The organism is Nocardia kruczakiae NBRC 101016 (assembly GCF_001612965.1).
GTDB lineage: Bacteria > Actinomycetota > Actinomycetes > Mycobacteriales > Mycobacteriaceae > Nocardia > Nocardia kruczakiae.
The window spans coordinates 1-45,499 of the sequence record NZ_BDBL01000054.1 but is presented as its reverse complement, the minus strand read 5'-3'; the positions used below and the strand labels follow the sequence as shown (position 1 = coordinate 45,499).

Annotated in this window: 38 protein-coding genes and 1 pseudogene; 27 read left to right on the top strand and 12 right to left on the bottom strand. The window is 68.3% G+C overall.

What is annotated here, in order from left to right:
- The 5 genes from NK1_RS35190 to NK1_RS29535 form a co-directional block, all read left to right on the top strand.
- Positions 1 to 1,003, top strand: a 1,003-nt coding sequence (locus NK1_RS35190) for an autotransporter outer membrane beta-barrel domain-containing protein (protein WP_501193609.1), incomplete at its 5' end; no start/stop codon positions are given.
- 53 nt (positions 1,004 to 1,056) lie between these two features.
- Positions 1,057 to 2,925, top strand: coding sequence for a dynamin family protein (locus tag NK1_RS29550; protein ID WP_063013997.1), 1,869 nt, complete (start codon positions 1,057 to 1,059; stop codon positions 2,923 to 2,925).
- Between the two features lie 45 nt (positions 2,926 to 2,970).
- Complete coding sequence (locus NK1_RS29545) at positions 2,971 to 4,566, top strand: dynamin family protein (protein ID WP_245660925.1); 1,596 nt, start codon at positions 2,971 to 2,973, stop codon at positions 4,564 to 4,566.
- A 121-nt stretch (positions 4,567 to 4,687) separates the two neighbouring features.
- Positions 4,688 to 5,575: a haloalkane dehalogenase gene (locus NK1_RS29540; RefSeq protein WP_063013995.1), complete on the top strand. Its 888-nt coding sequence runs from the start codon at positions 4,688 to 4,690 to the stop codon at positions 5,573 to 5,575.
- A gap of 44 nt (positions 5,576 to 5,619) precedes the next feature.
- Positions 5,620 to 6,477, top strand: a complete 858-nt coding sequence (locus tag NK1_RS29535; RefSeq protein WP_063014017.1) for an RNA polymerase sigma factor — start codon at positions 5,620 to 5,622, stop codon at positions 6,475 to 6,477.
- A gap of 4 nt (positions 6,478 to 6,481) precedes the next feature.
- On the opposite strand, the gene NK1_RS29530 is transcribed toward NK1_RS29535, so the two are convergent.
- Complete coding sequence (locus NK1_RS29530) at positions 6,482 to 7,642, bottom strand: zinc-binding dehydrogenase (RefSeq protein WP_063014015.1); 1,161 nt, start codon at positions 7,640 to 7,642, stop codon at positions 6,482 to 6,484.
- 146 nt (positions 7,643 to 7,788) lie between these two features.
- On the opposite strand from NK1_RS29530, the gene NK1_RS29525 reads away from it, so the two are divergent.
- The 8 genes from NK1_RS29525 to NK1_RS29490 all read left to right on the top strand — a co-directional run bounded on the left by NK1_RS29525 (position 7,789) and on the right by NK1_RS29490 (position 16,391).
- Complete coding sequence (locus tag NK1_RS29525) at positions 7,789 to 8,862, top strand: DUF1707 SHOCT-like domain-containing protein (protein WP_167354318.1); 1,074 nt, start codon at positions 7,789 to 7,791, stop codon at positions 8,860 to 8,862.
- A gap of 9 nt (positions 8,863 to 8,871) precedes the next feature.
- Complete coding sequence (locus tag NK1_RS29520) at positions 8,872 to 9,693, top strand: DUF1707 SHOCT-like domain-containing protein (RefSeq protein ID WP_063906142.1); 822 nt, start codon at positions 8,872 to 8,874, stop codon at positions 9,691 to 9,693.
- A 101-nt stretch (positions 9,694 to 9,794) separates the two neighbouring features.
- Positions 9,795 to 10,445 (top strand): HhH-GDP family DNA glycosylase, encoded by a 651-nt coding sequence (locus NK1_RS29515; RefSeq protein ID WP_036506546.1) that lies wholly within the window; start codon positions 9,795 to 9,797, stop codon positions 10,443 to 10,445.
- 327 nt (positions 10,446 to 10,772) lie between these two features.
- A complete protein-coding gene (dnaK, locus tag NK1_RS29510; protein ID WP_036506545.1) occupies positions 10,773 to 12,614 on the top strand; it encodes a molecular chaperone DnaK in 1,842 nt (613 codons plus the stop codon).
- Positions 12,611 to 13,243, top strand: a complete 633-nt coding sequence (grpE, locus tag NK1_RS29505; protein WP_063013989.1) for a nucleotide exchange factor GrpE — start codon at positions 12,611 to 12,613, stop codon at positions 13,241 to 13,243. Before dnaK ends, grpE begins: the two co-directional genes overlap by 4 nt.
- A 39-nt stretch (positions 13,244 to 13,282) precedes the next feature.
- Positions 13,283 to 14,455: a molecular chaperone DnaJ gene (dnaJ, locus tag NK1_RS29500; protein ID WP_063013987.1), complete on the top strand. Its 1,173-nt coding sequence runs from the start codon at positions 13,283 to 13,285 to the stop codon at positions 14,453 to 14,455.
- A complete protein-coding gene (locus NK1_RS29495) occupies positions 14,456 to 14,851 on the top strand; it encodes a heat shock protein transcriptional repressor HspR (RefSeq protein WP_036506537.1) in 396 nt (131 codons plus the stop codon).
- 370 nt (positions 14,852 to 15,221) lie between these two features.
- Entirely contained in the window at positions 15,222 to 16,391 is a 1,170-nt protein-coding gene (locus tag NK1_RS29490; protein ID WP_063013985.1) for a globin domain-containing protein, read from the top strand.
- 30 nt (positions 16,392 to 16,421) lie between these two features.
- On the opposite strand, the gene NK1_RS29485 is transcribed toward NK1_RS29490, so the two are convergent.
- Both NK1_RS29485 and NK1_RS29480 read right to left on the bottom strand, forming a co-directional pair.
- Positions 16,422 to 17,207 carry an FAD-binding oxidoreductase gene (locus tag NK1_RS29485; protein WP_084461758.1) on the bottom strand — a complete coding sequence of 262 codons (786 nt, stop codon included), beginning with the start codon at positions 17,205 to 17,207 and terminating at the stop codon, positions 16,422 to 16,424.
- A gap of 125 nt (positions 17,208 to 17,332) precedes the next feature.
- Positions 17,333 to 18,490, bottom strand: coding sequence for an FAD-binding oxidoreductase (locus NK1_RS29480; RefSeq protein WP_063013984.1), 1,158 nt, complete (start codon positions 18,488 to 18,490; stop codon positions 17,333 to 17,335).
- A gap of 278 nt (positions 18,491 to 18,768) precedes the next feature.
- Here NK1_RS29480 and clpB point away from each other — a divergent pair, with 278 nt between their 5' ends.
- Together clpB and NK1_RS29470 are read left to right on the top strand one after the other, a co-directional pair.
- A complete protein-coding gene (gene clpB / locus NK1_RS29475) occupies positions 18,769 to 21,336 on the top strand; it encodes an ATP-dependent chaperone ClpB (protein WP_063014010.1) in 2,568 nt (855 codons plus the stop codon).
- A 154-nt stretch (positions 21,337 to 21,490) separates the two neighbouring features.
- On the top strand, positions 21,491 to 22,375 hold the full coding sequence (locus tag NK1_RS29470) for a DUF5666 domain-containing protein (RefSeq protein WP_063013982.1): 885 nt from the start codon (positions 21,491 to 21,493) through the stop codon (positions 22,373 to 22,375).
- A 27-nt stretch (positions 22,376 to 22,402) separates the two neighbouring features.
- Here NK1_RS29470 and NK1_RS29465 read toward each other — a convergent pair whose 3' ends face one another.
- Positions 22,403 to 23,236 carry an AraC family transcriptional regulator gene (locus NK1_RS29465; RefSeq protein ID WP_063013980.1) on the bottom strand — a complete coding sequence of 278 codons (834 nt, stop codon included), beginning with the start codon at positions 23,234 to 23,236 and terminating at the stop codon, positions 22,403 to 22,405.
- 72 nt (positions 23,237 to 23,308) lie between these two features.
- Here NK1_RS29465 and NK1_RS29460 point away from each other — a divergent pair, with 72 nt between their 5' ends.
- From NK1_RS29460 to NK1_RS29435, 6 genes are all read left to right on the top strand, one after another.
- Positions 23,309 to 24,133, top strand: a complete 825-nt coding sequence (locus NK1_RS29460) for an alpha/beta fold hydrolase (RefSeq protein ID WP_063013979.1) — start codon at positions 23,309 to 23,311, stop codon at positions 24,131 to 24,133.
- A 102-nt stretch (positions 24,134 to 24,235) separates the two neighbouring features.
- Positions 24,236 to 25,582, top strand: coding sequence for a TtfA family protein (locus NK1_RS35910; RefSeq protein ID WP_063013977.1), 1,347 nt, complete (start codon positions 24,236 to 24,238; stop codon positions 25,580 to 25,582).
- A gap of 69 nt (positions 25,583 to 25,651) precedes the next feature.
- On the top strand, positions 25,652 to 26,473 hold the full coding sequence (locus NK1_RS29450) for an SDR family NAD(P)-dependent oxidoreductase (RefSeq protein WP_063013975.1): 822 nt from the start codon (positions 25,652 to 25,654) through the stop codon (positions 26,471 to 26,473).
- A 6-nt stretch (positions 26,474 to 26,479) separates the two neighbouring features.
- Positions 26,480 to 27,025, top strand: a complete 546-nt coding sequence (gene pyrE, locus NK1_RS29445; RefSeq protein WP_036506528.1) for an orotate phosphoribosyltransferase — start codon at positions 26,480 to 26,482, stop codon at positions 27,023 to 27,025.
- 69 nt (positions 27,026 to 27,094) lie between these two features.
- Positions 27,095 to 28,153: a beta-ketoacyl-ACP synthase III gene (locus NK1_RS29440; RefSeq protein ID WP_063013973.1), complete on the top strand. Its 1,059-nt coding sequence runs from the start codon at positions 27,095 to 27,097 to the stop codon at positions 28,151 to 28,153.
- A 77-nt stretch (positions 28,154 to 28,230) separates the two neighbouring features.
- The gene (locus NK1_RS29435) at positions 28,231 to 28,935 is read left to right on the top strand and encodes a lysoplasmalogenase family protein (RefSeq protein WP_063013971.1); all 705 of its coding nucleotides are present in this window, start codon (positions 28,231 to 28,233) and stop codon (positions 28,933 to 28,935) included.
- A 32-nt stretch (positions 28,936 to 28,967) separates the two neighbouring features.
- Here NK1_RS29435 and NK1_RS29430 read toward each other — a convergent pair whose 3' ends face one another.
- The 3 genes from NK1_RS29430 to NK1_RS29420 all read right to left on the bottom strand — a co-directional run bounded on the left by NK1_RS29430 (position 28,968) and on the right by NK1_RS29420 (position 31,758).
- Positions 28,968 to 29,414, bottom strand: coding sequence for a DUF3592 domain-containing protein (locus NK1_RS29430; protein WP_036506520.1), 447 nt, complete (start codon positions 29,412 to 29,414; stop codon positions 28,968 to 28,970).
- A gap of 260 nt (positions 29,415 to 29,674) precedes the next feature.
- Complete coding sequence (locus tag NK1_RS29425) at positions 29,675 to 30,358, bottom strand: response regulator transcription factor (RefSeq protein WP_084461755.1); 684 nt, start codon at positions 30,356 to 30,358, stop codon at positions 29,675 to 29,677.
- The gene (locus NK1_RS29420; RefSeq protein WP_245660923.1) at positions 30,355 to 31,758 is read right to left on the bottom strand and encodes a sensor histidine kinase; all 1,404 of its coding nucleotides are present in this window, start codon (positions 31,756 to 31,758) and stop codon (positions 30,355 to 30,357) included. The genes NK1_RS29425 and NK1_RS29420 overlap by 4 nt, the downstream gene beginning before the upstream one ends.
- 107 nt (positions 31,759 to 31,865) lie before the next feature.
- Here NK1_RS29420 and NK1_RS29415 point away from each other — a divergent pair, with 107 nt between their 5' ends.
- Positions 31,866 to 32,570 carry a TrmH family RNA methyltransferase gene (locus NK1_RS29415; protein ID WP_063013969.1) on the top strand — a complete coding sequence of 235 codons (705 nt, stop codon included), beginning with the start codon at positions 31,866 to 31,868 and terminating at the stop codon, positions 32,568 to 32,570.
- On the opposite strand, the gene NK1_RS29410 is transcribed toward NK1_RS29415, so the two are convergent.
- Positions 32,571 to 34,799, bottom strand: a complete 2,229-nt coding sequence (locus NK1_RS29410) for an ATP-binding cassette domain-containing protein (protein WP_063013967.1) — start codon at positions 34,797 to 34,799, stop codon at positions 32,571 to 32,573.
- Between the two features lie 60 nt (positions 34,800 to 34,859).
- Here NK1_RS29410 and NK1_RS29405 point away from each other — a divergent pair, with 60 nt between their 5' ends.
- Positions 34,860 to 35,921 (top strand): helix-turn-helix transcriptional regulator, encoded by a 1,062-nt coding sequence (locus NK1_RS29405; RefSeq protein ID WP_157104494.1) that lies wholly within the window; start codon positions 34,860 to 34,862, stop codon positions 35,919 to 35,921.
- 100 nt (positions 35,922 to 36,021) lie between these two features.
- Positions 36,022 to 37,218, top strand: a complete 1,197-nt coding sequence (locus NK1_RS29400; RefSeq protein ID WP_084461752.1) for a glycoside hydrolase family 76 protein — start codon at positions 36,022 to 36,024, stop codon at positions 37,216 to 37,218.
- A gap of 210 nt (positions 37,219 to 37,428) precedes the next feature.
- Here the strand turns inward: NK1_RS29400 and NK1_RS29395 are convergent.
- Positions 37,429 to 38,100, bottom strand: a pseudogene (locus NK1_RS29395) (DedA family protein); the annotation flags it as partial.
- Positions 38,097 to 38,750, bottom strand: a complete 654-nt coding sequence (locus NK1_RS29390) for a DedA family protein (protein WP_063014000.1) — start codon at positions 38,748 to 38,750, stop codon at positions 38,097 to 38,099. The pseudogene NK1_RS29395 and the gene NK1_RS29390, both read right to left, overlap by 4 nt.
- 309 nt (positions 38,751 to 39,059) lie before the next feature.
- Between NK1_RS29390 and fbaA the strand changes: the two genes are divergently transcribed.
- From fbaA to NK1_RS29375, 3 genes are all read left to right on the top strand, one after another.
- Positions 39,060 to 40,097, top strand: coding sequence for a class II fructose-bisphosphate aldolase (gene fbaA / locus NK1_RS29385; protein WP_063013965.1), 1,038 nt, complete (start codon positions 39,060 to 39,062; stop codon positions 40,095 to 40,097).
- 168 nt (positions 40,098 to 40,265) lie between these two features.
- The gene (locus NK1_RS29380; RefSeq protein ID WP_063906140.1) at positions 40,266 to 41,423 is read left to right on the top strand and encodes a BTAD domain-containing putative transcriptional regulator; all 1,158 of its coding nucleotides are present in this window, start codon (positions 40,266 to 40,268) and stop codon (positions 41,421 to 41,423) included.
- A 132-nt stretch (positions 41,424 to 41,555) separates the two neighbouring features.
- Positions 41,556 to 43,043 (top strand): glycoside hydrolase family 183 protein, encoded by a 1,488-nt coding sequence (locus NK1_RS29375; RefSeq protein ID WP_063013960.1) that lies wholly within the window; start codon positions 41,556 to 41,558, stop codon positions 43,041 to 43,043.
- A gap of 16 nt (positions 43,044 to 43,059) precedes the next feature.
- Here NK1_RS29375 and NK1_RS29370 read toward each other — a convergent pair whose 3' ends face one another.
- Together NK1_RS29370 and NK1_RS29365 are read right to left on the bottom strand one after the other, a co-directional pair.
- Positions 43,060 to 44,103, bottom strand: a complete 1,044-nt coding sequence (locus NK1_RS29370) for a fused (3R)-hydroxyacyl-ACP dehydratase subunits HadA/HadB (RefSeq protein WP_063013959.1) — start codon at positions 44,101 to 44,103, stop codon at positions 43,060 to 43,062.
- A 205-nt stretch (positions 44,104 to 44,308) separates the two neighbouring features.
- Positions 44,309 to 44,869, bottom strand: coding sequence for an Rv0361 family membrane protein (locus NK1_RS29365; RefSeq protein ID WP_063013958.1), 561 nt, complete (start codon positions 44,867 to 44,869; stop codon positions 44,309 to 44,311).
- Positions 44,870 to 45,499 lie beyond the last annotated feature (630 nt).

Genomic DNA, 45,499 nt, shown 5'->3' with positions numbered 1-45,499 from the left:
GGGTGGTGCCTTGGGTGGTGCGGCCAACGCCGGTGCCGGGCTCGGTGGTGCGCTGGGTGGTGCGGCGAACGCTGCCGTGGGGCTCGGGGGTGCTACGAGCATCGGAGCTGGGCTCGGTGGGGCGGTGGCCTCGGGGGCGCAAGGCGCTACCGGGCTGGAGACCGGGTTGTCGGGTGGTCTCGGCGGCGCGGTACACAGCGGCGCCGATCTGTCCGGGGCGGCGGCTTCGGGTGCGCATGCGGCCGGGGATCTGTCGTCCTCGCTGTCGGGTGCGGCGACCTCCGGTGTGAACGGCGCGACCGGGCTGGGAACCTCGCTGTCCGGATCGGCCGATGCGGGAGTGCACACGGCCGGCGACTTGGCGACCTCGCTCTCCGGAGCCGGCGCATCGGCCGTGCACAGTGCGGGCGACCTGGGTACCTCGCTGTCCGGCGCGGGTGCGGGGGCTGTCCACAGTGCAGGTGACCTGGGTACGTCGTTGTCCGGTACCGCGGCGTCGGGTGTGCACAGTGCAGGTGACCTGGGCACCTCGTTGTCCGGCACAGCGGAGTCCGGTCTGCACGGTACGGGCGGTTTGTCGAGCTCGCTGTCGGGCGCGGCGGATTCGGGATTGCACGCGGGTGCCGATGCGAGTTCGGGTCTGACGGGCTCGGTCGACTCGGGGCTGCACGCCGGTACGGATACTTCCTCGGCGCTCTCCGGTACGGCCGCGGGCACCTGGTCCGGTGTCGATGTGTCGCACGCGTTCGGTAGTGGTGTCGGGACCGATATCTCCGGCGTCGGCACCTCGGGGATCGGCGGCGGTGTGGACAGCGCCCTCGGCGGAACCGCGCACAGCGGCATCGACACCACCCTGGCGGCGGGCGGTAACAGCTCGCTGTCCGGCGGGCTCGACACCGGCGGTCACACCGATTCGAGCCTGTTCGGCGATGCGTCCGGCCATGCCTCGACCGTCACCGATACGCACGCCTCCGGTGACATCACCGGCGGACTGCTGCACTGAGGGTAGCGGCGAAATACCGGAACAAGTACCGAACAGGTTGGGGTGCAACGAAAATGAGCAGTGTGGTCGCGGCGAACACCGCCCCGGAGGTGCCTGCCTCACCGCTGTCGCGGATTCTCGCCGAAACCATCACCGCCGCGCGCACCGCCGATCGCGACGATCTGGTCGGCCGGCTGGAGGTGCTGGCCGGCCGGATCCGCGACCCCCGCCGCCGCATCGTGGTGGTGGGGCTGGGCAACCAGGGCAAGAGTCAGTTCGTCAACGCGCTGCTGAATCTCGACATCAGCCCGGTCGGTGACGACGCGACCACCGGGGTGCCGATCGTGCTCGCCCACGGCCCGCAGGCCCGGGCCGAGATCGTCATCACCACGCCGTCCGGTGACGAGCGGGACAGTCGGCGGATATCGGTGCCGCTCAGCGATATTCACACCGTCACGCCGCAGTCTCCGCACGGCCGGGTGGCGCGGGTGGAGATCGAGCTGCCGAATCCGCTGCTGGCCGACGGGATCGTCGTCATCGATACGCCGCCGGTCGGCGGTCACGCGACAGCCACGGCCGCGGCGGTTCTCGCCCTGGCCCCGGCTGCCGACGCGGTGCTGGTGCTCTCGGATGCCTCCACCGAACTGACCGAACCGGAGGTCGACTTCCTGCGGCAGGTGCGCGAATTGTGCCCCGCCGTTGCCCTGATACTCAGCAAGATCGACCTGTATCCGCATTGGCGTCAGGTCTTACAGGCCGATCAGGCGCATCTGGAACGTAATCGCCTGGTCCTGCCGATCATTCCGGTGTCGGCCCTGCTGCGCAGTCACGCCATGCGGCTGCAGGACCAGCAGCTGGGCCGGGAATCCGGCTTCGGTGTGCTGTTCGATTTCCTGCGGGAACAGGTGGTCGCCCGGGATCAGGCGGCGGCGCAGCGCGCGGTGGCACTCGATATCTCCTCTGCCGCAGAGCATCTCGCGTTGGCACTGAGCAGCGAGCTCGTCGCCCTGCGCGACCCCGAACGCGGTGCGGCGGCCATTCGCGAACTGCGCACCGCCAAGGCGCAGGCCGAGGAGCTGCATCGCCGGACCGCCACCTGGCAGCAGACGCTGGCCGACGGCATCACCGATCTGGCCGGCGATATCGACCATGATCTGCGAGATCGGTTGCGCGCCATCGGCAGAACCGCCGAGGAGTGGGTCGACGAGAACGACCCCGGGAGGCTGTGGGACCAACTGGAACAGTGGCTGATGCAGACGACCGACACCGCCATCGGCGACAATCTGCTGTGGACGCATCATCGCGCCATCCACTTGGCCGAGCGGGTGGCCGAGCACTTCCTGGAGTTCGGCGCGGTGGATCTGCCCGCGGTGCGGTCGGGTTCGGAGCTGGAGGAATCGCGGGTGGCGGCCGTGACGCTGGCCGATCTCGAGCCGGATCTCGGCATCGGCCACAAACTGCTCGTCGGTATGCGTGGTTCCTACGGCGGCATGGTGATGATCGGTCTGGCCAGTACGGTCGCCGGCCTGGCCCTGATCAATCCGGTCTCACTGGGCGCGGGTGTGCTGTTGGGCGGCAAGGCGTTTCGTGACGACAAGCGGGAGCGGCTGGCCCGCAAACGCGGCGAGGCGAAGATGGCGGTGCGCCGCTACCTCGACGATGTGAGTTTCGAGGCGGGTAAGGAGTCGCGCGACCGGCTGCATCGCATCCATCGCATTCTGCGCGATCATTTCACCGGCATCGCCGACCGGAGCCTGCGCTCGATCAACGATTCGCTGCAGGCCGCGCAGGACGCCGCCGGAGTGGCCAATGCCCAGCGCGCCGAGCGGTGCGCGGAACTCGAGCGGCAATTGCGCGTGGTAGCCGAACTGCGACGTCACGCCGATGTGATGCTGCCGCCCGCGGGTGCGTCCGGACGTCATGCGCGCGGGGCGCAGTCGTAACCCCACGGCACCGGGATTCCCAGACTGCTCGGGTACGGTCGACGCGTGAGTTACCAGGTCAGCGACCAGACGCCGGGCATCGTGGGGGAGGCGCGCCGGTTGGTTTCGGCCGCCCGCCAGGCCTACGCGCCGCGTTCGCGCCCCGCCGCGATGCTCGGTGACTGTGCGCGCCGTCTCGACCAACCGCTGCGGGTCGCGCTGGCGGGGCAGCTCAAGGCGGGTAAATCGACCTTGCTCAATGCGCTGGTCGGGCAGGACATCGCGCCGACCGATGCCACCGAATGCACCCGTATGGTGACCTGGTATCGCCACGGCCCGGCGCCGCGGGTGAGCGCCCTGGCCGCCGACGGCGCGAGCGCCGATGTGGTGGTGCGGCGCACCCCCGGCGCCGACGGCCTGCCCGGAGCGCACGGATTGAGTTTCGATCTGTCGGCGCTGCGCTGGAGCGCCGCCGGGGCGCACGAGGTGGACCATCTGGATGTGCAGTGGCCGGCCGCCACCCTGGCCCGCACCACCATCATCGACACCCCGGGGACGTCGTCGCTGTCGCGGGAGGTGTCGCTGCGCACCTCGCGCCTGCTGACGCCCGACGAGGATGCGGCGGTGACCGTGCCCGAGGCCGACGCGGTCGTCTATCTGCTGCGCCGGCTGGACGCCTCCGATATCGGATTCCTGGAGCGCATCGGCGCCGGAGGTACTGCCCGGCAGGGTGTTTCGGGCCCGCTCGGCGTGATCGGGGTGGTCTCCCGGGCCGACGAGATCGGCGCCGGCCGCATCGATGCCCTGCATTCGGCGCGCGAGGTCTCAGCCCGGTTCGCCACCGAACTGGAACGAACCGGGTTGTGCCAGGCGGTCATTCCGGTCGCCGGTCTGCTCGCCTTCGCCGGCGCGACGCTGCGGCAGCGCGAATTCGACGCCTTCGAGGCGCTGGCGCGGATCTCGGTGGACGATCTGAGCATCGCGCTGCTGTCCGCGGACCGATTCGCCCACCCGGAGTTGCCGCTACCGGTGCCGGCGGATCTGCGGGCGCACCTCGCGGCCCGGTTCGGCCTGTTCGGCATTCGCATGGCGGTGACGCTGATCCGCCTGGGTGTGCGCGATTCCGCCACGCTGGCACGGGAACTCGCCGAGCGCAGCGGTGTGGACGAACTGCGCACGGTGCTGGATGTGCAGTTCGCCCAGCGAGCCGATCAGCTGAAGGCACATTCGGCGTTGACGGCGGTGTCGCGCATCGTGGCCGCCCATCCGGGCACGCGCGCCGACGACCTGCTGCCCCATATCAACAGCCTGTTGGCGGATGTGCACGGATTCGCCGAGCTGCGTCTGCTCGGACGGTTGCGCACCGACGAATTGCCGCTGCCCGCGGACGATGTCACCGAGCTGTACCGGTTGATCGGCGGTTCCGGGGTGGCACCGCACCTGCGCCTGGGGCTGCCGCCGGACGCTCCGGGCGGCGAAGTGCAGGCGCACGCGGTGGCGGCGGTGCGGAAGTGGCGTGGCCGGGCACGCCATCCGCTGGCCGACCGATTCACCACCGAGGCCTGTCTGACCGCGGCACGGAGTGCGGAGGGAATCGTGGACCAGTTGCGGGAACCGGAAACCACGCCGATGGGCCGGGTGCGCCCGCCGCGCGCCCGCTGATCCCTATCTACCTTGATGTGTCCCGCATCACAGTGGATGCCTGTCACAATCTCGTCCGTCCTGTGTCGAAACCGGATGTAAGGGCCGAAAAATCGGCCGGGCAACGATCCGAGGACACATCATGCCGACCGTCGTGACTCTCGATTCCTTCGTCAACTACCGCGAGAGCGGCACCGGACCGGTTCCGGTGGTCTTCCTGCACGGCAACCCGACCTCGTCGTATCTGTGGCGCAATGTGATTCCGCACGTCGACCCGCTGACCCGGGTGCTGGCGCCGGATCTGATCGGGATGGGTGAGTCGGGCAAGCCCGACATCGCCTACCGATTCGCCGATCACGCCCGCTACCTCGACGCCTGGTTCGATGCCCTGGAACTGGAGGAGGTCGTGCTGGTGGGCCACGACTGGGGTGGTGCGCTGGGGATGGACTGGGCCGCGCGGCATGCCGACCGGGTGCGCGGCGTCGCCGTACTCGAGACGTTCCTACGCCCGCTGCGCTGGGCCGAGATGCCCGAACAGGGCGCGGAGCTGTTCCGGCGGTTCCGGTCACCGGAGGGCGAGCAGATGATCCTGCGCGACAACATGTTCATCGAATTCAATCTCCCGTTCGGCGCCCGCAGCCTGACTCCGGCCGACCTGGACGTGTATCGCGCGCCCTATCCGACGCCCGAGTCGCGGCGGCCGATGTTGGTGTGGCCGAGGGAGATTCCGTTCGATGGGGAGCCCGCCGACATCGCCGCCGTCATGGAGAACTACGGCCGCTGGATGGCCTCCACACCGGATATTCCCAAGCTGGTGATGGCTGTGGATGCCGGCGTCGGCCTCGGATCGTCGGACGCGGTGGAATGGGCGCGGCAGACCTTCGCCGCGGTCGAGGTCATCGGAATCGGTGCGGCCGGACACCACGCACCCGAGGACCGTCCCGATGCGATCGGAGCGGCCGTCGCGACCTGGCTCCGCGACTCGCGGCTCACCGAACCCCGGATCGAGGTCCGGACGACACGGCAATGACCTGCGCCGTTGCGGTGCCGTCCGCGGCACCGCACGATAGGTCGATGAGCGTTGACGACGCCGACGAGCGGGTGGCCGAGACCGCCCTGGTCGATCGCGCCGTGGCCGGTGACCGCACCGCCGTCACCGAGGTGGTGCGGCTGTTGCAGGATCCTCTGTACCGCTTGGCATTACGGATGACCGGCAATCCGTCCGACGCCGAGGACGCGGTCCAGGAGATCCTGCTGCGCGCCGTCGGCAATCTCGCGAGCTGGCGCGGCGAGGCGAAGCTGACGACCTGGGCCTACCGCATCGGCGTCAACTATCTGCTGAATCAGCGCCGCCGCAGCCCGCAGGAATCGGCCCATCTGGATCTGGACGGCTTCGGCGCCAATCTGCTGGAGGGTCTGGCCGAACAGGACTACCGGGGCCCCGAGGCAACGGTGCTCACCCGGGAGGTCCGGCTCGTCTGCAGCCAGGCGATGCTGCAATGTCTCGCTCGTGACGAGCGGGTCGCGTTCGTCCTCGCCGATGTCTTCGAACTGTCCTCGGCCGAGGCCGCGTGGATTCTCGGTATCGGCGCCCCCGCATACCGGAAACGATTGGAGCGGGCGAGAACTCGGCTCGGCAACTTCCTCGACTCCACCTGCGGGGTGGCGAATCCGGCAGCCCCGTGCCGATGTTCACGCCGCGTGCGGACCGCCGTCGATCAGGGCCGGGTGCGGCCCGGCAGGCCAGGCCTCGGGGGTCACCCGGTGACGCCCGGCGGTCGCAGCGCGGCCGATGCCGAAGCGCAGATGGCCGGCCTGCACGATGCCGCCTCGATCCTGCGGGCCCATCCGGATTACGCGCTGCCGCCGGCCCGGCTGGAGGCGATAGCGACCCTGCTGGACTCCGGGCGGTTCCCCTTGCTCGACCGCTGAACGATCACACGTCGATCAGTGAACTCGACGGGTCCACAAGGATTTTCGCGTGCTGGTCGGGACTGCCCAGAGCGGTGAAGGCATTGTCGACACCCGCCAACCCCACCGTTCCGGTGATGAGCGGGGCCGGGTCGACCTTCCCGTCGGCGATCATGTGCAGGGTGTCGCGGAATTCGCCCGGGTCGTAGCCGAAGGCGAAGCGCAGTTCGATCTCCTTGTTGATCGCCATCGCGGGCCGGAAACGGTCGGTTTCCATGCACACCCCGACGACCACGATGCGGGTCAAAGGCGGTGCGTCGGTGAGCAATTGGTCGATGATGCCCGGCACGCCCACGCATTCGAACACCACCGGCCCGCCCGGCGCCGCGTCCAGGCTGTGCGCGAGGCGGAACAGATACCACCAGGGCAGTTTCGGGATGCTGCGCAGTCGCGTCATGGTGTCGAAACCCAGATTGAGGATATCGGTGACGCCGGAGATGCGGCCCTTCGCGGGGTTGGCCGTCCACGGCGATTCCAGATTCGGATCCACCACCACGTTCGCACCGCACCGGCGCGCCAGTTCGCGCCGACGCGGTGAAAAATCGCTGGCGACAATATTTTTCACGCCGGCGGCGCGCAGCATGCTGATGACCGCGAGGCCGATCGGCCCACACCCGACCACGAACGCGGGCTGGTTGCGACCGACTCGCCCCTTGCGCACCGCGTGCCAGGCGACGGCCATCGGCTCGGTCAGCGCCGCATGGTCGGTGGCCAGCCCGTTGGGCACGGGAAACGTCATGGACTCCTGCACCACGACCTGTTCGGCGTAGCCGCCGGGCGCCTGCTCCGACAGCCCGGTGAGTTCGGGTGTGCGCCCGTTGCGCACGATCGGCAGTGCCACCACACGGGTGCCCGGCTGCCAGCGTTTGCGGCAGCCGGGGCCGTATTCGACGATCTCCCCGACGAATTCGTGGCCGAGCACCACACGCTGATGGGAGCGCATGAAGTTCGGATAACCGGTGACGGCCGCGAGCTCGGCCAGTTCGTCACAGTGCAGACGAGCGTGCAGATCGGATCCGCAGATCCCGCATCGCGACACCGCGATCACCAGCTGGCCGGGCCCCGGTTTCGGCGCCGGGATATCCGCGACGTCCAGCTTGCCTTCCGAACACACCACGGCCTTCATATCCGCACGGTACCGCGCGGGATGTGCCGATTCAGCGGGATTGCGGAGGAACACCCCAGGGACCGGAAAGACCCCAGAGGTCGGGGGTCGCCCCGGTCGCGCTCCGACACGCCGAGATGCGGAGGTCGAGTCGCTACCATCCAGTGGTGAGCTCTTCTGGGTCCGGAATGCCGGGTATGCCCGCACCCGGCAGTATGCGGGCCCGCGATATGGACAGAGTTCAAGCGCGCACCCTGCTCGATGCCGCGTTCGACGAGGGCCAACTGGGCGCCGACGAATATCACGACCGGTCCGATCGTGCGGCCACCGCGAAGACCGTCGGCGAACTGCGGAATCTGGTCGACGATCTGCAACCGCCCGCGGGCGGTGCGCAATGGAAGCAGCCGCCGGGTCCGCCCCGGCGGACGGGCCGCTATCCGGCGCACATCCGGGCCCGCGACGCCGACCGGGCCGAAACCTGCCGAGCCCTCGACACCGCCCTGGCCGACGGCCAGCTCTCGGCGGCGGAACACCAGACCCTCACCGATCTGACCGCGGCCGCCGAAACCCTCGGCGACCTGGCCGAATTGACCGCGGACCTGCAACGCCCCGCCGAGGCGCCGATCGATCCGCGGGCGGGGATACGGAGCCGGACCGCGTGGTTCGCGGGCGCGGTGGCGGTGGTCGTGACGGCCGCGGCGGTGGGTGGATATCTGCTGACGCATCGGGTCGCGCCCGCGCCTGAGCCGGTGGCCGCGGCGGCGCCGCAGGTGGTGCGGCCCATGGTGATCGAGACGCCCGACCTCACCACGGTGGCCGGCTTCGAGAAGTTCCGCGCCGACTATCGCGCGAAATTCGGGGACACCACCGTCGATGATCTGTCGCTCTTCCCGGATCATGCTTCGGTCGACCGCACCTCGGCGGGCCAGCCGAATCGAGTGGCCGACTATCTCTACCGGGGTGGGTTCATGCCGTCGACCGCCGTCACCACCCGTTCGGCCGACAAGCCGATCTTCGACCTCGCCGCGGTGAACACGTCCGCGCTCGGTGACCTGATCGCGCGGGCGGTGCCGCTGCTGAAGGTCCCCGGCGGCGCCGTGAGTCATATCGGCATGGGCATCGACACCATCAGCAAGGTGCCGACGATCAGCATCTACGTCGGCAATTCGTTCAACGAGAACGCGTACCTGGAGGCCACGCCCGCAGGCGATCCGATTCGCGTCTATCCATTCCACACATAGGTGCCGCCGATGGGAACTTTCGACACATCCCGCCGTACCGGCGCGTCCTCCGGCGCCGCGAACAGTACTCTGCGCGTACGTGATTCGGATCGCGTCGACGCCTGCGCACTGCTGGACGCCGCCCGCGACGACGGCCAGCTCTCCGATGGCGATCACCAGCGGCGCACCGCCGCGGCGATGAGCGCCCGCACCTTCGCCGATGTGGAGAAGGTGATCGGCGATCTGCAGATTCCGGCCAATCTGGTCGACGCCCCGGTCGTGCGCCCGGCGCGGCGACGCCGGTCCAGGCGCTGGATAGTGGCCGGTGGTGCCGTGGCGGCCGCGGCACTGATCGGAATGTTCTGCGGCTGGGTGAGCAGCGACGACGGCCCGCTCGCCGACCACACCCCGCCGGATATGACCACCGCCGCCGGCATCGAAGCGTTCCTCTCCGATTACCGCCGGCACTACGGCGATCTGCTTGCCGACGACGTGACGCTGATGCCGGAGCACGCCTCGATCGAGCGGCCCCGCCCGGGGGATCCGTCGACCACCGAAAGAGCCTCCTACAAGGGCGAATTCGACACCTGGACGACCAGCAGCCGTGATCCGAAACTCGCGCCGATCGACCTCGGCACGATCGATGTGCCGAAGTTGGCGGCACTGCTGGCCGGCGCTCCGCAAACCGTCGGATCTCCGCAGACGAAGGTCAGCCATCTGATCATCGGTCGCGACAGCTCCGCACCCGACCACCCGCCGACCGTCACGATCTTCACCGAAGGCGCCCGCAGTGGGCACCTGGTGGTCGCGCCGTCCGGCGAACCGCTGGTGGTCTACAAATCCCAGCAGTGAGGCAGTGAACGCCGACCCCGTCCTCCCCGGCGGGTTTCACCCGCGCGTCCCGGGTTAGCCGGGAAGTGAATCGCCAGGTCGACGAAAGTGGGGTGTCGCAGATGAGCGGGAACGAGGATCGGATCGCCCGGGAACTGCTCGACCGAGCGGGGACCACCTATGCGGCGGAGGCGGGAATCTCCCTCGCCGACAAACCGGCTCCGCTGTTCCAGCTCCTGGTGCTGGCTCAACTGATGAGCGCGCGGATCACCGCCGATATCGCCGTCGCCGCCGCGCGCGAACTGAGATCGAGCGGCTACCGCACCCCGCAGCGCGTCGCCGAGGCCGAATGGCAGGACCTCGTCGACGCGCTGGGACGCGGCCACTACCGCCGCTACGACGAATCGACCGCGACCCGGCTCGGTGAGAACGCCACGATCCTGCTCGACCGCTACCACGGCGATCTGCGGAAACTGGCCGACGAAGCGGACCGCGACCCGGATCGGCTGGCCGAACTACTGCAGCAGTTCAAGGGCATCGGCCCGACCGGCGCCGAGATCTTCCTGCGTGAGGTGCAGGACGTGTGGACCTGGGTGCGCCCGCATTTCGACGACCGGGCCCGCAAGGGCGCCGATCTCCTGCATCTGTCGACCGATCCGCAGCGGCTCGATCGCCTGGGCCGTTCCGGTCACGACGCGGAACTGGCCGCCGCCCTGGTCCGGGTGAGTCTCGACAAGGATCTCGCCGATCAGGTGCTCGCCGCCGCCGGCTGAGCTCGCAGAGATCGAAATACCTGGTCATCCGCGTATCGCGATACCCGGCCGGGTGATCGCCGCCGGGGCGGAAAATTTCTTCGCCCCGGCGGGAATGAACCGTCTGCCCCGCTCGTTGAGCTGTTCGACGCAAGGTTGAGTGCAAGCGGCTCAAGTCTCTGGTTGACTCCGGCGGGATCCGGGGGCAGGATTGAGCCGACCACGCTCAGTGTTGCTGAGGACCGTGCTCCGTGCGGTGTCAGGGGCGAGGTCCGACCGGCACGAACAAGTGCCGCGCGCAGGGCCGCCCTGCACCACACACAGTTACATCACCTAGGAGGAACCACTATGGCTCGTGCGGTCGGTATCGACCTCGGGACCACGAACTCGGTCATCGCTGTTCTCGAAGGCGGTGAGCCGGTCGTCGTCGCCAACTCGGAAGGTTCGCGCACCACCCCGTCGGTCGTCGCGTTCGCCAAGAACGGAGAGGTTCTGGTCGGGCAGCCGGCCAAGAACCAGGCGGTGACCAACGTCGATCGCACCATCAAGTCCGTCAAGCGCCACATGGGCGAGGACTGGACCGTGGAGATCGACGACAAGAAGTACACGGCGCAGGAGATCAGCGCCCGTACCCTCATGAAGCTCAAGCGCGACGCCGAGTCCTACCTGGGCGAGGAGATCACCGACGCGGTGATCACCGTGCCCGCCTACTTCGAGGACGCGCAGCGCCAGGCCACCAAGGAGGCCGGCCAGATCGCGGGTCTGAACGTCCTGCGCATCGTCAACGAGCCGACCGCCGCCGCGCTGGCGTACGGCCTGGACAAGGGCGACAAAGAGCAGACCATCCTGGTCTTCGACCTCGGTGGCGGCACCTTCGACGTCTCGCTGCTGGAAATCGGCGAGGGCGTCGTCGAGGTTCGTGCCACCTCCGGTGACAACCACCTCGGTGGCGACGACTGGGACAACCGGATCGTCACCTGGCTGGTCGACAAGTTCAAGGCCAGCTCGGGCATCGACCTGACCAAGGACAAGATGGCCCTGCAGCGTCTGCGTGAGGCCGCCGAGAAGGCGAAGATCGAGCTGAGCTCCTCGCAGAGCACCTCGATCAACCTGCCCTACATCACCGTGGACGCGGAGAAGAACCCGCTGTTCCTCGACGAGCAGCTGACTCGCGCCGAGTTCCAGAAGATCACCTCCGATCTGCTGGACCGCACCCGCGCGCCGTTCCAGTCGGTGATCAAGGACGCCGGTATCTCGGTCAAGGACATCGACCACGTCGTGCTCGTCGGTGGCTCCACCCGTATGCCCGCGGTCTCCGAGCTGGTCAAGGAACTGACCGGCGGCAAGGAGCCCAACAAGGGCGTGAACCCGGACGAGGTCGTCGCCGTCGGCGCCGCCCTGCAGGCCGGTGTGCTCAAGGGTGAGGTCAAGGACGTCCTGCTGCTCGATGTGACCCCGCTGTCGCTGGGTATCGAGACCAAGGGTGGCGTGATGACCAAGCTCATCGAGCGCAACACCACCATCCCGACCAAGCGGTCGGAGACCTTCACCACGGCCGACGACAACCAGCCGTCCGTGCAGATCCAGGTCTTCCAGGGTGAGCGCGAAATCGCGTCGCACAACAAGCTGCTCGGCTCCTTCGAGCTGACCGGCATCCCGCCGGCCCCGCGCGGCGTGCCGCAGATCGAGGTCACCTTCGACATCGACGCCAACGGCATCGTTCACGTCACCGCGAAGGACAAGGGCACCGGCAAGGAGAACACGATCAAGATCCAGGACGGCTCCGGTCTGTCCAAGGAGGAGATCGACCGGATGATCAAGGACGCCGAGGCGCACGCGGCCGAGGACAAGTCGCGTCGCGAGGAGGCGGAGACCCGCAACCAGGCGGAGTCGCTGGTTCACCAGACCGAGAAGTTCATCGCGGACAACTCCGACAAGGTGCCGGCCGAGACCAAGGAGAAGGTCGAAGCGGCCATCGCCGAGGCCAAGCAGGCCTTGCAGGGCAGTGACATCGCCGCGGTGAAGTCCGCGGTGGAGAAGCTGGCCACCGAATCGCAGGCCCTGGGCCAGGCGATCTACGAGGCTTCGGCCGCCGAGGGTGGCGCCGCCGCCGACGGCGCGGGCAACGCGTCCGCCGGTGACGACACCGTGGTCGACGCAGAGGTCGTGGAAGAGCCGGAGAAGAAGTGACGGAACAGAACCCGAAAGAGGAGCCGGTCACCATCGTCGACAACCGGAAGATCGACCAGGACGGGAAACCGTCCGCTCCGCAGGGTGATGTGAGCGAGGCCGCGGCGAATTCCGCCGCGGCCCCCGCCGCCGAGGGTGACGCCCTCGCCGACAGCATCAGCGCCGAATTGTCGGAGCGCACTGCCGATCTGCAGCGGCTGACCGCGGAGTACGCGAACTATCGCCGCCGTGTCGATCGCGACCGCAAGGCCGCCATCGATTCGGCCAAGGCCGCGGTGGTCACCGAATTGCTCGGTGTGCTCGACGATCTGGATCGTGCCCGTGCCCACGGCGATCTCGAGTCCGGACCGCTGAAGTCGGTCGCGGACAAGCTCGCCGATGCGCTGCAGAAGCAGGGCCTCGAGGAATTCGGTGCCGAGGGTGAACCTTTCGACCCGACCCTCCACGAGGCCGTGCAGCACGAGGGTGAGGGACACAACCCGGTGATCGGGGTGGTCATGCGTAAGGGTTACCGCTTCGGCGACCGCGTCCTGCGCCATGCGCTGGTCGGAGTCACCGATGGGGTAGCGGATCTGTCCGACTCGTCGGACACTGCGAATGCCGGCCGAGATGCCGACGGTGCCGAGTAACACACAGTCGCGCAACGTGACGGAAGGAGGAGATGCCCGGTGAATCGGGAGTGGCTGGAAAAGGACTTCTACAAAGAGCTGGGTATTTCCTCCGGCGCGACCCAGGACGAGATCAAGAAGGCCTACCGGAAACTGGCCCGGGATCTGCATCCGGACAAGAATCCGGGAGATACCAAGGCCGAGGAGCGCTTCAAGGCGGTCAGCGAGGCGCACGCCGTGCTGTCCGATCCGGAGAAGCGCAAGGAGTACGACGAGGCCCGGCGGTTGTTCGCCAGCGGCGGTTTCGGCCGCGGCGGCTACGCACCGGGTGGCGGCTACACCGGCGGTGGCGGCTTCTCCAACGAATTCAACCTGGGTGACATCTTCGGGGGTGCGGCCGCCGGCGCGGGTGACGGTGGTCTGGGGGATATCCTGGGCGGCCTGTTCAACCGCGGCGGCACACGGACCACGTCGCGCCCGCGACGGGGCAGCGATGTGGAGACCGAGACGACTCTCGGGTTCCGTGAAGCGGCCCAGGGCGTGACCGTTCCGCTGCGGATGACCAGTCCGTCGCCGTGTACGACCTGTCACGGCAGCGGCGCCAAGCCGGGCACCAGCCCGCGAGTGTGCCCGCACTGCAACGGGTCCGGCGTGATCAGCCGCAACCAGGGCGCGTTCGGGTTCAGCGAACCCTGCGACGACTGCCGTGGAACGGGCTCGATCATCGACGATCCCTGCACCGACTGTCACGGCACCGGTATCCAGAACCGGACCCGCACCATCACGGTGCGCATCCCGCCCGGGGTGCGCGACGGGCAGCGGATCCGGCTGGCCGGTCAGGGCGAGGCGGGCCTGCGCGGCGCGCCGGCGGGTGACCTGTTCGTCACCGTGCACGTCAGCCAGGACAAGGTCTTCGGCCGCAACGGCGACGACCTGACCCTGGTGCTGCCGGTCAGCTACAGCGAATTGGTGTTGGGTACAACGGTTTCCGTGCCTACACTGGAAGGCAGAGTCGGAGTGAAGGTGCCACCCGGCACCGCCGACGGCCGGACGCTGCGGGTGCGCGGGCGCGGTGTGCCCAAGCGCGGCGGCGGCGCCGGTGACCTGCTGGTCACGGTGAAGGTCGCGGTACCGCAGAAGCTGGACGACGAAGCCTCCGAAGCGCTACGGCGTTACGCGGAGGCGGAGAAGGCCGGCGGGTTCGACCCGCGCGCAGGTTGGGCAGGTGCGTAAATGAACGGTGATCCGAAGAATCGGGCAACCGGCACCGAGTACTTCATGATCTCGGTGGCGGCTCAGCTGGCGGGAATGCACGCGCAGACGCTGCGGACCTACGACAGGCTGGGATTGGTTACGCCGCAACGCACTTCCGGCGGCGGCCGGCGTTATTCGTCACGGGATGTGGAACTGCTCCGCGAGGTGCAGCGCCTGTCCCAGGACGAGGGCGTCAACCTGGCCGGGATCAAGCGGATCATCGAACTCACCAATCAGGTCGAGGCGCTGCAGCAGCGGGTGGGTGAATTGACCGCCGAGGTCGACCGCCTGCGCGCCGGGCACCGGCCCGATCTCGCTCCACCGCAACGCAGTACCGCACTGGTGGTGTGGCAGCCGCGCAACAAACGGCGGTAAGCGGGTTCGGCCGGCGTCGAACACACTGTGCGACAGCGCCCCCGATCGGGGGCGCTGTTCGCGTATCTGGATGCCGGACGATTGCCCAGCATGCGACCGGCAAATCTGAAAATCGCGTATCGGGTCATGCACAACCACTCCCGAACAGGCCGAAATACATGGCGTGTCACGGTCTTTGAGTCGGTTTCCAGGGGCCTACACACCCGCGGACCTTGGTTCGGCCGAATTACCTCCCTGTTGTTCCATCAGTGCGTCCCGCGCCTGGCAAACCTCGCCTACACTCGGTCTCCATCGGCTGCGCCGCGTGTCCGGCAGCACCGCGCTCACCGGGCCGGCCCGTGTTCGACGTGCGAAATGGGGTTGTGGACAGATGGATTCGCGGACCGTCGCGTTGATCAGAACGACGTTCAAGGCGGTGGCCGCGGAGGACGGCGGCCCCGAACAGCTCGCCCGCTCCTTCTACGCCCTGCTCTTCACCGAATATCCGCAGCTCCGGGACTTCTTCCCCGCCGCCCTGGAGGTGCAGCGCGACCGGCTGGTCAAGGCCATCGGCTATGCCGTGGACCGGCTGGAGGAGCCCGAGCAGCTACTGCCCTTCCTGGCCCAGCTCGGTCGCGACCATCGCAAATACGGCGTGGTCGCCGAACATTATGCCGCCGTGGGCAATTCGCTCAAAAGCGCCTTACGCGCCCATGCCGGGACCGAATTGTGGACCGACGAGGTGGAGCAGGCCTGGGACGCCGGCCTCGGGCTGATGACCGAGACGATGATCGGCGCCGCCGAACTGGAGACGACGCCGCCGGTATGGACCGGAACCGTCGTCGAACATCGCGAGGTGCTGTGCAATCTGGTCGTCGTGCGGCTGCGGCTCGACCAGCCCATGTCCTATGCGGCCGGACAATATGTGAGCGTGCAGATTCCGGCCCGCCCGCGGATGTGGCGATACCTGTCCCCGGCGATTCCGGCGAATCCCGAGGGTGAGATCGAATTCCATATTCGCAGCGTCAGCGGCGGCTGGGTGAGTCCGGCGATGGTCGGGCACACCGCGATCGGCGATCAGTGGCTGCTCGGGGCGCCGCTGGGCGGGCTCGGGGTGCCGCGCAATACGCGTCGCAAGATGCTGATGGTCGGCTGCGGCACCGGAATCGCGCCGCTGCGTGCGCAATTGCTGGCGATGTCCCGACGTAGATCCAATCCGAAGGTTCATCTGTTCGTCGGCGGACACCATCCGTGCGATCTCTACGATCTGCCGACGCTGAGCGAACTGGCCGTCGCGAACAAGTGGCTCACCGTCGTTCCGGTCACCGAAAGCGACGACAACCCCTGGTGGTACTACCATCCCGAGCGTGTCGAACCCGATCTTCCGGGCATAGCGCCGCGTGAAACGGGACAGATCGGAGCCGTCGTGGCTCGCGGCGGCGATTGGTCGGACTGCGATGTCCAGATCGTCGGATCTCCGAGTACGGTGCAGACCACCAAATTCCGGTTGATGGCGGCGGGCACGCCCACCGAGAACATCCGCCACGATCCGCTGCTCTAGACGCCAGGCCGAAGCGGGTCCCGGGGCGGGTCAGAGCCCGTCGAAGCGAATCGCCTCCGCCGGCGTGCCCGTATTGACCAGCACTTCCAGCGTGGCCTGGGTCATTCCGGGTGAGCCGCACACCAGGACCTGGTGGTGCAGCAGCGGGCCCATATCGCCCACCACATCGGCCAGCGTGCCCTCGAGCATCTCGTCGACATCGAATCCGACATCCACGCGGCAACTCTCGTACCACTGGTCGACCCAATTCGGATCCTCGGCCTTCTCGACCACCGGGATCACCGTCAGCCAGGGCATCTCGCCGGCGAGCAGGTAGAGCATGTCGGAGGCGTAGAGGTCGCGCGGGCTGCGTCCGCCGATGAACAGATGCGTGCGCGGCGGCTGCGGGCGACGGGACAGATCCAGCAGCAGTGAGCGCATCGGCGCCAAACCCGTTCCGCCGGCGATCATCACGAGGTCGGTGGTGCCGGGATCGACGCTCAGCCACCCCGCCGGGGCACTGATCCGCCACTCGTCGCCGGGGGCCGTTTCGGTGACGATCGATCCGCTGCACCATCCGCCCGGGACGGTGCGGACGTGGAATTCCAGTTTGCCGTCGAGGGAGGGCGGCAGTGCGGGCGACAACCGGCGTCGCATACCCGGATGCTGTGGAATCTGGACCTCGACCGACTGGCCCGGTTCGAACGGGACGAATTCGCCGATCAACCGGACCACCGCGAGATCGTGGCGCAGCCGATGGTGTCCGACGACGGTCGACGACCATTCCGTCGGCGCGTCCAGCCGAATCTCTCCGGTCTCATCCGGCCCCAACGTCACCGTTCCTCCTGTGATCCGCGGGATATCTGCCGCGTCCGAAAAGTCTTGTGCCGGGCCCGGTCCCGTGCGTGCGGACCCGCCCACCAAGGTACGCCGCGGAGGCCCGGTTGCCTACCGATTGCCCCTCACACCGGATCGGCGGCGATGATGTGTTCGGGGGTGCCGACCGCCAGCAGCGCCCGCTTGGTATCGGCGATCATCCGCGCCGATCCGGCGATCTGGATCTGGCGATCCGACCATGAACCGAAGCTGGCCACGACCGCGCCCAGATTCCCGATCAGCCGCCGATGCATGCCGTAGGGCGGATCGGCGGGCGGATGCGGATGCCACCACGGATTCGTATCGCTCTCACAGACCGGCACCACCGTCAGCCACGGATTGCTCAGCGACAGCTGCCACATGTTCTCCACGTCGTAGAGATCGCACGGATAGCGGCCGCCGATGAAGAAGTGCACGCGCGGGTTGACGCCGCGCCGGCCCATCTCGATCAATTGAGCACGCAGCGGCGCGATTCCGGTGCCGGAGCCGATCATCAGCACATCGCGCTGTGATTCGGTGTCGATGTGCAGGCCACCCAGCGGTCCGGCGATCAACCAGGTGTCGCCGACCTCGGTTTCACCGACGATCGCGGGACTGACCCATCCGGTGCGGACCTTGCGGACGTGGAATTCGATCTCGCCGTACGGGTTCGTGGGAATGGCCGGGGACAGATACCGCCACATCTTCGGCCGCTGCGGGATCGACACCGGCACGTACTGGCCGGCCTGATAGGGGATCGGCTCGTCGGACTGCAGGCGCACGATAGCCAGGTCGTCGAGTACGCGCCGATGGCCGACCACCGTCGCTTCCCAATACGGTCGCGAGGTGTCGGAATTGGCGCCGATGGCCATCGAGGCCGAGATGAGGATCGCGATATCGCGCCAGCCGTCTTCCAGATCGTGCGTCCAGAGCGGGCCGTTGTAGGTGACGAAGGCGGCGAGCAACGCGCGTCCGGCGGCATCGTAATGTGCCGCCTCGACACCGTATTTGCGGTGGTCGAGAGCCAACTGTTCCAGGAACCCCTGGGCGCGATCCCAGTTCTCCAGATGATCCAGCACGAACTGGATGGCGGTACACACCCGCTTGGGCTGCATATCCATCGTGTGCGGGAACAAGTCGCGCAGGCCGGGAGCCTCCGCGAACAGATGCCTGTAAAACGCGCCGATCAGTCGTTCGGGCCCTTGCGGCGCCTCGACGATCGATCGGAAGTTGGCGCGGACCAGCGCTGCCGAACGCGCATCCACGACGTCGAGCTTCCTTTCCTTCAATGTGTCCGACCACAACTGCCGTGTCGTCGGCCTCCGCGGACCAGTATCCCCGAAAAAACCGTGGTCGTACGGTGATGAGCGGATCACTTTACCCAGATCCGCCGAGGGTGAAACGATTGGCCGCAGGTTCGGAGAATATGTCAAACTTGAGCGGAACAGACTCAACTCCTACCGCGTTGAACTGTCCAGAAGAGTTCGTGCGGCCCGCGCGGACCTGACCGACAACCACGCGAGACGACCGTAGGAAGGTGATCGTGGACTCGTTCAACCCCACCACCAAGACTCAGGCTGCCCTGACGGCGGCCCTGCAGGCGGCCTCGGCCGCCGGAAATCCGGAGATTCGTCCGGCTCACTTGCTGGTGGCGCTGCTGGATCAAACCGACGGCATCGCCGCCCCCCTGCTCAAGGCTGTCGCGGTCGACCCGGCAACCGTGCGGCGCGAGGCACAGGACATCGTCGACCGGCTGCCCCGCGCGACCGGCGCGACCACTCAGCCGCAGCTCGGCCGGGAAGCGCTCGCCGCGATCACCGCCGGTCAGCGCCTCGCCACCGAACTCGGTGACGAGTACGTCTCCACCGAGCACGTCGTCGTGGGGCTGGCCGAGGGCGATTCCGACGTCTCGCAGCTGCTGCTGAAGTACGGCGCCACCGCCGACGCGCTGCGCGAGGCGTTCACCGCGGTACGTGGCAACACCCGCGTGACCAGTGCGGACCCCGAGGGCACCTATCAGGCGCTGGAGAAGTACTCCACCGATCTGACCGCCGCCGCCCGCGAGGGCAAACTCGATCCGGTCATCGGCCGCGACACCGAGATCCGGCGCGTGGTGCAGGTGCTGAGCCGGCGTACCAAGAACAACCCGGTGCTCATCGGCGAACCCGGTGTCGGTAAGACCGCCATCGTCGAGGGGCTGGCCCAGCGCATCATCGCCGGCGACGTTCCGGAGTCGCTGCGCGGGAAGACACTGGTCTCGCTCGACCTCGGCGCGATGGTGGCCGGCGCGAAATATCGCGGTGAGTTCGAAGAACGGCTCAAGGCGGTGCTGGAGGAGATCAAATCCAGTGCCGGACAGATCATTACGTTCATCGACGAACTGCACACCATCGTCGGCGCCGGCGCGACCGGCGAATCGGCCATGGACGCCGGCAACATGATCAAACCCATGCTGGCGCGCGGTGAACTCCGTCTGGTCGGTGCGACCACGCTCGACGAATACCGTCAGCACATCGAGAAGGACGCCGCCCTGGAGCGGCGGTTCCAGCAGGTGCTGGTCGGCGAGCCGTCGGTGGAGGACACCATCGGCATCCTGCGCGGACTCAAGGAACGCTACGAGGTGCACCACGGTGTGCGGATCACCGACTCCGCGCTGGTGGCCGCCGCGACCCTCAGCGATCGCTACATCACCTCCCGCTTCCTGCCCGACAAGGCCATCGACCTGGTCGACGAGTCGGCTTCCCGGCTGCGCATGGAGATCGACTCGCGGCCCGTCGAGATCGACGAGGTCGAACGGGCGGTGCGCCGCCTCGAGATCGAGGAGGTCGCCCTCGCCAAGGAAACCGACGAGGCGTCCAAGCAGCGACTCGACAAGTTGCGCCAGGAGCTGGCCGACGACCGCGAGAAGCTGAACCAGCTGATGGCGCGCTGGCAGAACGAGAAGCAGGCCATCGACTCGGTCCGCACGATCAAGGAACAGCTGGAGGCGCTGCGCGGTGAATCCGAGCGCGCCGAACGCGACGGCGATCTCGGCAAGGCCGCCGAACTGCGCTACGGCCGCATCCCGCAGCTCGAGAAGCAGCTCGCCGAAGCCGAGAAGAATGCCGGCAAGGCAGGCAGCGGCAGCCTCGAGGACGAGGTGATGCTCAAGGAGGAGGTCGGACCGGACGACATCGCCGAAGTGGTCTCCTCGTGGACCGGCATCCCGGTCGGCCGCATGCTCGAGGGCGAAACCCAGAAGCTGCTGCGGATGGAAGAGGAACTCGGCCATCGGGTCGTCGGACAGGCCGAGGCCGTCACCGCCGTCTCCGATGCGGTGCGCCGCGCCCGGGCCGGGGTCGCCGACCCGAACCGGCCGACGGGTTCGTTCATGTTCGTCGGACCGACCGGTGTCGGTAAGACAGAGCTGGCCAAGGCTCTGGCCGACTTCCTGTTCGACGACGAACGGGCGATGACCCGCATCGATATGAGCGAGTACTCCGAGAAGCACTCGGTGGCTCGCCTCGTCGGCGCCCCGCCCGGATACGTCGGTTACGACCAGGGCGGCCAGCTCACCGAGGCGGTCCGGCGACGGCCGTACACGGTGGTGCTGTTCGACGAGATCGAGAAGGCGCACCCCGACGTCTTCGACATCCTGCTGCAGGTATTGGACGAAGGACGGCTCACCGACGGTCAGGGCCGCACGGTGGACTTCCGCAACACCATCCTCATCCTCACCTCCAACCTGGGTGCCGGCGGCGAGAAGGAGTTCGTGATGAACGCCGTGCGCTCGGCGTTCAAGCCGGAATTCCTCAACCGCCTCGACGATGTGGTGATGTTCTCCGCGCTCGACGAGGAACAGCTCGAGCACATCGTCGACATCCAGCTGGCGCAACTGCAGAAGCGGCTCTCGCAGCGGCGGCTGAAGCTGGACGTCAGCGATTCGGCGCGGTTCTGGCTGGCCGTGCGCGGCTACGACCCGGTCTACGGCGCCCGGCCGCTGCGGCGGCTGATCCAGCAGGCCATCGGCGATTCGCTGGCCAAGGAACTGCTGGCCGGTGAGGTCACCGACGGCGATCTGGTGAAGGTCAACGTCGCGCCCGACGGCGACGGGCTGATCGTCGGCCGGTGACGACCGGGCCCGATTCGGGGCTCGACTCCGGGGCGCGGTGTGTGAGTGGATCGCACACCGCGCCCTCGGCGTATCGGCCCGGTCGCGCCCGCCCCCATCCACCGGTTGGCGCACTTCGCTGAAGCAACGCCGATCTGCACCTACCCTGGTTGGCATGACGAATCCGAGCGACCCGTGGGCGCAGCGTCCGGATTCGCCCGATACGCCGACCGAGAAGCTCGGCGCATCGGGCCGGCATCCGGACGACGGCGCGTCACACACGACGGAATACTCGGAGGCGTACGGTCAGAGCCCCGAGCCGTACGAGAGCACTCGTCCCTACGGACATCCCGGCCCCTACGAACACACCGCGCCCTACGAATTCCCGTCCCACCCGGAATATCAGGGCCAGTACTTCGAACAATCACCCGGGCCGAACGCGACCCGCGAACTTCCGCCCTACGACGGCCAATGGGGCGCGTACGAATCCGGGTACAGCGAACCCGGCGAATACCCCCCTTACGGTTCCGGCGCTCCCGGCACCGCCGCCCCGCAGGGAGCGGTCGGGCCGACCGGGCTGCCCGTCGAACCACCGCGCCGCAGCCGCACCGGGCTGTGGATCGCGCTGACCGCGGCCGTCTTCGTCCTGGTGGTCCTGGGCGGGATCGCCGCCGGACTGCTGCTCGCCGGCAACGACTCCTCGTCCTCCGATGCGGCCGCCACCGGCCGGCCCGCGCCGACGCGCGTCCCCGTGGTGCCGCCCAACCCGTCCGGCGGCGCGCAACCCAGCCTCCCGCAGCTCCCGGGGCTCGGCGATATCGACGGCCTCGGCGCGACCATGGGTACCGTGAACAGCAACGACGGGACGACCATCATGCTGCAGTCGCTGCTGGGCAACGCGGTCACCGTGCACACCGATGCGGACACCCAGGTCATCTCGATGGGCACCGGGAAGGTGTCCGATCTGAAACAGGGCGACATGGTGGTCGTGCAGGGAGACAAGAACCCCGACGGGTCCATCAAGGCGAAGATCATCATCAGCACCCAGCTGCCGCGCTGATCCGGTCTGCTGCGGCGGGTTGCGCCATCACTGCCGCATGGCGGCGGGGGTGGCGCCGGTCATGCGTCGGTAGAACTTCACGAAGTTGGTGGCTTCGGAGAAACCGAGTTCGCGCGCCAGCGCCGCGACGGTGACGTCGGTGGTGGCCAGGCGGCGGCGGGCTTCCAGCGCCAGTCGTTCGTCGAGATACCGCTTCGCGCTGATCCCCCTGGCCCGGCGCACCGACCGATCGATGGTCTTGGTCCCGGCGTGCACCGCCTGCTCGTAGTCGCCGACCCGATGGCGCCGGGAAAATTCGGCTTCGACCACGGCCGCGAAACGCGCGAAGACCGCCGGCACCGGCCCGGCGTCCGGTGCGGCGCCCGGGGCCGCGGCGACGAGCGGGGTGAGCGCCAAGCGGAGCGCGTCGGCGATATCGCGAGCGCACGACGGTACGCCGAGCACCAATTCCAGATGCCGCAGTGCGGTCGTGACCAGCGGATCCCGCGGATCCACCCCCCATCGGCTCGGCCGGACCGCATCGTCGGCGAACGTGGCGACCCGAGTGCCGGAGGCGAGTATGTCCGGGGTGAACAGGATCGCCGTTCCGTGCAGCCGGTCGGCGTCGAACACTCGGTGCACCTGTCCGGGCCGCAACCAGAACACCGTGCCCGCGGTCAGATCTTCCGGGCGGAAGTCGACGGCATGCCGGCCTCCGCCACCGGTGATCACACCGACGACGTGGAAATCCGGGCGGACCGGCCGGCGCCGCACCGCACCTCGGAAAACGTCCGTCTCCGGGAGGCGCCGCAGCTCGACCGCACGGCCCGCGGCGGTGGGCGCATAGCCGACGCCGAGGACGTGTTGACCTGTTTCGACCATAACCGGTCGTAAAACTACCTCGTCGGCTCGTCATGCGCGGAGTGGGATGGAGATATCCGACCACATAGGAGCATGATGAAAACCCTCGCTACTCGCGGCCAACGCTTCCATCTCCGCGACTCCGGCGGCACCGGCCCCGCCGTTCTCTTCCTGCACGGCAACCTCATGGACGCGACCATGTGGGAGGGCGTCGTCTCCGGCCTCGCCGGCTACCGCTGCATTCGCTTCGATTTCCGCCTGCACGGCGACACCGAGGACGACGGTCTGCCCTTCACGTATTGGGACGCCGCGCGCGATGGCCTCAGCATTCTCGACGCGCTCGACGTGCCGTCCGCTCATGTCGTCGGCCATTCGCAGGGCGGATTCACCGCGCTGCGGGCCGCTCTGCTCGACCCCGGACGTATCCGGAGCTTGACGCTCATCGATACCGCCGCGGATCCGTTCCCGGGCCCGGCGCTGGAACAAATGGCTCGAATCCGGGACGGGTTCGCCGCCGGTGCGGTCGCGGCGACCGGCGGCGCCGTCCTCGATCTGCTGCTGGGTGAGACCGAGGCGGTCGGCCACTGGTTGTCGCGGTTACAACGGCAGCCTGCCGATCGGCTGGCTCGCGCCGTCGGTGTGCTGATGGGCGCAGACGCAATCGCCGACCGGCTCGCCGAAATCACCGTCCCGGCGCTGGTCGTCCACGGCGCCGCCGACCTGCCGATTCCGGCTGCGGCCGGCGCCGCCCTCGCCGCCGCGCTACCGGCCGCGGAGCCGCTGGAATTGCTGGACGGTGTCTCGCACACGCCGCCGGTGACCCACCCCACCGTGGTCGCCGCGCTGCTGCGTACCTTCCTCCCCGCGGCGGCCGACTCCGCCCCACAACGGTTTTCGGCAACCGCACCGGCGCGGTGAGTGTGGCGCGGCCGATCGAGCGTGTGACGTCGGACCGCGGGCGCGAACCGCGGGACGAACGGGCGCGAGCAATCGCACCCGAACCCACTAGACTCGGGTGCGATGACAGCAGCAATCTGGTTCGGCCTCGCGGCGATCGCACTGGTGGGTGCGATCGTATTGCTGTATTTCGATCGCGTGCAGCGGCAGCGGACCGGACACGTACGGCAGGTCTGGGCCAAATCCCAGGGATACACCTACGTTTCGGTCGAACCTTCGCTGGCATCGACATGGCGGCGGGGCGCGATGGCCAAACTGGGGTATCTGTCCGCGATCGATGTGGTTTCCGGTAATCGCAAGGGCGAGAAGTTCGTTCTGTTCGATCTGGAGGATGCCGCGACGCTGGTCGCCGTGCGCCGCCAGATCGGCTCGGACATCGATATCGACCTGCGCCTCAAAACCGCCTCCCCGCCCAAGGACGCCGACCTGGAACTGCTCGGCGCGATCGGCGACCGCGTGGTCTTCGCGACCAATCCGGACGTCGCTCGCCACGCCGTCGACCAGCGGATGGTCCACTTCATCGAGACGCTGCCGACGACCGTGCAGCAGTTGTGGAGTGAGGGCAACTGGACGCTGGGCATGCTGCCGGTCGGCACCGTGGCCAAGGATTGGGAAGCCGCGATCGACTCCGTGCTGCGGCTCTCGGGTCTGCTGCATGTGCTGCCGCCGGTGGCCGGTGGCGACCGCGGCCGCCTGGAATCCGATCAGCACGATCTCGGTCGTCCGCGTCCGAAGGCCTCCGACGAACCGGGCGAAGCGGATCGGGGGTACGGCGACCGCTACCGCGACGAGGCGATCGTCCCGGCCCGCGGCGACGACTTCGACGACTACGACGATCGCCGCGGCGACCGGTTCGAGCGCTTCGACGACGAATTCGAGGGCCGGTTCGAGGACGAGCGCGGTCGAGGAGACCGGATCGGTGACGACCGGTTCGGTGACGATCAGGATTTCCGCGACGAGCGCGCACCGCGGCCTCGGGACGCCGAAGCACGCGGCGGCCAGGGCCGTTTCGCACACGACGACGTGGACGGCATCGACCGCGCGGACACCCGGCGCGGCGGCACCGACGCGCCGGCCGGTCCCCGGCCCGGCGATACGCGCGACTCCGGCGAGCGTCCGGCATCCGATGCGATGGATCGCGAGGGCGGCGTGATCGCCCCGCCGGTCGGCGATCTCGCGGGCGAGGCCGAGCAGCAGCCTCCGCGCCGCCCGGCGCTCGCGGTCGTGCCGGATCCCCGCAACCGGGTCCGCCGCAACTGGCCGCCCGCCGAGGAATTCCTTGAGGACGAGGAAACCGATTCGGCCGCAGAGGATTTCGACGAACCGCACGCCGAGGACGAGCCGCCGCAGCGTCCGGGCGGTCCGTTCCATCCGGGGTTCCGTCCCTATCAGGGCCCCGCACCGCGGTGACCGGTCCGGTTCACGAACCGATGTCCGGGCGCCGGGATTATCCGCCCGACACTAGGTGGTTGACGACCCATGACCGATAGCCCCGCAGACTCGGGGGCCGCCCGCCTCCCCGGCGCCACCCGTCCGGTCGCCCTGGTGACCGGACCGACCTCCGGTATCGGCCAGGGCTACGCCACCCGGCTGGCCTCCCTCGGCTACGACCTGGTGCTGGTGGCGCGCGACGAGCAACGCCTGACCGCCCTCGCCGCGGAACTGCAGCACCGCTTCGATACCCGCAGCGAGATCCTGGCCGCGGATCTGGCCCGGCCGCACGACCGCGAGACCGTGGCCGAGCGGCTCGGTGCGGGCGTGGACTTCCTGGTCAACAATGCCGGCTTCGGTATCTCGGGTGAGTTCTGGACCGTGGAACCGCGGGAATTGCAGGCCCAACTGGATGTCAATGTCACCGCAGTGCTGCAATTGACGCGTGCCGCACTGCCGCCGATGATCGCCGCCGCCAAGGGGTCGGTGGTCAATGTCGCCAGTGTGGCCGGGCTGGTACCGGGCCGCGGCTCGACCTATTCGGCCTCCAAGGCCTACGTCATATCCTTGACCGAGGGTCTGGCCGGCGGACTGGCCGGGACCGGGGTCCGGGTGCAGGCGCTGTGCCCGGGATTCGTGCACACGGAATTTCACGAGCGCGCCGGAATCGAGATGTCGTCGCTACCGAAACCCCTGTGGCTCGACGTCGAGCAGGTGGTGTCCGGTTCGCTGCAGGATCTGGAGAAGGACCGGGTGATCAGCGTGCCCGGGGTGCAGTACAAGGCGCTCACCACCGTCGCCGGGCTGATCCCGCGGACTCTGGTGACCCGGCTCAACCGAGGCATGTTCAACGCACGGGGAAGGACATAAACCCACATGATCGAATCCACCACCGACCGCGACAGATTGGCCGAGCTGGTCCGGGAGCTCGCCGTCGTCTACGGCCGGGTGACCCTGTCCTCCGGTAAGGAGGCCGACTACTATGTCGATCTGCGCCGGGCGACCCTGCATCATCAGGCGGCGCCGCTGATCGGCACTCTGCTGCGAGAGTTGGTGTCGGACTGGGAATTCGACGCCGTCGGCGGGCTCACCATGGGCGCGGATCCGGTGGCGCTGGCGATGCTGCACGCACCCGGCCGCCCGCTGAACGCGTTCGTGGTGCGCAAGGCCGCCAAGACACACGGCATGCAGCGGCAGATCGAGGGGCCGGAGATCTCCGGTAAGCGGGTGCTGGTCGTCGAGGACACCACGACCACCGGCAATTCGCCGCTGACCGCGGTCCGGGCGCTGCGCGAGGCGGGTGCGACCGTGGTCGGCGTCGCCACCGTGGTCGATCGCGAGACCGGCGCCGACCAGGTGATTGCCGCGGAGGGACTGGAGTACCGCTCCATTCTGGGCCTGAAGGATCTGGCTCTGGGGTGACATTCGGGCCTGGGTTAGCCTGGACGCTGGTCTTGTGTCCGACAGTGTGAAGGGTCGAGTGAGTCTCCTGTGGTGAGCATTGCAGTGAACGAGGGTCGCAAGAACGTTGCGATGCTCGGCATCGGGGCATACCGGCCGAAACGTATCGTCAGCAACGCCGACGTCTGCGAGGTTCTCGATTCCACCCCGGAGTGGATCTTCGAGCGGACCGGCATCCGCAATCGTCGCTGGATCAGCGGTGACGAGACCCTGCGCTCCATGTCGGCGGCCGCCGGTGAGCGGGCGATCACCAACAGCGGTATCGACCGTACCAAGATCAGCGCGCTGATCCTCGCCACCTCCAGCTGGCTCAAGCTCACCCCGCACGGCGCCCCCTCGGTGGCCTTCGATCTGGGGATGAACGGCATCCCGGCCTTCGACCTCACCTCCGGCTGCGGCGGCTTCGGCTACGCCCTCGGTGTGGCGGCCGACCTGATCCGGGCCGGTTCCGCCGAATACGTGCTGGTCATCGGCGCGGAAACGATGACGGTCGGCCTCGACCCGACCGACCGCGGCACCGCCATGATCTTCGGTGACGGCGCCGGCGCCGTCGTGGTCGGCCCCAGCGAGGTCAACGGCATCTCCCCGACGGTATGGGGCAGCGACGGAGAGAGTGCCGAGGCGATCTCCCAGGACGTCAACTTCTTCGACTACATGGACCGAGCCGAGCGACTGCAGGGCACCGACCCCGAGGTGGAGCCGGTGGGCCGGATGGCGCTGCGGATGGAGGGGCCGCGAGTGTTCCGTTGGGCCGCGGTCACTCTGCCCCGCGCCCTGTCGACCGCGCTGGAGGTGTCGGGCGTGGCCAAGGAGGATATCGAGGTCTTCGTGCCGCATCAGGCTAATGCCCGCATCAACGAGCTGATGAAGAAGAACCTCGGCCTCGCCGACGACATCCCGATGGCCAACGACATCGAGAACACCGGTAACACCTCCGCCGCGTCCATCCCCCTCGCCATGGAGGAAATGCTGGTGACCGGCAAGGCCAAGGGCGGGCAACTGGCCCTGCTGCTCGGCTTCGGCGCCGGGCTCAGCTACGCCGGGCAGGTGGTCACCCTCCCGCCCAAGCCGATCGAACCCAGCTTCTGATCGAACCCAGCTTCTGAGCAGGCCGGTCGCGACCCGGTCTCCAGCCGTCGCGGACGAGTGAGAAGGACGGATTCCGAATGGCGCGACCGTTTCGTGCGGCCTATGTCGGTGCCGCCGTGATCACCGTGCTCGGTGCGGCCACCGGGCGGGATCGGTGGCAGTGGGCGACGAAACCGCTGCTCATGCCCCTGCTGGCGGCCGATGCGGTGCACGCGGGGCGCGCCGCGAGCGGGACGAGCGCCGAGGCGGACTCCGACCGGGCGCTGCTGCTCGGATCCCTGGCGGCGGCCACCGTCGGCGACATACTCCTGATCGATCCCGACGACGACCGCCGTCTGGTCGCGGGCGCATCCGCCTTCGCGGTCATGCAGTGCGGATATTCGGCGCTCTGGTGGCGACGCGGTGCGCGGCCGCATCCGATGGTCGCGGCGCCGCGGGTGTTCGCGTGGCTCGGCGCTGCCACTCTGTTGCGGGCGCGTGCGCCTCGGATCGCCGCGCCGCTGACCGCCTACGGTGCGACGCTGGGCACGGCGGCGACTCTCGCCTCCGACCCGGCATTGGCTCCCGGTGCGAAAGTCGTTGCCGGAACAGTGGTTCCGGCACTTGATCCGCGCAGTCGCCTCGCCCTGGGCGCCTTGTTGTTCACGCTCTCCGACGGCCTGATCGTGCTGCGTCGCCTGTTCGCGCGCACGTCCCGCTCGCGCCGCGCGAGCGAAGCCGTCATCCTCGCGACCTATGCCGGCGCCCAGTATCTGCTGACCGCGCCGACCGACTTCGACTGAGCCACACCGCCATTGCACGCCGCGTGGGCGGCTCACAGGCATAGCATGATCCGATCACGGTCGGCCGGATCCACCCTGATCGAAATCGTCTCGCCCACATGCATTCTCGGCCGGTCGATCGGCGCGACGTCGAAAACGACCGTGCCCCGATAGGTTTCCGACCCCGGAACCGTCAGCTCCAGATCGAGTTCGGTCAGTTCCGTGTGGTGATCGGTGTACTGCAGCGGATGCACCCGCTCGATGGTCGCCCACCCCTCCAGTCCGTGCCGCAACAACCGTCGATCCGACCGCGTCGGCCGCTGCGCCAGCAGCATCCCGATCCCCACGCACGATCCGAACGCCCCCACCAACGCCATGATCTGATACGGCTCGGTCCCCGGCGGCGTGTGCTGATGCACCCACCCCAACCACAGCCCGAGCACAATCACATACCCGACCGTCACCCCGAGCACGGTCCGAAGAATGCGTACGTGGTCCATAACCGCCTCCACCACCCCGCGGATACCTCAAGAATAGGCCCCACCCCTCCCACCCGACCCGGATAGCGCATAACGGACAGACACGTTTCGGCCAACCGGCCGCAACGGTCCCCCAGCCATCGCGTGAGTTCGCGCCTGCGGCCCCGCCGCAAGTACGGCCCGTCATCGGTCGCGACTATCCGGAAGTGGATCCGGTCAGCTACGACCTCCCGGTGTGGTGGCTGGCGTTGCCACTTTCTCACGACGGAACGGCCGCCACGCTATCCGCGCAGGCGCAGCACGGCCATCACCCGGCGGTGGTGGGTGTCCGACGGGGGCAGATCCAACTTCAGGAAGATGTTGCCGATGTGTTTTTCCACCGCGCGTTCGGTCACGGTGAGGGCGGTGGCGATGGAGGCGTTGGTGAGGCCCTGGGCCATCAGTTCCAGGACTTCGCGTTCGCGAGGGGTGAGGCGGGCGAGCGAATCCTGTTGCCGGGCAGCGCCGAACAGCTGGCTCACCACCTCGGGGTCGAGGGCGGTGCCGCCGGTGGCGACCCGCCGCAGGGCGTCGACGAATTCGCGGACGTCGGCCACCCGGTCCTTGAGGAGGTAGCCGACACCGCCCGCGCCGCCGGCGAGAAGTTCGGTGGCGTAACGGGTTTCGACCCACTGCGAGAAGACGAGGACACCGGTGCCGGGGAATTTCCGGCGCAGTTCGATGGCGGCGAGCAGACCTTCGTCGGTGAACGAGGGCGGCATCCGCACGTCGACCACGGCGACGTCGGGGCGGGTCTCGGCCACGATCTCGCTCAGCCGGATCGCGTCGCCGACCATGGCCACGATCTCGTGCCCGCGATCGGTGAGCAGCCCGGCCAGACCGTCCCGCAGGATCGCGCTGTCCTCGGCGATCACGATGCGCAGCGCCCCGGCGTCACGACCGGTCGCGGCCTCGGCCGTACTCATTGCGGCCCCGCGATCGGCAGGGTGACGGTGATGTTCGTGGGCCCGCCGACCGGGCTGTCGACGCTCAGATCGCCGTCGACGGCCCGCGCCCGCGCGGCGAGACCGGACAGCCCGCCGCCGACCAGCCGCTCGGTCGGGGCGTCGGCATCGGCCTCGGATTCCGGGTCGACCGAACCGGGCCGGCGCACCCCGCCGTGACCGTTGTCGCGCACACTCACCATCATCGTGTCCGCCCCCGACGGCGCGACGGACACCCACGCCGCGCTCGCCCCCGAATGTTTCACCACATTGGTGAGCAGTTCCGCGACCGAGAAGTACGCGATCGCCTCGATCGCCGGACTGGGGCGCTGCGGCAGGTGGACACGCAGTTCGACCGGTATCGCACACCGCGCGGTGAGTGTCTCCAGCGCCGGTTCCAGTCCCAGTTCGAGCGCTGGGGGATGAATGCCGCGCACCAGTTCCCGCAGTTCGGCGATGGCATCCTTCGAGCTCGCGCGGGCATCGGCGATGAGCGCGGCCGGATCGGCGCCGGCGGCGAGCCGTTCCTCGGCGCGACCCAGCGTCATCGCGATGCTCACCAGCCGCGCCTGGGTGCCGTCGTGCAGATCGCGTTCCAGCCGGCGCAGCGTCGCCGCGGAATCCTCGACCGCGACGCGCCGGCTCTCCTGCAGTTCGACCATCCGCCGATCGCGGGCGGTCGGTGTCAGCAGCGTCAGCATCAGTCCGCGATGCGCCCAGCACACCGCGCGCACGAGCCACGGCAGCAGGAAGCAGCCGATGATCCCCAGCGCCGCCAGACCGAGCACCCGCGGCCAGGTCTCGACGTAGTAGTCGCCGAATTGCGCGAGTGAATGATGTTCGCGCCCTTGCGGATCCACATTGACCGGGTGGAAGACGGCCCACGGGACGGGGGAGATCGCGGTGAAGACCGTCACCGCGATAACGGTCAGCACCACATATCCGACGAACACACCGAGAACCGCCTCGGCGACCAGGAAGACCAGCGCCCGCCACGCGGTGCGATCGGTGAAAACACTGCGGAACCAGCCCACCAATCCGGGCCGGGCGGTGAAGTCCGGCGGCGCCGGCAGATCGGCGCTCAGTAGCGTCGCACCCACCGCGCGGTAGATCCGTCCCCAGATCCGGCCGGCCAGCAGCACGCCGGCCAGCAGCGGAACGCCGATGATCAGGATCGAACTGTAGAGCCCCACGCCGTAGCCGGCGAACAGATAGACCAGCACCAGGCAGCCCAGGATCGCGGCGACGACCAGGTAGGCCAGCTCTTTCCAGGTCCGCGCCTCGAACGGGGCGCGCAGGATCGCCCGCAGCACCGACCCGGCGGTCGGGCGCGAGTCCGGGCGGTCGAGGACGAGCGTCGGTTCGGCGAGTGTCTCGGTCATAGCTTCCATGCTGGTCGGCGACGATCCGCGGGACGAGGGAGCAGACCGGCGGATCGACGGTGTGGACAGCACCACCATCGGATCCGACGGTACCGGGCGCGGCTACGATGACCGGCGTGAATCACCCGCTCCAGCCGCTGCCCGATCCATCGGACGGCGACGTGCCGGGCCCGACCGAGTGGGGTGAACATCCGCACGGCGTCGGCCCGTGGCGCGACGAATTCGGCACCGAGCCGCCCGGCGATCCGCGCCTCGATCCGGAACTGCTCGCGCACGGCGACCGCCGCAACGTCGTCGACGCCTACCGGTACTGGTCGCGGGAGGCGATTGTCGCCGATATCGACACCCGTCGCCATCCGTTCCACATCGCGATCGAGAATTTCGGCCACGACGCCAATATCGGCACGGTGGTGCGCACCGCGAACGCCTTCGCCGCCGCGGCGGTGCACATCGTCGGGCGCCGCCGCTGGAATCGCCGCGGCGCGATGGTGACCGACCGGTACCAGCACATCGTGCATCACAGCGATATCGCCGAACTGCTGGAGTTCGCCGAGCGTGCGCATCTCACCGTGGTGGCCGTCGACAACGTGCCCGGATCGGTGCCGCTGGAAACGGCTGCGCTGCCGCGTGATTGCCTGCTCCTGTTCGGTCAGGAGGGACCGGGCGTCACCGAGGCCGCCAAACGGGCCGCGGTCATGACGGTGTCGATAGCGCAGTTCGGCTCGACCCGCAGTATCAACGCGGGTGTCGCCGCCGGAATCGCCATGCACGCGTGGATAACCCAGCACGCCGACCTCGAACGCTCCTGGTGATCATCGCGATTCACGCAGCGCCGCGGCGGTCGCGGATTCGCGGCAGCGCAGCAGATCGTCCGGGGTTCCCTGGAAGACGATCCGGCCGCCGTGCCGGCCGGGCCCCGGTCCGAGGTCGATCACCCGATCGGCCGCGCGGACGACGTCGAGGTTGTGTTCGATGACGACCACGGTGTTGCCCCGGTCGATCAGATGGTCGAACAGCTGGATCAGCGTATCGATATCGCGCAGATGCAGTCCGGTCGTCGGCTCGTCGAGGACGTAGAGGGTGTGCCGGTCACCGCGCGCGAGTTCCTTGGCGATCTTCAGCCGCTGGCATTCCCCGCCGGACAGCGTGGTCAGCGACTGCCCGAGCCGCAGATAACCGAGTCCGACCTCATCGAGATGCCGCAGCCCGCGCGCGACCGCGGGTAGCCGCCGGATAGCCTCCGCGACGGTCAGGTCGTCGATATCGGCGATGGTCAGGCCGTCGACGGTGTAACCCAGCACCCGATCGGTGAACCGGCGACCGCCGCACGCCGAGCACACCGTTTCCTGACCGTCCATGAACGCCAGATCGGTGTAGATCACGCCGGCGCCCTGGCACACTGGGCAGCCGCCCTCGGAGTTCGCACTGAACAGCGCGGCGCTCACCCCGTTGTGTTTCGCGAACAGGGTGCGCACCGCGCCGGCGATCCCGGCGTAGGTGAGCGGTGTGGACCTCCGATTGGTGCCCACCGGACGCTGGTCGACCACGGTCGCCGGATGCCGCTGCACCAGTTCCGCGGCCAGACTCGACTTACCCGAACCCGCGACGCCGGTGAGGACGGTCAGCACACCGGTCGCGATATCGACCGAGAGGTCGCGCAGATTGTTGCGAGTCGCGTTGTCCACGCGCAACTTTCCGGTCGGCACCCTCGGCGTGCGGCCGGTGCGCCGGGCCCGCAACGCCTGCCCGGTAGGCGTGTCCGCGGTCGCCAACCGGTCGAAGGTGCCGGTGAACACGATCCGGCCGCCGTCCGCTCCGGCCCCCGGACCGACCTCGACGATATGATCGGCCACCCGCATCACATCCGGATCGTGTTCGACCACCAGGACGCTGTTGCCCTTGTCCCGCAACGATTTCAGCAGTTCGGTCATCGGCCGTACGTCGTGCGGATGCAATCCGACCGTGGGTTCGTCGAAGACGTACAGCATTTCGGTGAGGCTGCTGCCGAGATGTCGAACGGTCTTGATGCGCTGGGATTCTCCGCCGGACAGCGTCGTCGTCGGACGCGACAGCGACAGATAGCCGAGCCCGATGTGTGCGAGGGCGCTCAGCCGTTCGTGTAGCGCGGACACCACCGGCACCGTCTCGGGGGCGCGCACCTCGGTGATCAGCTCGGCGAGTTCACCGATCTCCATCCGGCTCATCTCGACGATGGTGCGGTCGAGTACCCGCGCCGAGCGGGCCGCCGGATTCAACCGTTGCCCGTCGCATTCCGGACACGGGCCCGAGCGGGTGAATCGTTGCAGCACAGCCTGTTTACGTTCCGACAGGTTGTCGGAGGTGTGCAGATACACCCGCTCGAACAGTTCGATCACCCCTTCGTAGTCCTTCGGCGGGCGTGGCCGCAGCGCGGCGGTGGCCGGTCCGCCGTGCAGCAGTGCTTCGCGTTCGGCGGGTGTCCAGTCGCGCAGCGGCGCCGTCGGATCGAAGGCACCGAGTTCGGCGTAGCGGCGGTACCAGTACTGACCGGCGGCGAAGCCGGGCAACCGGATCGCACCCTGTTCCAGCGAGAGATCCGGGTCGAGCACCTGCTCCATATCGGGAACGAGGGTTTCGCCGAGACCGGAACAGGCCGGGCACATTCCGGCCGGATCGTTGAACGAGAAGTGATTGGATTCCCCGACGTACGGCTGCCCGATACGCGAAAACAACAGGCGCAGATAGGTGTACGCGTCGGTGATGGTGCCGACCGTCGAACGGGCGTTGCCGCCGAGCCGCTTCTGATCGATCACCACCACCGGCGAGAGCCCGGCGATCAGGTCCACCTCGGGGCGCGTCCAGCGCGGCAGCCGATTGCGCACGAACGGCGGATAGGTCTCGTTCACCTGATACCCCGCCTCGGCCGCGATGGTGTCGAAAACCAGCGATGACTTGCCCGAACCGGACACCCCGGCGAACACCACCAGCCGGCCCCTCGGCACGTCGATATCCACACTTTTCAGGTTGTTGGTGCGCGCTGCGCGAATGCGGATCGAAGTCATATCTCGACGCTAGGGACAGATGCGGACAATTTATGACCGCAATTCGCGGAGGATGGAGTCATGAGCGCCACTCGCCGCCTGCTCGATCTGCTCGCCTATCTGCAGACCGGCCGCCGCTATACCGGCGTTGAGCTGGCCGCCCGCCTGGAGACCAGTCCGCGCACGGTCCGCCGCGATGTCGAGCGGCTGCGCGAATACGGCTATCCGGTCACCACCCAGCCCGGCCCCGGCGGCTTCTACCAGCTCACCGCCGGCCGCATCCTCCCGCCGCTGGTCTTCGACGACGACGAGGCGATCGCCACGGTGGTCGCCCTCGGCATGCTCGCGGCGACGTCGGAACCCCAGCCCCAGCCGGAACCCCAGCCCCAGCCGGAACCCCAGCCCCAGCCGGAACCCCAGCCCCAGCCGGAACCCCAGCGCCAGCCGGAACCCCAGCGCCCATCGGATATCGGCGCCGCCGCCCTGCGCGCCTTCGGCAAGATCGACCAGTTGCTGCCGAAGCGGTTGCGGGGCCGGGCGAACGCGGTGCGGGCGACGGTGGAGACGGCGGCAGTGACCGCGCCCGCGATCGATACGGCGCTGCTGGCGCTCGTGGCCAAGGCCGCGGCCGACCACGAACAGCTCGTCTTCGACTACCGCACCCGCACCGGCGCCGTTGCCCGCCGCCGGGTCGAACCGTATCGGCAGGTGTATCAGCATCTGCGCTGGTATCTGCTGGCCTGGGACCGCGACCGCGGGGATTGGCGCACCTTCCGCCTGGATCGCATGGCCGATATCGCCGCCACCGGAACGACTTTCGAGCCGCGACCACTACCGGCCGAGACGGCCGCGGGCTATCTGCGGCGCGAGCTCACCGCCGGTCGCCATCGCGCGGTCGTCACGGTCGCCGCTCCCGCCGCGGCGGTCGCCGACATCCTGAAATTCCAGGACTGCGATATCGAGTCGCGCGGACCGCAGCGCTGCCGGATCACCACGTGGGTGGATTCGTTCGAATGGCTGGTGCTCAATCTCGCCTTCCTCGACGCCGATTTCGTGATCGAGGAGCCGCCCGCGTTCCGCGACCGATCCCGCGCTCTCGCAGCACGTTTGGATCGCGCGGCCGATGCCGCGGAACCGGGCTGACGCGCCGCGGCTGCCGGGCCGGCCCGGCACGTCGCGGACACGAGTCGATCGGGTAACAAATCGGGCGCGAAATCGGGGCTCGGACTGGCACGATGTACCCATGAACTCGCGGAGCGACGACGTGCAACCGCGTCCGCATCTGCGGCGGGGGCGCGCACGAGTCGATTCCGCTGCCGAGCCGGGCGCCGAGATCTGGGCACAGCGAGCCGATGCGGCCGAATCGGCGATCGTGTCCCGGCATCTGCGGCGGCTGTGGCTGCTGCCGGGGGCCGAGCTGGGCGTGGTCGGCTGGCCCGCCACCCGGGGGGAGCGGCTGTTTGTCAGCTGGAACTACTGGTGGCAGGCCCATCTGATCGACTGTGCGGTCGATGCCGCCAACCGAGAGCCCACCCCGGCCCGCACCGCGCGCATCGCCGCCGTCGCGCATGCGCTCCGGCTGCGCAACATCACCGGCTGGACCAACAACTACTACGACGATATGGCGTGGCTGGCCATCGCTGCGGAGCGGGCCGAACGCATGCGGGGCCTCACCGAGGTGCGCGGCGGGCTGATCGCACTGGAGCAGCAGCTCATGTCGGGGTGGCAGCCGGAGATCGGTGCGGTGCCGTGGCGTAAAGGCGCCGACTATTTCAACGCACCCGCCAACGGCCCGGCCGCCATCGCCCTCGCGCGCCTCGGGCATCACGAGCGCGCCGCGCAGATCGCCGATTGGATCGATGCCACGCTGCGCGATCCGGAAACGGGATTGATCCTCGACGGAATCCACCTGCCCTCGGGTCGGATCGAACGGCCGACGTTCAGCTACTGCCAGGGCGTGGTCCTCGGACTGGAAACCGAACTGGCCGTCCGGACCGGAGACGCTCGTCACCTGGAACGTGTGCAGCTACTGCTCCGCGCGGTCGAGGACCACATGACGGAACGGAATGTCGTCACCGGCGGGGGCGGAGGCGACGGCGGTCTGTTCAACGGGATTCTGGCCCGGTATCTCGCTCTGGTGGCGATCATGCTGCCCGGGGAAGAGATTGCGCAACGATCGGTCCGTCGCTCGGCGGCCGCGATCGTGAAGGCGTCGGCCCGCGCGGCCTGGGACCGCCGGCTCGAGGTCGAGGGCGATCCGCTGTTCGGCCACGACTGGAACGAACCGGCACGGCTGCCGGGCGGCATCGCCGGCGCGGGACGGTCGACCTCGGGAGGTTCGGTCGTCTCGTCGCGGACACCGGAACGAGATCTGTCGGTGCAGCTGTCGGGCTGGATGCTGATGGAGGCCGCGCAGGTGGTGACGGCCGCCGGACTCTGACGCCACCCGTCCGGCCGATCAGTGCCGGGGATCGGTCCACACGATGCGCGCGGGCCCCGCGGCGGCTGTGCGCTCGGGGCGGACGGTGCGCAGCGGCACGGTGTCCGGGTAGTCGGCGGCCCGGATCTCGAGCGGCAGCGTGTCCAGGGCATCCGAATCGAAAGCGTCGAAGCGCTGGGCGTCGAAGGGCCGGCCGTTCTCGGCCTCGAGGTCCACATCGAAGTCCTCGGCGGGCCGCGACATCTCCGCCCGGTACTGCCGCAGCCCGATCACCGTGCCGATGATCAGCACCACGACCAGCGAGCCGCTCACGGTCGGCATCAGCCAGGACACCTTGTTCAGGTAGCCGCCGGTGTAGTAGCCGAGCAGCAGCAGAATCGGTGCCCAGATCACCGCGCCGATCGAACTGGCCACGGTGTAGCGGCGATGGTCCATTCCGGCCGCACCGGCGACCAGCGGGCACAGCGTGCGCACCCACGGAATCCAGCGCGCGATGAGCACTGCCGCGAACCCGTGCCGATGCAGCAGATCCGATACCCGGGCCAGATTCTCGGCGTTGACGTATTTGCCGTTCTTGCGGGCTATCAGGCGGTGGCCGGTGCGCGTCCCGATCACATACCCCACCTGATTACCGGCGATGGCCGCCAGCATGGTCGCCACCACCAACGCCCATACCTGCGTATGCCCCGTCTCGTGGGAGGCGAAGATGATGCCAGCGGTCAGCAGCATCGAATCGCCGGGCAGGAACAGGCCGATGATCACCGCGCACTCGAGGAAGACGAAGACCAGGACGACGGTCCAGACGAGTGCCGGCCCGGCGGACTGCAGCGGATCGAATCCGCCCAGTGCAAGGGGTAACGGCGTGGCAGGCAATGGTGTCAGTGCGTGGGTTCGTTCGTCGGTACGGACATCGTGGGCTCCTCGATCTCGAGCACCGGCTCGTGGTTACGCAGCTTCTTCGCCACGGAGATGATGGCGGGCAGGATCGAGACGAACACGATCAGCAGGAAGATGGCCTCGACGTGATCGCGAATGAACCCGACGTTCCCCAGGAAGTACCCGAGGACCGTGATGCCGCCGGCCCACAGAATGCCACCGATGATGTCGAAGGTGAGGAATTTGCGGTAATCCATTTTCGACACGCCCGCGAGCACCGGCATGAAGGTGCGCACGATCGGCACGAATCGGGCCAGGATGATGGTCTTCGGGCCGTACTTCTCGAAGAACGCGTGTGTCTCGGTGATGTAGCGCTGTTTGAAGAAGCGCCCGTCCTCCTTGTGGAACAGCGCGGGCCCGATGGCACGGCCGATCCAATAGGCGCACTGGTCGCCGGCGATCGCGGTCAGCGCCACGGCCGGGACGAGCACCCAGATCGATACCGGCGGATGTTCGACCGCCGCGAGCAGACCGCCGGTGAACAGCAGCGAATCGCCCGGCAGGATCGGGAACAGCAGCCCTGTCTCGATGAAGACGATGACCAGAATGGCCGGCAGCACCGCATTCGACATCCAGGTATCGGTCAGCAGATACATGGGGTCGAGCAGCTTGTGGACGGAGAATCCGTCGGCGAGGGTATTCGTGATGGCCAGCGTGGTCACGGGCCCCACAGTACCGGTCACCGTGCGATCTCACCGAACCTCACGGGAACCTCTCAGGCGTTGGCGAATTTCGGTCAACCGAGTTTCGGACCGCTCCCGGCGGTCGACGCGGATGCGCGCCCGGCCCGGCAAGTCCGCCGCAAGCGCGCCCGACCCCATCCCGCCTTTCGCGACAACGGGCCATGAACTTAGGGTATTGGCTGACAGAATTGTTGTTCGCAGCACACATACGGAGGTCACTCAGTGCCCATCGCGACTCCGGAGGTCTACGCCGAGATGCTCGGTCGGGCCAAAGAGAACTCCTTCGCCTTCCCCGCGATCAACTGCACCTCCTCGGAGACCATCAACGCGGCCATCCGCGGGTTCGCCGAGGCCGGCAGTGACGGCATCATCCAGTTCTCCACCGGCGGGGCCGAATTCGGTTCCGGCCAGGGTGTGAAGGACATGGTCACCGGTGCGGTCGCGCTGGCGGAGTTCGCTCATGTGGTGGCAGCCAAGTACGACGTGACGATCGCGCTGCACACCGACCACTGCCCCAAGGACAAGCTGGACGGTTTCGTGCGTCCGCTGCTGGCCATCTCGCAGGAGCGGGTGAAGGCCGGGCAGAACCCGCTGTTCCAGTCCCACATGTGGGACGGCTCGGCCATCCCGATCGACGAGAACCTCGAGATCGCCAAGGAACTGCTGAAGCAGTCGGCCGCGGCGAACATCATTCTCGAGGTCGAGATCGGCGTGGTCGGCGGCGAAGAGGACGGTGTCGAGGCCGAGATCAACGAGAAGCTCTACACCTCGTCGGAGGATTTCGCCAAGACCATCGACGCCCTGGGCGCCGGTGAGAACGGCAAGTACCTGCTCGCCGCCACCTTCGGCAATGTGCACGGCGTCTACAAGCCGGGCAACGTCGTGCTCAAGCCCGAGGTGCTGGCCGAGGGGCAGCGTGTGGCCGCGGCCAAGCTCGGCCTGGGCGAGGGCGCCAAGCCGTTCGACTTCGTCTTCCACGGCGGCTCGGGTTCGCTGAAGTCGGAGATCGACGACTCGCTGAAGTACGGCGTGGTGAAGATGAACGTCGACACCGACACCCAGTACGCCTTCACCCGTCCGATCGCGGCGCACATGTTCAGCAATTACGACGGTGTGCTGAAGATCGACGGTGAGGTCGGCAACAAGAAGACCTACGACCCGCGCAGCTACCTGAAGAAGGCCGAGACCTCGATGGCCGAGCGGGTCATCGAAGCCTGCAACGACCTGCGTTCGGCCGGTAAGTCGGTCAGCGCGAAGTAGTAGTTCCGGAAGCGGAACGAGGGTGCGTCGCCCGGTGGGCGGCGCACCCTCGGCATTCGCGGCCGCTGTGGGGACGGGTTGTCTCATTCGCCGGCGGCACGGGATGATCATCTCCGTGAGCAGATGGGCACTGTGCCGGGCATTCGGCCGACGCGAGGAACGAGACTGGTGAGCGATCCGACCGGCCCCCAACCTGTTTCGCCCACCGGTCTCGACGTGCGCGTACTCGGGCCCGTGCAGCTCTCGGTCGGTGGCGCCGCCGTTGCGGTGGGCGGACCCAAACCGCGGGCGCTGCTGGCCGCCCTGGCGGTCAACCGGCGGCGTGCGGTCTCGTCGCAGGCGTTGGCCGATATCGTCTGGAACGAGGAACCGCCGGACTCCTATCAGGCGAGCCTGCAGGTGTTCGTCTCCAATATCCGTAAGGCGCTGCGTAATTCGGGAGTCGACTCGGCCGCGGTGCTGCGCACCGAATCCTCCGGCTATCGACTCGAGATCACCGACGACGAATGCGATCTGGGCCGATTCGAGGCCGCCCACAAGGCCGCGATCGAGGCCGCCGCGGCGGGCGACCACGAGGGCGCGTCGCGGTTGTACGGTGCGGCACTGGAACAGTGGAGCGGCAAGGCCCTCGACGATCTGTCCGGCACCCGCTTCGCCGACACCTTCGCCACCGCGATGGACGAAGAGCGCCTGCTCGTCGCCTCCGCGCGCATCGATGCCGAAATCGCTTGTGGTCGAGCCTCGTCGGTGGTCGGCGAACTGGTGGCGATGACGAACGAGCATCCGATGCGGGAACCGCTGTGGGTCCAGCTCATCACCGCGCTGTACCTGTCCGGCCGCCAGGCCGACGCGCTGGAGGCCTGCCGCCGGGTGCGCGCGGTACTCGCCGACGAACTCGGCATCGATCCGGGGCCGGCGCTGGCCGAACTGGAGAAGCGCGTCCTGCGCCAGGAACCGCTCAACACGATGGCCATCGCCCAGGTCGAGCGGATGGCCAAGGCGATGACCGAAACCGTCACCGAAACCCCGCGCAGCGCCCGCGCCGGACGGCTGCGGCTGCCGGACGGCCGGGTGGTGCCGATCGCCAAGGGCGGCTTGAAGATCGGCCGCATGACCGACAACGATCTGATCCTCGACGATCCGAAGGTCAGCCGCTATCACGCGCATGTCCTGCCCAGCCGGGCCGGGATGCTGATCAAGGATCTGGCCTCGGCAAACGGCATCTACGTCGACGACGAGGTCGTCGACAGCGGCACCATGCTGTTCGGCGGGGAACTCATCCGGATCGGTTCGACGGTGCTGAGTTTCGAGGCCGAGACCGAATAGGCGGCGCCGAACACACCGCCGGTGCGCGATAACCACCGTGGCGCGACATCACCCGGGTAGGGTCGGCGCGGGTGCTGTCCGCGCAACGAGGTCGCGGGTAGGGGAAATCGTTCGATCGGCGAGGGGTTGCGGATGCGTGTGCGCGTACCGGCTTCGGTCGCAGTGGTGCTGCTGGGCGCCGGACTGCTGGTCGGGCTGCCCGGATCTGCCGTCGCCGAACCCGGGACGGCTACCGCGGCAACGGTTCCCGGAGCCGGGCCGTGTGCCACCGACCCCGTCCCCGTGCACGAGCCGGTGGTGCCGAAGAAGCTCGAGGTGCCGATTCCGTATCCGGTGGTGACCGTCGATCAAGCTCCGCCGCCCGCGATTGCGAAGCGCACGAACGTGGACCTGCCGGCCGATCCGTGCGTCAGCCCGTGCCCGGACCTCACCGATGGTCCGCCGCCCCCGCCCGGCCTGCTGAACCGGCTCGGCGTGCCGGAACTGCTACTGAAGCCGAAGCCGTTCTATTTCGCGCTGCCGCCCGGTCCCTCGCCCGAACCCGAGCCGCCCGCGCCGCCGCGAGCCGCACCTGCGACCGAACCGGGCCCGGTAGTGGCCGCGCGGCCGGCGCCGAAGGTGAGCCGAGTTCGTGAGGTGGCCAAGGAGACCGGCGTGAATTCGGTGAACCGCACCGACAAGCGCTGGCAGGTCGCCGGCACCGACCTGGGCATCATGTGGGAGAGCGGGCCGGGGGAGATCGCGACGGCCTTCGGTGACACCGTCGGTCACGACTTCCATCCGCCGGGCGGGATGGGTGAGGACTGGCGCAGCAATCTGCTCGCGTTCAGCACGAATCGCGACCTGGACAAGGGCATGATCATCGACCGCATGGTCGCCGACGACCGCTGTCACGCCGCCGAGGTGCTGGCCAGTCGCAAGCAGGACAATATCGAGATCACCACGATCCCGACCTCTGGTTTCGCGCTGCCACACCGAGGTTCGGCCGACGACACCCGGCAGTTCATGAGCTACATGTCGATTCGGACCTGGAACAGCCTGCCCGGCACCTTCTACACCAACTACGGCGGCATCGCGTACTCCGACGACCACGGGCAGACCTGGACCAAGGATCCGCACGCGCACTGGGACAACATCTTCGGGCTCGCGAATTTCCAGGTGTCGGCGATGGTGCCGCAGGGCGACTACGTCTACCTGTTCGGCACACCGAATACGCGGCTCGGCGCGGTCGGCCTCGCCAGGGTGCCCAAGGATGAGGTGCTCGACACCTCCGCCTATCAGTACTGGCGCGACGGAAACTGGACTCCGGTCGGGGGCGCCGCGTCCGCCACACCGATCGTCGACGGGCCGGTCGGCGAACTGTCGGTGCGCTACGACAGCGCTCGCGGTGTCTGGCAGATGAGCTATCTCGACACCGCGAAGGCGGCGGTCGTCGTGCGGGAATCGAACGCACCGCAGGGGGTGTGGTCGCCGAGTTCGACGCTGGTGCCCGTCTCGGCCGAATATCCCGAACTCTACGGCGGATTCATCCATCCGTGGTCGACGTCGTCGGATCTCTACTTCACCATCAGCACCTGGAGCGACTACAACGTCTACCTGATGCACGCCCGGCTGGACTGACGCACGGGATCACTGCTCAGGACAACTGGACCTCGGCCAGCGCGCGGCCGAACAGCTTCTTGCCCGCGGAGGTCGCGCTCAGCAGAATCGTCGCGACCCGGCGCTCCGGGTCCAGGGACTTGATCCTGGCGGAGAATTCGATCGTGGCCGGCGAAAACCGTTCCACCGGAACGTATCCGGAGAAGCGCACGCTGTAGCTTTCGATCGCTCCCGGATCCCCGAGCCACGAGGTCAGATAGTGCGCACCCAGACCCATGGTGAGCATGCCGTGCGCGACCACGGTGGGCAGGCCGGCCAGTTCGGCGGCGCGATCGCTGAAGTGGATCGGGTTGGGGTCACCCGCCACACCGGCGTAGTTGACCAGATCGCCGCGGGTGAGGCGCATCGTCGCCGTGGGTAACCGATCACCGACCGCGAGATCGTCGAAATTCGGCTGGGTGTCGACGGTGACATCTCTGCGCGAGTCGGCGCGCGAGGGTTCGGGGGTGGCCTCCTCGGCGCCGATCGGGATCAGCACGTCGGGGGTGGTCGCGCCGACCTCCCTGCGATGCATGACCACACCGTCGACCAGTCGCACGATATCGGCGTCGACCTCGGCGCCCAAGCGCGCCACGATGGTGGTGATACCCACCTGGACGACGGTGTCCTCGGCATCGAGAACGGTGGCCTTCACGGTGATGAAATCGTTTCCGCGCAAACGGCGGATCGATTCGATCTCCGCCTCGCTGCGCAGGACATCGCCGGCCAGGATCGGGCGGTGGATGTGGAACACCTGGTCGGTCTGCAGGATCTGCGACAGGTCGTATTCGCTGAGCACGCTGTCGAGCAGGGCCTGCGTGGTCGCCATGCCGAGCACCGAGGCGAAGGTCGGCGGCGCCACGACGGCATCCCAGCCGAGCTTGGCGGCATCGGCCTCGAAGTGGTGGGCGGGGTGATGATTCTGCACGGCCCGCGCGAATTCGCGGACCTTCTCCCTGCCCACCTCGTAGCGGTCCCGAATCCGGTAGTGCCGACCGGCCAGTGCCGTGGATGCCGGCGCGTCGGGTGCCAGCTCCGGCATGTCCCTTGCTCCCTGCTCGATTCTTACTGCGTAAACGACAGCACCGGTCGACCACCCCGGAACGGATCAGTGGAGGGTCGGCGGCGTGACAATCCGGGCCATGCTATCGGCGTACCGGACCGCTGACCAGGTGTCTGTGATGTGCATCGCCGGCAACCGGCGCGACGTGACGCCGGGGTGATGCACATCATCGACTCCGGCGCGGCTACTGCGCGGCGCCGGCGGGATCGCACACCTTCCAGCCACCATCGGTCTGCTGCAGATCGAAGGTACGGGCGGTCGAGCGGCTCGGATCGGCATCGGTGTAGACGTCGACCTGAGCGACGGCCTTGTCCCCGGTGATCTGAACGCCGTCCACGCCCGCGACCTTCGGGATCTTCTTCTGATCCACCGCCAGCTTGTGCACGCCGGCGTACTGATCGGGTGCGATGTTCTGGTAGAAGTCGTGCAGTTTGCCGCACGTCGCGGACTGCAGCCGGCTCAGGTCCCCGGATGCCAGTGCGTTCGTGTAACTGTTGACCGCGCCCTTGACCTGTGCCTCCGGTGAATTGTCGGAACCGCCGGTGGTCAATGCGACCACCGCCACGATCGCGACGATGACCACCACGACCGCACCGCCGGCGAGCAACAGCCAGCGCTTGCTGCGCGCAGTCTGCCCCGGCGCCGCATCCGGTTCCGCCGCCGGCACCCGCTGCGGTTGTGCCATCGGGCGCGGTGGGGCCGACTGCGGTCCGCCCGGCTGTGCGGACAGTGCCGGCGCGGTCATCTTGGTATCGGCAGGTGACGGCGCGCCGCCGGGACGCGGTGATTGATCACCGTGCGCCGCAGGCCCTTTCAGGCCCTGCGCGCCGAGCGCTGCGGCTGCTCCCGGCAGCCCCGGCCCACCCGGACGCTGTCCGGGCGCTCCTGGGCCGTGCCCACCCGGACCGTGCCCACCCGGACCCTGAGGTCCCGACGAACCCTGCCCCTGCGGTCCGTGCCCGCCCGGGCCTTGGGCGCCGGGACCCTTCGGACCCTGTGTGCCTGGGCCTTGTGCGGCCGGGCCTTGCGCGGCCGAACCCTGTAGGCCTGGCCCCTGTGCCCCCGGACCCTGCGAACCCGGACCCTGCGGGTTCGGTCCGCCGGGGCGCTGGGGACCCTGTCCACGGCCCTGCGTGCCGGGGCCACCGGCAGGTCCCTGCTGAGCCGGTCCGTTCGGACCGGCTCCGGCTCGCTGTCCCGGGCCGCCCGGGCCTTGCCCCGGTCCGCCGGGGCCGCCGGCCGGCCCCTGCTTTCCCGGTCCGCCTGCGGGACTCTGCTGACCCTGACCGGGTCCGCCCGCCGGGCCTTGCCCCGGTCCGCCGGAACCGCTCGTCCGGCCCTGTCCCGGTGCGCCGCCGGCGGGGCCGTGCTGGGC

What these genes read in the sequence shown, in the direction of transcription:
- NK1_RS29365 (WP_063013958.1), bottom strand. Translation starts at nt 44,869, where the DNA reads ATGACCGCGCCGGCACTGTCCGCACAGCCGGGCGGACCGCAGTCGGCC.
- NK1_RS29420 (WP_245660923.1), bottom strand. Translation starts at nt 31,758, where the DNA reads ATGACCGAGACACTCGCCGAACCGACGCTCGTCCTCGACCGCCCGGAC.
- NK1_RS29415 (WP_063013969.1), top strand. Translation starts at nt 31,866, where the DNA reads ATGACCGGCGTGAATCACCCGCTCCAGCCGCTGCCCGATCCATCGGAC.
- NK1_RS29470 (WP_063013982.1), top strand. Translation starts at nt 21,491, where the DNA reads ATGACGAATCCGAGCGACCCGTGGGCGCAGCGTCCGGATTCGCCCGAT.
- NK1_RS29425 (WP_084461755.1), bottom strand. Translation starts at nt 30,358, where the DNA reads ATGAGTACGGCCGAGGCCGCGACCGGTCGTGACGCCGGGGCGCTGCGC.
- pyrE (WP_036506528.1), top strand. Translation starts at nt 26,480, where the DNA reads ATGATCGAATCCACCACCGACCGCGACAGATTGGCCGAGCTGGTCCGG.
- NK1_RS29540 (WP_063013995.1), top strand. Translation starts at nt 4,688, where the DNA reads ATGCCGACCGTCGTGACTCTCGATTCCTTCGTCAACTACCGCGAGAGC.
- NK1_RS29370 (WP_063013959.1), bottom strand. Translation starts at nt 44,103, where the DNA reads ATGCCGGAGCTGGCACCCGACGCGCCGGCATCCACGGCACTGGCCGGT.
- NK1_RS29410 (WP_063013967.1), bottom strand. Translation starts at nt 34,799, where the DNA reads ATGACTTCGATCCGCATTCGCGCAGCGCGCACCAACAACCTGAAAAGT.
- NK1_RS29435 (WP_063013971.1), top strand. Translation starts at nt 28,231, where the DNA reads ATGGCGCGACCGTTTCGTGCGGCCTATGTCGGTGCCGCCGTGATCACC.
- NK1_RS29490 (WP_063013985.1), top strand. Translation starts at nt 15,222, where the DNA reads ATGGATTCGCGGACCGTCGCGTTGATCAGAACGACGTTCAAGGCGGTG.
- NK1_RS29530 (WP_063014015.1), bottom strand. Translation starts at nt 7,642, where the DNA reads ATGAAGGCCGTGGTGTGTTCGGAAGGCAAGCTGGACGTCGCGGATATC.
- NK1_RS29550 (WP_063013997.1), top strand. Translation starts at nt 1,057, where the DNA reads ATGAGCAGTGTGGTCGCGGCGAACACCGCCCCGGAGGTGCCTGCCTCA.
- NK1_RS29495 (WP_036506537.1), top strand. Translation starts at nt 14,456, where the DNA reads ATGAACGGTGATCCGAAGAATCGGGCAACCGGCACCGAGTACTTCATG.
- NK1_RS29400 (WP_084461752.1), top strand. Translation starts at nt 36,022, where the DNA reads ATGAACTCGCGGAGCGACGACGTGCAACCGCGTCCGCATCTGCGGCGG.
- NK1_RS29430 (WP_036506520.1), bottom strand. Translation starts at nt 29,414, where the DNA reads ATGGACCACGTACGCATTCTTCGGACCGTGCTCGGGGTGACGGTCGGG.
- NK1_RS29450 (WP_063013975.1), top strand. Translation starts at nt 25,652, where the DNA reads ATGACCGATAGCCCCGCAGACTCGGGGGCCGCCCGCCTCCCCGGCGCC.
- NK1_RS29465 (WP_063013980.1), bottom strand. Translation starts at nt 23,236, where the DNA reads ATGGTCGAAACAGGTCAACACGTCCTCGGCGTCGGCTATGCGCCCACC.
- dnaK (WP_036506545.1), top strand. Translation starts at nt 10,773, where the DNA reads ATGGCTCGTGCGGTCGGTATCGACCTCGGGACCACGAACTCGGTCATC.
- NK1_RS29375 (WP_063013960.1), top strand. Translation starts at nt 41,556, where the DNA reads ATGCGTGTGCGCGTACCGGCTTCGGTCGCAGTGGTGCTGCTGGGCGCC.
- NK1_RS29520 (WP_063906142.1), top strand. Translation starts at nt 8,872, where the DNA reads ATGGGAACTTTCGACACATCCCGCCGTACCGGCGCGTCCTCCGGCGCC.
- NK1_RS29460 (WP_063013979.1), top strand. Translation starts at nt 23,309, where the DNA reads ATGATGAAAACCCTCGCTACTCGCGGCCAACGCTTCCATCTCCGCGAC.
- NK1_RS29390 (WP_063014000.1), bottom strand. Translation starts at nt 38,750, where the DNA reads ATGTATCTGCTGACCGATACCTGGATGTCGAATGCGGTGCTGCCGGCC.
- NK1_RS35910 (WP_063013977.1), top strand. Translation starts at nt 24,236, where the DNA reads ATGACAGCAGCAATCTGGTTCGGCCTCGCGGCGATCGCACTGGTGGGT.
- NK1_RS29515 (WP_036506546.1), top strand. Translation starts at nt 9,795, where the DNA reads ATGAGCGGGAACGAGGATCGGATCGCCCGGGAACTGCTCGACCGAGCG.
- NK1_RS29405 (WP_157104494.1), top strand. Translation starts at nt 34,860, where the DNA reads ATGAGCGCCACTCGCCGCCTGCTCGATCTGCTCGCCTATCTGCAGACC.
- NK1_RS29535 (WP_063014017.1), top strand. Translation starts at nt 5,620, where the DNA reads ATGAGCGTTGACGACGCCGACGAGCGGGTGGCCGAGACCGCCCTGGTC.